This window comes from Chryseobacterium sp. Marseille-Q3244, from assembly GCF_940807095.1.
Taxonomy (GTDB): domain Bacteria; phylum Bacteroidota; class Bacteroidia; order Flavobacteriales; family Weeksellaceae; genus Chryseobacterium.
In genome coordinates, this window is the sequence record NZ_CALNWX010000025.1 from 1 (window position 1) to 53,715 (window position 53,715).

The 53,715-nt window shown below is 35.1% G+C and carries 54 protein-coding genes; 20 read left to right on the forward strand and 34 right to left on the reverse strand.

Going from position 1 to position 53,715, the window contains the following annotated elements; genetic code table 11:
• On the reverse strand, window positions 1-500 hold a 500-nt coding region (locus NBX25_RS23635; RefSeq protein ID WP_250255710.1), incomplete at its 3' end, for a GNAT family N-acetyltransferase.
• A gap of 170 nt (window positions 501-670) precedes the next feature.
• Here NBX25_RS23635 and NBX25_RS23640 point away from each other — a divergent pair.
• From NBX25_RS23640 to NBX25_RS23655, 4 genes are all read left to right on the forward strand, one after another.
• Window positions 671-1,549 (forward strand): DMT family transporter, encoded by an 879-nt coding sequence (locus NBX25_RS23640; RefSeq protein WP_123909011.1) that lies wholly within the window; start codon window positions 671-673, stop codon window positions 1,547-1,549.
• 12 nt (window positions 1,550-1,561) lie between these two features.
• Window positions 1,562-2,644, forward strand: a complete 1,083-nt coding sequence (locus tag NBX25_RS23645; RefSeq protein ID WP_123858982.1) for a putative type IX sorting system protein PorV2 — start codon at window positions 1,562-1,564, stop codon at window positions 2,642-2,644.
• A 10-nt stretch (window positions 2,645-2,654) separates the two neighbouring features.
• Window positions 2,655-3,413, forward strand: coding sequence for a hypothetical protein (locus NBX25_RS23650; RefSeq protein ID WP_250255711.1), 759 nt, complete (start codon window positions 2,655-2,657; stop codon window positions 3,411-3,413).
• Window positions 3,414-3,494: 81 nt separating this feature from the next.
• Window positions 3,495-6,344 (forward strand): T9SS type A sorting domain-containing protein, encoded by a 2,850-nt coding sequence (locus NBX25_RS23655; RefSeq protein ID WP_250255712.1) that lies wholly within the window; start codon window positions 3,495-3,497, stop codon window positions 6,342-6,344.
• A gap of 389 nt (window positions 6,345-6,733) precedes the next feature.
• On the opposite strand, the gene uvrC is transcribed toward NBX25_RS23655, so the two are convergent.
• Complete coding sequence (gene uvrC, locus NBX25_RS23660) at window positions 6,734-8,548, reverse strand: excinuclease ABC subunit UvrC (RefSeq protein ID WP_250255713.1); 1,815 nt, start codon at window positions 8,546-8,548, stop codon at window positions 6,734-6,736.
• Between the two features lie 86 nt (window positions 8,549-8,634).
• On the reverse strand, window positions 8,635-9,396 hold the full coding sequence (locus NBX25_RS23665) for a hypothetical protein (protein WP_123858986.1): 762 nt from the start codon (window positions 9,394-9,396) through the stop codon (window positions 8,635-8,637).
• A 130-nt stretch (window positions 9,397-9,526) separates the two neighbouring features.
• On the opposite strand from NBX25_RS23665, the gene hutH reads away from it, so the two are divergent.
• The 3 genes from hutH to NBX25_RS23680 all read left to right on the forward strand — a co-directional run bounded on the left by hutH (window position 9,527) and on the right by NBX25_RS23680 (window position 13,136).
• The gene (hutH, locus tag NBX25_RS23670) at window positions 9,527-11,014 is read left to right on the forward strand and encodes a histidine ammonia-lyase (RefSeq protein WP_123909007.1); all 1,488 of its coding nucleotides are present in this window, start codon (window positions 9,527-9,529) and stop codon (window positions 11,012-11,014) included.
• Window positions 11,015-11,076: 62 nt separating this feature from the next.
• Window positions 11,077-11,526 (forward strand): GNAT family N-acetyltransferase, encoded by a 450-nt coding sequence (locus NBX25_RS23675; RefSeq protein WP_250255714.1) that lies wholly within the window; start codon window positions 11,077-11,079, stop codon window positions 11,524-11,526.
• 128 nt (window positions 11,527-11,654) lie between these two features.
• On the forward strand, window positions 11,655-13,136 hold the full coding sequence (locus tag NBX25_RS23680) for a S8 family peptidase (RefSeq protein WP_123909005.1): 1,482 nt from the start codon (window positions 11,655-11,657) through the stop codon (window positions 13,134-13,136).
• 55 nt (window positions 13,137-13,191) lie between these two features.
• Here NBX25_RS23680 and NBX25_RS23685 read toward each other — a convergent pair whose 3' ends face one another.
• From NBX25_RS23685 to NBX25_RS23695, 3 genes are all read right to left on the reverse strand, one after another.
• A complete protein-coding gene (locus NBX25_RS23685; RefSeq protein WP_250255715.1) occupies window positions 13,192-14,361 on the reverse strand; it encodes a carboxypeptidase-like regulatory domain-containing protein in 1,170 nt (389 codons plus the stop codon).
• Between the two features lie 54 nt (window positions 14,362-14,415).
• Entirely contained in the window at window positions 14,416-15,243 is an 828-nt protein-coding gene (gene ygiD, locus NBX25_RS23690; protein WP_123909003.1) for a 4,5-DOPA-extradiol-dioxygenase, read from the reverse strand.
• Window positions 15,244-15,326: 83 nt separating this feature from the next.
• Window positions 15,327-15,839 carry a YceI family protein gene (locus tag NBX25_RS23695; RefSeq protein WP_123909002.1) on the reverse strand — a complete coding sequence of 171 codons (513 nt, stop codon included), beginning with the start codon at window positions 15,837-15,839 and terminating at the stop codon, window positions 15,327-15,329.
• A 278-nt stretch (window positions 15,840-16,117) separates the two neighbouring features.
• Between NBX25_RS23695 and NBX25_RS23700 the strand changes: the two genes are divergently transcribed.
• Window positions 16,118-18,256: a S9 family peptidase gene (locus NBX25_RS23700; RefSeq protein ID WP_250255716.1), complete on the forward strand. Its 2,139-nt coding sequence runs from the start codon at window positions 16,118-16,120 to the stop codon at window positions 18,254-18,256.
• Window positions 18,257-18,520: 264 nt separating this feature from the next.
• Here the strand turns inward: NBX25_RS23700 and NBX25_RS23705 are convergent, their stop codons facing one another.
• Entirely contained in the window at window positions 18,521-19,327 is an 807-nt protein-coding gene (locus NBX25_RS23705) for a hypothetical protein (protein ID WP_250255717.1), read from the reverse strand.
• A gap of 154 nt (window positions 19,328-19,481) precedes the next feature.
• Here NBX25_RS23705 and NBX25_RS23710 point away from each other — a divergent pair, with 154 nt between their 5' ends.
• Entirely contained in the window at window positions 19,482-20,507 is a 1,026-nt protein-coding gene (locus tag NBX25_RS23710) for an LLM class flavin-dependent oxidoreductase (RefSeq protein ID WP_250255718.1), read from the forward strand.
• Window positions 20,508-20,557: 50 nt separating this feature from the next.
• On the opposite strand, the gene NBX25_RS23715 is transcribed toward NBX25_RS23710, so the two are convergent.
• The 8 genes from NBX25_RS23715 to NBX25_RS23750 all read right to left on the reverse strand — a co-directional run bounded on the left by NBX25_RS23715 (window position 20,558) and on the right by NBX25_RS23750 (window position 29,186).
• Window positions 20,558-21,061 (reverse strand): hypothetical protein, encoded by a 504-nt coding sequence (locus NBX25_RS23715; RefSeq protein ID WP_250255719.1) that lies wholly within the window; start codon window positions 21,059-21,061, stop codon window positions 20,558-20,560.
• Between the two features lie 12 nt (window positions 21,062-21,073).
• Window positions 21,074-21,721, reverse strand: a complete 648-nt coding sequence (locus tag NBX25_RS23720) for a pirin family protein (RefSeq protein WP_250255720.1) — start codon at window positions 21,719-21,721, stop codon at window positions 21,074-21,076.
• A gap of 131 nt (window positions 21,722-21,852) precedes the next feature.
• Entirely contained in the window at window positions 21,853-22,590 is a 738-nt protein-coding gene (locus tag NBX25_RS23725) for a dioxygenase family protein (protein ID WP_250255721.1), read from the reverse strand.
• A 281-nt stretch (window positions 22,591-22,871) separates the two neighbouring features.
• Window positions 22,872-23,546 carry a LytR/AlgR family response regulator transcription factor gene (locus NBX25_RS23730; RefSeq protein ID WP_250255722.1) on the reverse strand — a complete coding sequence of 225 codons (675 nt, stop codon included), beginning with the start codon at window positions 23,544-23,546 and terminating at the stop codon, window positions 22,872-22,874.
• Window positions 23,543-24,634 (reverse strand): sensor histidine kinase, encoded by a 1,092-nt coding sequence (locus NBX25_RS23735; protein ID WP_250255723.1) that lies wholly within the window; start codon window positions 24,632-24,634, stop codon window positions 23,543-23,545. Before NBX25_RS23735 ends, NBX25_RS23730 begins: the two co-directional genes overlap by 4 nt.
• 144 nt (window positions 24,635-24,778) lie before the next feature.
• The gene (locus tag NBX25_RS23740) at window positions 24,779-27,814 is read right to left on the reverse strand and encodes an AAA family ATPase (protein ID WP_250255724.1); all 3,036 of its coding nucleotides are present in this window, start codon (window positions 27,812-27,814) and stop codon (window positions 24,779-24,781) included.
• Between the two features lie 3 nt (window positions 27,815-27,817).
• Entirely contained in the window at window positions 27,818-29,023 is a 1,206-nt protein-coding gene (locus NBX25_RS23745) for a metallophosphoesterase family protein (RefSeq protein ID WP_250255725.1), read from the reverse strand.
• A gap of 13 nt (window positions 29,024-29,036) precedes the next feature.
• Window positions 29,037-29,186, reverse strand: a complete 150-nt coding sequence (locus NBX25_RS23750) for a hypothetical protein (RefSeq protein ID WP_164464403.1) — start codon at window positions 29,184-29,186, stop codon at window positions 29,037-29,039.
• 120 nt (window positions 29,187-29,306) lie between these two features.
• On the opposite strand from NBX25_RS23750, the gene NBX25_RS23755 reads away from it, so the two are divergent.
• Window positions 29,307-29,552, forward strand: a complete 246-nt coding sequence (locus NBX25_RS23755) for a VF530 family protein (protein ID WP_123858999.1) — start codon at window positions 29,307-29,309, stop codon at window positions 29,550-29,552.
• Window positions 29,553-29,797: 245 nt separating this feature from the next.
• Window positions 29,798-30,298, forward strand: a complete 501-nt coding sequence (locus tag NBX25_RS23760; protein ID WP_123859000.1) for an FKBP-type peptidyl-prolyl cis-trans isomerase — start codon at window positions 29,798-29,800, stop codon at window positions 30,296-30,298.
• A gap of 142 nt (window positions 30,299-30,440) precedes the next feature.
• Here the strand turns inward: NBX25_RS23760 and NBX25_RS23765 are convergent, their stop codons facing one another.
• From NBX25_RS23765 to NBX25_RS23775, 3 genes are all read right to left on the reverse strand, one after another.
• Window positions 30,441-31,034, reverse strand: a complete 594-nt coding sequence (locus tag NBX25_RS23765) for a hypothetical protein (protein WP_250255726.1) — start codon at window positions 31,032-31,034, stop codon at window positions 30,441-30,443.
• A gap of 7 nt (window positions 31,035-31,041) precedes the next feature.
• Window positions 31,042-31,419, reverse strand: coding sequence for a YchJ family protein (locus tag NBX25_RS23770; RefSeq protein ID WP_250255727.1), 378 nt, complete (start codon window positions 31,417-31,419; stop codon window positions 31,042-31,044).
• Between the two features lie 256 nt (window positions 31,420-31,675).
• On the reverse strand, window positions 31,676-33,817 hold the full coding sequence (locus tag NBX25_RS23775; protein WP_250255728.1) for a M3 family metallopeptidase: 2,142 nt from the start codon (window positions 33,815-33,817) through the stop codon (window positions 31,676-31,678).
• 250 nt (window positions 33,818-34,067) lie between these two features.
• Between NBX25_RS23775 and NBX25_RS23780 the strand changes: the two genes are divergently transcribed.
• A complete protein-coding gene (locus tag NBX25_RS23780) occupies window positions 34,068-34,886 on the forward strand; it encodes a GIN domain-containing protein (RefSeq protein ID WP_250255729.1) in 819 nt (272 codons plus the stop codon).
• A gap of 2 nt (window positions 34,887-34,888) precedes the next feature.
• Here NBX25_RS23780 and NBX25_RS23785 read toward each other — a convergent pair whose 3' ends face one another.
• From NBX25_RS23785 to NBX25_RS23805, 5 genes are all read right to left on the reverse strand, one after another.
• Window positions 34,889-36,778, reverse strand: a complete 1,890-nt coding sequence (locus NBX25_RS23785; RefSeq protein ID WP_123908991.1) for a monovalent cation:proton antiporter-2 (CPA2) family protein — start codon at window positions 36,776-36,778, stop codon at window positions 34,889-34,891.
• A 3-nt stretch (window positions 36,779-36,781) separates the two neighbouring features.
• On the reverse strand, window positions 36,782-37,303 hold the full coding sequence (locus NBX25_RS23790) for an NAD(P)H-dependent oxidoreductase (RefSeq protein WP_123908990.1): 522 nt from the start codon (window positions 37,301-37,303) through the stop codon (window positions 36,782-36,784).
• Window positions 37,304-37,500: 197 nt separating this feature from the next.
• Window positions 37,501-38,316: a TPM domain-containing protein gene (locus NBX25_RS23795; RefSeq protein ID WP_250255730.1), complete on the reverse strand. Its 816-nt coding sequence runs from the start codon at window positions 38,314-38,316 to the stop codon at window positions 37,501-37,503.
• Window positions 38,297-38,725: a TPM domain-containing protein gene (locus NBX25_RS23800; protein WP_185145600.1), complete on the reverse strand. Its 429-nt coding sequence runs from the start codon at window positions 38,723-38,725 to the stop codon at window positions 38,297-38,299. Before NBX25_RS23800 ends, NBX25_RS23795 begins: the two co-directional genes overlap by 20 nt.
• 2 nt (window positions 38,726-38,727) lie before the next feature.
• The gene (locus NBX25_RS23805) at window positions 38,728-39,333 is read right to left on the reverse strand and encodes a LemA family protein (protein WP_250255731.1); all 606 of its coding nucleotides are present in this window, start codon (window positions 39,331-39,333) and stop codon (window positions 38,728-38,730) included.
• Between the two features lie 76 nt (window positions 39,334-39,409).
• On the opposite strand from NBX25_RS23805, the gene NBX25_RS23810 reads away from it, so the two are divergent.
• Complete coding sequence (locus NBX25_RS23810) at window positions 39,410-39,907, forward strand: dihydrofolate reductase (protein ID WP_123908987.1); 498 nt, start codon at window positions 39,410-39,412, stop codon at window positions 39,905-39,907.
• A 151-nt stretch (window positions 39,908-40,058) separates the two neighbouring features.
• Window positions 40,059-40,625 carry a tetratricopeptide repeat protein gene (locus NBX25_RS23815; protein ID WP_123908986.1) on the forward strand — a complete coding sequence of 189 codons (567 nt, stop codon included), beginning with the start codon at window positions 40,059-40,061 and terminating at the stop codon, window positions 40,623-40,625.
• A 72-nt stretch (window positions 40,626-40,697) separates the two neighbouring features.
• Here the strand turns inward: NBX25_RS23815 and NBX25_RS23820 are convergent, their stop codons facing one another.
• The 4 genes from NBX25_RS23820 to NBX25_RS23835 all read right to left on the reverse strand — a co-directional run bounded on the left by NBX25_RS23820 (window position 40,698) and on the right by NBX25_RS23835 (window position 43,325).
• Window positions 40,698-41,330 carry a trimeric intracellular cation channel family protein gene (locus NBX25_RS23820; RefSeq protein WP_123908985.1) on the reverse strand — a complete coding sequence of 211 codons (633 nt, stop codon included), beginning with the start codon at window positions 41,328-41,330 and terminating at the stop codon, window positions 40,698-40,700.
• 52 nt (window positions 41,331-41,382) lie between these two features.
• On the reverse strand, window positions 41,383-41,754 hold the full coding sequence (locus NBX25_RS23825) for a four helix bundle protein (protein WP_250255732.1): 372 nt from the start codon (window positions 41,752-41,754) through the stop codon (window positions 41,383-41,385).
• Window positions 41,755-41,781: 27 nt separating this feature from the next.
• Window positions 41,782-42,246, reverse strand: coding sequence for a pantetheine-phosphate adenylyltransferase (gene coaD, locus NBX25_RS23830; protein ID WP_047098871.1), 465 nt, complete (start codon window positions 42,244-42,246; stop codon window positions 41,782-41,784).
• 89 nt (window positions 42,247-42,335) lie between these two features.
• Window positions 42,336-43,325 (reverse strand): D-alanine--D-alanine ligase, encoded by a 990-nt coding sequence (locus NBX25_RS23835; RefSeq protein WP_123908984.1) that lies wholly within the window; start codon window positions 43,323-43,325, stop codon window positions 42,336-42,338.
• 156 nt (window positions 43,326-43,481) lie between these two features.
• Between NBX25_RS23835 and NBX25_RS23840 the strand changes: the two genes are divergently transcribed.
• From NBX25_RS23840 to murI, 5 genes are all read left to right on the forward strand, one after another.
• Window positions 43,482-44,573: a PASTA domain-containing protein gene (locus tag NBX25_RS23840; RefSeq protein ID WP_250255733.1), complete on the forward strand. Its 1,092-nt coding sequence runs from the start codon at window positions 43,482-43,484 to the stop codon at window positions 44,571-44,573.
• 73 nt (window positions 44,574-44,646) lie between these two features.
• Entirely contained in the window at window positions 44,647-45,720 is a 1,074-nt protein-coding gene (locus NBX25_RS23845; RefSeq protein ID WP_185145598.1) for an RluA family pseudouridine synthase, read from the forward strand.
• Window positions 45,721-45,771: 51 nt separating this feature from the next.
• Entirely contained in the window at window positions 45,772-46,722 is a 951-nt protein-coding gene (locus NBX25_RS23850; RefSeq protein WP_123859016.1) for a PorP/SprF family type IX secretion system membrane protein, read from the forward strand.
• Between the two features lie 51 nt (window positions 46,723-46,773).
• Window positions 46,774-47,898, forward strand: coding sequence for a radical SAM family heme chaperone HemW (gene hemW / locus NBX25_RS23855; protein ID WP_250255734.1), 1,125 nt, complete (start codon window positions 46,774-46,776; stop codon window positions 47,896-47,898).
• A 140-nt stretch (window positions 47,899-48,038) separates the two neighbouring features.
• On the forward strand, window positions 48,039-48,869 hold the full coding sequence (gene murI, locus NBX25_RS23860; RefSeq protein ID WP_123908981.1) for a glutamate racemase: 831 nt from the start codon (window positions 48,039-48,041) through the stop codon (window positions 48,867-48,869).
• 177 nt (window positions 48,870-49,046) lie between these two features.
• Here the strand turns inward: murI and NBX25_RS23865 are convergent, their stop codons facing one another.
• On the reverse strand, window positions 49,047-49,646 hold the full coding sequence (locus NBX25_RS23865; RefSeq protein ID WP_250255735.1) for a nitroreductase family protein: 600 nt from the start codon (window positions 49,644-49,646) through the stop codon (window positions 49,047-49,049).
• Window positions 49,647-49,731: 85 nt separating this feature from the next.
• Here NBX25_RS23865 and NBX25_RS23870 point away from each other — a divergent pair, with 85 nt between their 5' ends.
• Entirely contained in the window at window positions 49,732-50,079 is a 348-nt protein-coding gene (locus tag NBX25_RS23870) for a winged helix-turn-helix transcriptional regulator (RefSeq protein WP_250255736.1), read from the forward strand.
• Here the strand turns inward: NBX25_RS23870 and NBX25_RS23875 are convergent.
• The 6 genes from NBX25_RS23875 to NBX25_RS23900 all read right to left on the reverse strand — a co-directional run bounded on the left by NBX25_RS23875 (window position 50,076) and on the right by NBX25_RS23900 (window position 53,444).
• On the reverse strand, window positions 50,076-50,648 hold the full coding sequence (locus NBX25_RS23875; protein WP_250255737.1) for an RsmD family RNA methyltransferase: 573 nt from the start codon (window positions 50,646-50,648) through the stop codon (window positions 50,076-50,078). The genes NBX25_RS23870 and NBX25_RS23875 overlap by 4 nt on opposite strands.
• Before the next feature lie 66 nt (window positions 50,649-50,714).
• Complete coding sequence (locus NBX25_RS23880) at window positions 50,715-51,431, reverse strand: DUF3822 family protein (RefSeq protein ID WP_250255738.1); 717 nt, start codon at window positions 51,429-51,431, stop codon at window positions 50,715-50,717.
• An 18-nt stretch (window positions 51,432-51,449) separates the two neighbouring features.
• Window positions 51,450-51,944, reverse strand: coding sequence for a DUF8465 domain-containing protein (locus NBX25_RS23885; RefSeq protein WP_123908976.1), 495 nt, complete (start codon window positions 51,942-51,944; stop codon window positions 51,450-51,452).
• A 9-nt stretch (window positions 51,945-51,953) separates the two neighbouring features.
• Window positions 51,954-52,451, reverse strand: coding sequence for a metallophosphoesterase family protein (locus NBX25_RS23890; RefSeq protein WP_250255739.1), 498 nt, complete (start codon window positions 52,449-52,451; stop codon window positions 51,954-51,956).
• Entirely contained in the window at window positions 52,451-52,900 is a 450-nt protein-coding gene (locus tag NBX25_RS23895) for a hypothetical protein (protein WP_123908974.1), read from the reverse strand. The genes NBX25_RS23890 and NBX25_RS23895 overlap by 1 nt, the downstream gene beginning before the upstream one ends.
• A gap of 79 nt (window positions 52,901-52,979) precedes the next feature.
• Window positions 52,980-53,444 carry a hypothetical protein gene (locus tag NBX25_RS23900; protein WP_123908973.1) on the reverse strand — a complete coding sequence of 155 codons (465 nt, stop codon included), beginning with the start codon at window positions 53,442-53,444 and terminating at the stop codon, window positions 52,980-52,982.
• Between the last annotated feature and the right edge of the window lie 271 nt (window positions 53,445-53,715).

A 53,715-nucleotide genomic window follows, 5' to 3' on the forward strand; every position in this document is an offset into this window, starting at 1 on the left:
TAAAATAGTAAGATCAGTAATTGGATTTTTAAATTTCTTATATTTTTAACGGGAATGAATCCAAGTTTTTCCGGAATTTTTTTACTGGCTAAATTGTCTTCATCTACTGGATATACAATATATTTAAATGTAAAATTGTTTTCAAGAAATTCAATAAGTTTGGTTATGATTTCAGTTCCTAATCCTTTCCCTTGAGAACTTTTTTTTAGCCATAATCCAAGCTCAATGGATTCCTCTGTTATGTTATGAATACCGCAGCATCCAATAAAAGTTCCTTTTGTATCTAAAGCAACCATTACCAAGTCCGTATTTTGTGATAAAGTTCTTTTCGATTCATTAACAAAATTGATAATCTCTTTTCTGTCACCTTGTGGGTTGAAGGGCATATATTTAGTGACTTCTTTTGTAAAATGTTCTAGAATATCATCAATGTATGAATCATTAACGGGTTGTAAGGTTATACGTTCTGTCTTAATTGTAATATCCGGATTTAATATCATTATTTTTTTTAATCTTTTTTAGAAAATTAATAGAATAGATCATGTATTGGATACAAAAACTATTAAAAACTATATTTATCATTTTTTATTAACTTAAATTTATATTTTTTGTGAGATTTATAAAAGCCTATTTGTAAATTTGCCTGTTAAAATTTTAAAGAAGGTAGGATATGCATAAATTAGCGCTTTTCAGATTGCACTTAATAGTATTTTTATGGGGATTCACTGCAATTTTAGGAAAACTGATTCATGCGAATGCTCAGATTCTGGTATTTTACAGAATGCTGTTTGCAGCGATCTTTCTTTTTGCATTTATCAGAATATATAAAAAAGAAAGCATAAGGGTTTCAAAAAAAATTTTTTTTCAGCTGGCTGCAATAGGTTTTACCATGGCCCTTCATTGGTACTGTTTTTTTTATTCCATTAAAGTTTCCAATGTCTCCATTGCATTAAGTTGTTTATCATTATCCACACTCTTTGCCTCTATTTTGGAGCCTGTTATCTTTAAAAGGAAGATTGATATTTCAGAAGTGGTGATGGGAGTCGTGATTGTAGCCTGTATTTTATTGATCTTCAAGACAGAATTTCAATATAAAGAAGGAATTATATATGGTATTCTGTGTGCTGTCTTTGGGACTATATTTTCTGTTTTTAATGGGAAAATGTTTGGAAAAACGAGTTCCGGAAATATTATATTTTACGAAATATTCTGTGGTTGGTTCATTTTAATGGTAATTTATTTGTTTTCAGGACAAATTTTTCAGATGAATGAAATAAACTATCGTGATATAGCGTTAATATGCTTGTTAGCCAGTGTTTTCACTGCTTTTCCAATGCTGGAATCGGTGAAATTAATGAAGTATATATCGCCTTTTACTCTAATTTTAACAGTTAATTTGGAACCTGTTTACGGAATTATACTAGCTTTTTTTATCTTTGGGGAATCAGAACATATGAGTCCTATATTTTATATAGCTTCAGGAGTTATGATACTGGCAATCATTGCGAATGGATTAATAAAAGCCAGAAAAACTAAAAACTTTAACTAGCATCAATTTTAAATGATGAAAAAATATTTTTTACTTGCATTTTCACTGCTCTATGGGCTGTCTCAATCTCAGATCATCAGGAAATATTCCAATGAATTCTTAAATATCGGAGCGGGTGCCCGAGGACTGGCAATGGGAGGTGCTGTAATATCCAATCAGGACGATGTGTATTCTCCTATGTGGAACCCGGCAGGTTTGATGTCTATTGAAAAAGACTGGCAGGGAGCTGCAATGCATGCTGAATACTTTGAATCTATTGCAAAATATGATTATCTGGCTTATGCTAAAGTATTGGAGGAAGGAGTTTTTGGAGTTTCTGTAGTAAGGTTAGGAGTAGATAATATTTTGAATACCACTCAGATGATTGATGCAGAAGGGAATATTGATTATGATAAAATCACAAAATTCTCTCAATCTGATTATGCTGCTATACTTTCATATGCATTCCGTCCCGGAGGAAATCCTAATCTTGATGTTGGGGTGAACGCTAAAATTGTCTATAGAAATGTAGGTAAATTTGCAAATGGATATGGTTTTGGTTTTGATGTAGGGGCTATTTATAAAGGTGAAAACGGATGGAAATTCGGGGGAATGATAAGAGATATTACGACTACTGTTAACTTTTGGAGTATTAATCAGAAAGAATTATCAACAGTGGTGAACGGCGAAGAATTTAACCCGGCACCAAAAGATAAAATGGAACTTACGATGCCTAAGCTTAATGTAGGAGCGAGTAAATTATTTGAAATCAACAGTAGTGTTTATGTATTGCCGGAAGCAGGAATTAATGTAGATTTTGCGAAAACGGCTTCTTTGATCTCAACCGATTTTGCCAGTATCAGTCCCTATGCAGGAGCTGAATTAGGATATCAGAAAATGATTTTTGTGCGATTAGGGATCAATAGGTTCCAGTCTATTACAGATATAGAAGATTTAAAAAGAAAAGTTTCTTTCCAGCCAAGTGCGGGGATCGGGATCAGATATAGAGGACTTACGCTGGATTATGCGATTACGAATTCAGGAATTGGAGGTTCTAATTTCTATTCTAATTTCTTCTCACTTAAACTGGATATGGGAGCATTCAGAAACGATTAAAATGAATGATATGAAAAAGTTATCAATATTGATGTTGGCCATTTGCTCAACAGCCATTTTCGGGCAAAAAGTTTCAGATTATAAATATGTATCTATTCCGGAGAAATTTGATGATTTCAAGAAATCTAATTACGGTTTAGAAATTTTTTTAGCAAAAGTACTAAAAGCAAAGAATTATGTTATCTTGCCAATAAGTATAGATGAATGGCCTTCTGATGCCATAGGTAATTCTTGTAATATATTGATTTCTAATGTATTGAATAATTCTAATATGTTTACAAATAAGGTTGTTCTGCAATTTACAGATTGTAATAATAAGGTGATTCTTGAATCTAAAGGAAGCTCCAACATCAAGGAATTTGAAGAAGGTCTTGCAGATGCTCTGAAGGTAGCTTTAATAAAAGTAAGTACTTCTAATCCTGTTGCAATGTTACCTGCAAAAAATCAATCTTCAAATAGCATAAATATTAATAATACTACCCAAAGTTCTGTTCAGGAAACAGCTGTGGTTGCTCCTGCAGCGGGTAATTATTCTAACGGAAAAGTAGATGTACAGAAAATACAGATTGATGCTAATCAGTTTATTCTGGCGAAATCAGGAAGTTCTGTGCCGTTTGCTATCTTTAAAACAACTTCAAAAAAAGATGTATTCATAGTAAAGCTTGCAGATAATAATATGACCATTGGTTATTTTGAAAATGGAACTATTGTAATTGATATTCCACAGGCTGATGGAAGATATTCTAAAGAAACTTTCGTTGCAAAATAATCTACATAAATAGAATCCATAATAATTAATCCTTAGTTCAAAATATTTTTGAATTAAGGATTAACTTTATAAATTAAAATCGTGAAAAAAATTTATATTTCGATATTGGCAGTGATGTCAATATACTCAAGTGCACAAAATGTATTTAATACTCAATTACATGAGATTAACTTCGGATCTTCAAGTAGCCCAGCCCCGCTTATAAAATTGAATGACCGTATTCTTTTTCCTGCTTCAAAATCTGATGGAACAGCGTTGTGGAGTTTTAATCCAATAACACAAAAATCATCGTTAATAAAAGATATTTTTCCGGGCTCTAGTATGAGCATGTCTGGTAATCCTGCTTTTATGAAACTCAATAATAAGATATACTTTATTACTCAGAATAATAATGACAACAAACAGCTCTGGGTAACAGATGGAACAACGGCAGGGACTTCCAAATTAACAGATCTTAATTTTTATTATTCAATTGAAGTTACCGCAGCCACAGGAAATAATATCTTTTTCTATCACAATAAAGAACTTTGGGGCTATAATATAGTAACAGGTATTCTGCAGCAGCTAAAAACATTTGAATATACTTCCGGAAATATTAAAATGTATACCATGAATGATACCGTGTTTTTTGCGGCTAATGATGGTGTGCATGGAACAGAGATATGGAAATCAGATGGTACGGCAGCAGGAACATCATTATTAAAAGATATTGTCACCGGTCCATCATACGGAAGTATTGATGGAGACTTTAAAGCATTAATTTTAAAGAATAAACTTTATTTTGTTGCTAATGTTGGAACAGGATATGAATTATACTCAACAGATGGAACTGAAGCAGGTACAGTATCTGTAAAACCTGTAGGGTTTTATCAGCTGGAGGGTGCAGCAACTGATGACTATTTTGTTTTTACAGGATCTGATACTGTAAACGGTTTAGAACCGTGGATTTCTGATGGAACAGCTGCCGGAACACATTTACTCAAGAATCTGATGCCCGGAGCTACAAGTTCTATGACCATGATGAAATTTGTAAAATTTAATAATAAAATATTCTTTCAAAATGGTGCCAACGGGGTAAGTTTGGGATATGGTAATTATATTTGGGAAACAGATGGTACAGAAGCCGGAACTGTTCGCTATAATACCAATAATGATGCTTTGATATATGGAACGAGTTCAGATAATAACCACCTGATTCTTACAATGCCTAATTATTATAACAGATTCTGGGTTGTTAATGGAAATTCATCTCAGAATTTTGAGATCACAGGACTTGATATGTCATCCAATAATAGTTTTATAGACCTGAATTCTAAAATTTATCTTAGCGGAAGTACTCCGAAATATGGAACAGAGCTATTTTCATTAGATCCGGTTACCCATGAGATTGCAATAGCTTCTGATATCAATAAGTCTGATAGTTCTTCCCCTCATGCATTTTATGGACTGAATAATGACCTGATTTTCATCGCAACAGACAGACAATATAAAAGCCAGATTTATAAAAGAAATAAAAGTACGCAGCAGATTGAGAGACTGTCCAATTATGGGAATGATTGGTCTGTTGGAATGAGCAGTGGCTTTAATGACAATTTTATTAAAGTTGGAAATTATCTGTATACACCTGAAGGGGCCTACAGAACAGATGGAACAGCAGCCAATACCATATCAATATCATCGCCGGATATCACCAGCAGGGTATTGTATACAAGTTTAAACGATAATACATTACTTTTTGCCGGATATAATAATTTGGTGGGTACTGAACTTTGGAAAATTGATAATACATCTAATACCGTTAGTCTAGTAAAAGATATTTCCACAGATAATATGGGAAGTCTTTATTCCGTAGATTCAAAAGCTGCAGTGTTGAATGGATTTGCCTATTTTGTGGCAAAAGAAAATGGAAAGCTGGGAATCTGGAAAACAGATGCTACTGAAGCAAATACTCAAAAGGCAATACAGTTTTCCTACCAGGACGGAACAGATGGTGATATCAAAGTCTTAAATACATTTAATGATAAGCTATTCTTTACAAAACAACAGGAAAATACTCCGACAAACTACAGCTCCGGACAGAATGAACTTTGGGTCTCAAACGGAGATCAGGCATCTGCTGTATTGCTGAAATCTTACGCAGCTCCTTATAGCTCTACCACTATTGCAAGAGAAACAATAGTGTTTAATGATAAGTTATTTTATGTGACCTCAGGTTATCCCTCGCCAGCTTTGTATTCTACAGATGGAACTGTTGCCGGGACGGAAAAGATTGTATCAGATCATTTTTCAGGGAATGTACAATTTAAAAAATGTGGAAATCAGTTATTTTTTACCAATAACAATAATACGCAACTGTGGAAAACAGATGGGACAGCTGGTGGTACTTCTAATTTATCCCAAAATATTTCTTCTGTGAAAGATATGACGTGTATTAATAACTATTTTTATTTCCTGAATGGTGATTCCCAAAAAGTATGGAAAAGTGATGGTACTTCCGTTTATCCTATGGATATTTTTGTAACCAACGATGATAATCAGCTTTTGGCTAATGAAAATATTCAGAAAATGGGAACAGATGGTGAAAAACTATTTCTGACCATTTCCACCAAAGAACATGGAAGTGAATTATATGAAATTACAGATCTAATGCCGGTTTATCTGGCAACCAATGAAACTACTAAAACAGAAAGTAAAAATAGAACTTTAGATCTTCAGATTTATCCTAATCCTGTTTCAGAATATTTTTCAGTAAGATTGAAAGAAAATGATAAAATAGAGACCCTGAAAATTTTCGATTCCTCCGGAAAGTTGGTAAAGGATATGATCTACAACCATACGAATATTAATGTAGCAGAACTTTCATCAGGAATATATTTCATTAAAGTCAAAACAAGTAAAGGAGATTACCTCGGTAAAATCATAAAAAAATAATCAATATAAAAGGCTCTTGAAAAAGAGCCTTTTTGTAATAGATATGTTGATGTGTTTTTTCTTTTTTTAGAGTAATAATTAGGAGTCTACCAGGTTATGGATTTGTATAAAAAAATTAGAAAAAGGGAAAATAGGGTAGAATGGCTAATGCATTATCATTTGCAGAATGAGTTTTTTTTCATGGTATTATTGTTTGATAATTGATAATACTAATTTATGAAAAAAACACATATAATAATATTATTTGTTTTATATTTTAAATATATTGAATTTTTATTAGCCTTAATATAGGTTTATGGTGTGTTTTTATAGTATTTGTCTCTTATTGAGAAAATGTATTTTGAATTGTAATTTTATAAAAAAAAGTTCCTTTATTTGTGAAAAATAAATTAATGGAGTAGGCGAGACGATCCGTTATTATTGAAAAACTCCCAAATCACTTTCGCTTTACTTTTACCTAAGATCTCTTCCAATGTTTCTTGGTTGGCTTCTTTAATTCTTTTTGCAGACTTAAGTTTAGACAGTAATAATTCTATGGTTTTTTCTCCCACACCAGGAATTTCTTCCAGTTCAGATTTTATAGTGGAATTTTTTCTTCTTGTTCTATGATGTTTTACCCCAAATCGGTGAGCTTCATCCCGTACTCTTTGTAAGATTTTTAAAGTCTCGGACTTTTTGTCGAGATATAATGGAATAGGATCTTCCGGAAAGAAAATCTCTTCAAGCCTTTTGGCAATTCCTACGATGGTAATTTTCCCATACAATCCTAATAGTCTAAGACTTTTGACAGCAGAAGATAATTGACCTTTTCCACCATCAATAAGAATCAATTGTGGTAAGCTTTCCCCTTCATCCAGCATTCTCTTATATCGACGGTAGATAACTTCCTCCATCGTTGCAAAGTCGTTAGGACCTTCTACTGTTTTAGGGTGAAAAATTCTGTAGTCTGCCTTGCTAGGTTTCCCGTCTTTAAAAACTACGCAGGCAGAAACCGGGTTGGTTCCCTGGATATTCGAGTTGTCAAATCCTTCAATATGGCGGGGCTCTACAGGCATTCTGAGAAGCTTTTGCATTTCAGCCATAATCCTGTTCGTATGTCTTTCCGGATCAACAATCTGAACTTGTTTTAATTTTTCCAGACGATATTCCTTTGCATTTTTTTCAGAAAGCTCTACGATTCTTTTTTTATCTCCAACTTTAGGAACAATAAGTTTTACATTTGGAATTTCTACAGATAAATGGAAAGGAAGCAGTACTTCTTTAGAATCAGATCCAAACTTCTGCCTGATCTCAATTAAAGCCTCTTCCATAATATCTTCATCAGTCTCTTCAAGAATTTTTTTAATTTCTGTAGTGAAACTCTGGATGATATTTCCGTTTCTTATTTTGAAGAAGTTAACATAAGCTGCAGTCTCATCACTGGTCATACCGAAAACATCCACATCATCAATATTTGGATTGACCACTGTGTTTTTAGCCTGATAATCCTCCAGAATATCCAGTCTTTCCTTAATAATCTGAGCTTCTTCAAACTGAAGATTGGAGGCGTGCTTCATCATTTGATTCACCAGATACTCCTTTGCTTTGCGGAAATCTCCTTTAATGATTCCACGGATGGCATCTATCTTTTCATCATATTCTTCTTTACTTTCAAGATCTTCACAAGGACCTTCACAGTTTTTAATATGATACTCCAGACAGACTTTATACTTTCCGTCTGCAATTTTAGCAGGCGAAAGATTCAGATTACAGGTTCTGAGTTTATAAATATGTTTGATGGTATCCAGCAAAATTTTTGCGGGACGTACTTTTGCATAAGGTCCATAATATTCCGAACCATCTTTAATGACATTTCTGGTGAGAAAAATTCTGGGAAAATCTTCATTTTTAATACAGATCCAAGGATAGGTTTTGTCATCTTTAAGCATGACATTATAAAACGGTTGATGTTCTTTAATCAGATTATTTTCCAACAAAAGAGCATCATACTCACTGTTTACAATGGTTGTTTCCAGACGTTGGATCTTGCCAACCATAATTTTGATCCTGTATCCTGAAAGATTTTTATTAAAGTAGGAGAGAACCCTTTTCTTTAAATTTTTAGCTTTTCCTACATACAATAATTGCTCGTTTTTATCATAATAACGATAAACACCAGGTTCGGAAGGTAAAGTTTTGAGCTGTAATTCTAAAGAAGGATTCATATAACAAAATTAAGGAAACTTTCCCTATTTAAAAAAAGAAAAACCTGCAGATGATTCTACAGGTTTTGATATTTTAATGATGTATTTTATCCGTGGTTCATATCAGTATATTGATACACTAAAAAGCTGAAATAATCCCATTCTACAGAATTTTTTGGATATTTTTTCATGAATTCAGCGTTATCTCCAAATAAAAAGTCATAATTGTCCTCAAAATCATCTTTGTGAAGCCACATTACCTTATTTCCTTTCTTTACATAATAAGATTTAATAACACCTCCTCCAAATGCAGGAGCACCAGCAAAACCAGTACTGATAGTTTCTGAAGCAAATGGATCATGGTAAACGGTTATAAGTTCATTAAATTCAGGATTGATGACCTGCATTAAAAAAGCTTTGGGTTCTTTCTTGTTTTTTAAAGAAACGATTTGGTTCTCATAGGGAATAGCATCGTCGGTTATAGATTTTCTGTATTTTTTAGTGCTGTAATTTCTCATATTTGAAATAAACTTTGCTGCTTTCATAGACTTTTCAGTGTCTGTTGCATACAAATACATTTCAGCAATATCAGCCGCCGCAAATTTCATAGGTTTTCTTGAATCAACATCTTCAATAGTAATAGAAAGAATCTGTCCTCTTTGCTTTTCCCATGATTTGCTATATCCTTGATGTTCCGTATTGTCCTTTAAGATAATGGTGGAAACTTTTTTGTCTGTTGCCGTATTGAAACCTTCGTTAAATAGATAACGATTCATTTCTTTTCTTTCTTCCTTGGAATATTTCACTTTTTGGGCAAAAGTGGCTGTGCCTGCAACACATAATGCAAGTAGTAGAGTTTTCAGTCTCATGTATTATAGTTTTTAATTTTCGCGGTAAAAATAACAAATTAATTCGCTTCTTTACATAAAAAGATAGAACAGTGAAATTTAGTTTCTTCAATTATTGTTAAATGCGTAATTTTAAGAAAATTTTTTAGAAATGATATACGGAGTAGATGTTTTTACTTTCCATGATGTTCTGGAAATATGTAAAAAACCTAATAAAGCCAAGCTGAATAAAGCAGCAAAAGACCAAATTTTAAAATCTCAGAAAAACGTACAGCAAATTGTTGAGTCCGACAGATGCGTATATGGTATCAATACAGGGTTCGGACCACTGTGCGATACTAAAATATCAGCTGATGAAACAGCTCAGTTACAGTATAACCTGATTATTTCCCATGCTGTAGGAGTAGGGAAACCTATTGAAAAAGAACTTTCTAAAATCATGATGATTGCTAAAGTTCATGCTTTGTCAAAAGGATTTTCCGGAGTTTCTCTTGATGTTATCGAGAGAATGATTCTTATGCTTGAAAAAGATATTATTCCGGTTGTTCCTGAACAGGGATCTGTAGGTGCTTCTGGAGATCTAGCTCCTTTAGCTCATCTGGTGTTGCCTTTATTAGGTCTTGGACAGGTTTGGGAAGGAGATACAATTTCTGATACCCTGGAAGTATTGGAAAAACATAATCTTGAACCATTGGCTCTTGGGCCAAAAGAAGGATTGGGACTAATCAATGGTACCCAGTTTATCTTAGCGCATTCCATCAAAGGACTTGAGAAGTTTGAATATCTGTTGGATCTTGCTGATATGACAGCTGCAATGAGTATTGAAGCATACAGAGGGTCTGAAAGTCCTTTCAAAAAAGAACTTCATGAGATCAGACCATTTGAAGGAAGTAAAAAAGTAGCTGCAAGAATGCTTAAGTTCCTGAAAGGTTCAGAAAATATGAAAGCTCATGAAGATTGTGAGAGAGTGCAGGATCCTTATTCCATGAGATGTGTGCCACAGGTTCACGGAGCGAGCAGAAATGCTTTTGAACATCTTAAAAGTATGGCAGAAACAGAATTGAATTCTGTAACAGATAACCCGATTGTTTTAAGTGCTGAAGAATCTATCTCCGGAGGAAACTTTCACGGGCAGCTGATGGCTTTACCATTAGATTATGCAACGCTTGCAGCGGCTGAATTAGGAAATATTTCGGATAGAAGAAGCTACTTATTATTGGAAGGAAAATATGGACTTCCAAGATTATTAACAGAAAGTTCAGGACTGAATTCAGGATTTATGATTCCTCAGTATACTTCTGCAGCGTTGGTAACAGAAAATAAAACATTGTGTTTCCCTGCATCTGCGGATTCTATTCCTACAAGTTTAGGACAGGAAGACCACGTTTCCATGGGAAGTATTTCTGGAAGAAAATTCAATCAGGTTCTTGGAAATCTGGTTAATATTCTATCTGTTGAATTAATGTTTGCTGCTCAGGGTCTAGAGTTCAGAAGACCATCAAAGTGTTCTAAGATCATTGAAGAAAACTTCACAATTCTTCGTTCCAAGGTTGCTAAACTTGAAGATGACAGACTGATCGGTCAGGATATGCTGGCCATTGCAGAGCTTATCAAAGAAAGAAAGTTTGTTGTAAACTAATCAAATAAAAATGAAAGGCTCCCAATGGGAGCTTTTTTGTTTCTAAAATCGATCAAATAAATATGACTATCCATAGAACAGATTCCAGCTCTTCAGATTTTCAAACCTTGGTAAAGTACCTTGATTCTACGCTTGCAGAACATAACGGAGCTGATGATGCATTTTTTGCCCAGTTTAATACAACTGATAAGATTAAAAATTGCATTGTGGTTTATATTGATGAAGTTCCGGCAGCATGTGGCGCTTTCAAAGAACTTTCCGAAGATACTGTGGAGATCAAAAGAATGTTTACCAACCCAGCGTTCAGAAAAAGAGGGTTAGGCTCTTCCATTGTAAAGGAATTAGAAAATTGGGCTAAGGATTTAGGGTATAAAAAAGCCGTTCTCGAAACTTCCAGGGAATTGACGAATGCCATTTCCGTTTATGAAAAAAGTGGATTCCTAAGAATTCCTAATTATGGACAATATATTGGTGTGGAGAGTAGTGTATGTTATGAAAAGCAATTGAGGTAAGAACACTTGAAATTCTGACCTGGTATTTACTCCTGATATTAATATTCATGTAATGCTAAATTTATTTTTTTTAAACTTTTAATTCTCATGAAAGTGTTATATTGTGGCTCCAACCAAAATTATAACATATGAAAAAAACTGTATTTTTCCTGGCATTATTTTTTGCCTTAAACTCCTGTACACAGGAGGAACTTCGCAATGAGAACCCGAATACTGAAATGTCTCAGAAAACTCCGTTAACGGAAAAACAGATTAATGAAAGGATCAACCAGGCTATAAAAAATGAAGGAACTTTCAATTGGAAGAATGAATCCGATCATTTTCTTTGGAGCGCTATTTTCCGTGGGAACAGAATGGTATCTATTGGATTTGGTTCATCCAAGGATGATTTTGACAGAAGTAAATCTCCGGATAATAAAAATATGGAGGACGAAATTTTAAATGCCATTGCAAAATCTGAAGGAAGAGGATCAGCAAGATTCCTTTTGAATTCCGACAAGTATCTTAACCAACTGGATGTAACCATCGAAAAAGAAGAAACGATAACGGCTCTTCGCCAGATGAAAAACATACGATATGTAGAGCCCGCAGACTATCATTATTTTGAAAATGAAGCCAAATATAATACCACTTCAAAATCTTCGGGCAGCGGTTCTTCAGGATGTGGTTTCTCCACTGCTACTTTAAGTGCTGTAGATTATACATCCACAACACCCACTGCAAAAATTCCATGGGCATTTACCAAACATAATATTCCTGACGCCTGGAACTACAGTACAGGAGCAGGAGTAACCATTGGGCTTATTGATACTGGAGTTTCTCCAGATCAGTCTTTACTAGGATCCAGTTTTAATAATGGAGCATCATCAGGAAGAACGATCACCAAATTTGGAGTTTATAATGCTGATGGTTCAGCAGATCAATGCGGGCACGGAACCAAAATGGCTTCTGTAATGGCGGCCCCGAGAAATAATGCGGGACTTCCCGTAGGAGTAGCCTACAATGCAAATCTTATTGCTTACCGTGCTGCCGAAAATGTAGTATTGGAAACTTCCAGTGAGCAAAATGGAGTGAAAACTGCGTTTACAGACTTAGGTAACAATACCAATGTAAAAATCATCTCTATGTCAATGGGACATATTTTTTCAGTAGGGAAAATTGAGGATGGAGTGAAATATGCTTATGCCAGAGGAAAACTGATTTTCTGTGCAGGAGGAACATCTACCAGCTTTACGAATTTTGTAGGGGTTATCTTCCCTGCTTCAATGCCGGAAACCCAGGCAATAACAGGAGTAAAAGAAGGAACTTCCAATCAGAAATGTAATGTTTGCCACTCCGGAAGTCAGATTGATTTTACCTTCCAGATGGAAAGAGCATCAGGAAATACAGTTCCGGTTTTAAGTTATTACAACGGACAAGCAGATTACGTAGGAGGATCTTCAGTGGCGACGGCGGCCACTGCCGGGATTGCAGCATTGGTTTGGGCTAAAAACCCATCATGGACCAGAGATCAGGTTCTTAATAAAATGAGGCAGTCGGCAACCTATTATCCAACTGTTAATTCGAGCTATGGCTATGGGAACATTAATGTTTTAAAGGCTGTACAATAATTTTTTTTAAAGGAAGCAGGGAAAGAGAATTCCTGCTTCTTTTTTATATTGCCCCTTAATCTCCCAACTGATAATCCAAAGGAAGCATTTTTTCAACTTTATTCCTCGAAAATTCTCCCTGGGTAACAAGCTGATCAGGTGTGGTAATATTTCCATCTTTTGAAACTTCAAAAGACTCTCCTTCCTCTGAATAGAGAAAAGTAGATAAGGTTCTATTGTATTTTCCTCTGATAAATTGATTTTTTTTAATGCTTTCATAAGGTGCCTTGGTATAATTAACCTGAAGAATATCTTTAAAACTAAAGAGAACCTGTCCGTTTGTTCTTTTCACATAGTCTGAATCAGGGATCAGTGTTTTGGTGATAGCAAGAGAATAAGGTTTTTGACTATTCTTTCTACGGGAAATATCTCTGATATCTTCAGGAATATTGATTGTCTCTGAAGATTTCGATATGGTCATGAAATCTTTTAAAACATTTAATTCTTTCTCAGTAGGGTAGTTTGAATTGGGGATTTTTACAACCTGATTGACAATGAATTCGTTTTCAGGAATTGTATTATGGTAAATACTTCTGAAAAAATGAAGTGAACTTCCGTCATAAGCATTCATCCGGTTGATTTTAACCTTATCTGTATTTTTAGTTTCCTTAAAGAAACTTGTTCCTGTATAATTGGTAATATTCGTATTAAAATCTGTTGAATAATTGATCAGATTGTATTCAATTTCATATCCCAGATTTTTATTTTCAATGAGTAAAGTCTTAGGTGCTTTTACTCTAAGCAGCTTCTTCTTTTTATCATAAGAAAATTTAAGTGTTTTTTGATTTTTGATTCTCACATTTTCTAGATCATCTCCAATAAAATTACGGAGAAAAGTATTGATATAATGAGTATAAGCTTCGGAAGTATAAGGGATCAATACTATTTCTTCAATAGCATTGGTTTTAGTTAAAACAACCTTTAGATTTTTGTTGACAACTGTTGAGATTTCTGTACTGAATGTTTCATAATCTTCTTTCTGAAAAATAATATTGCCACTGGTTTGTGTAGAAAGAGAAAGGCTAAAAGTTCCATCTTCTTTTGAAACCGTTCCTGTTTTTGTTCCATCAATATAGATGCTCACACTGCTTAATCGATGCTCCTTATCATCTACCACGGTACCTTTGATGACCTGGGTAAAAGAAAAGGAATAGGTGAATAAAAAAAATAGTAATATCGTTTTCATGGTTAACAATATTACTAAATTTTTAGTGATAAAAAAGATATGATTGAAAATTGCTTATCCAATTCTCACACTGGTCATACTTAAAGATCCACCAATCAGTTCGTCGTTAAATAAAGATAATTTTTCGGTTGTATCTTTCAAAGCTAGGGTGTAGATCAAAGGTAAATAATGGTCAGGAGTAGGAACTGCATATTGTAGAGAAGTTCCTTGTTTATGGTAATCAATAATATTCTGAAAATTACCATCCAAAAGCCAATTATTGGTTTTCTCCCTTGCTTCTATAGCCCAGTCCCAGCCAGCACCAACGGTATTGATATTTTTCCAATCGATCATACGTAGGTTATGAACAATATTTCCGCTTCCTATGATTAGGATTCCTTTCTCACGAAGCTTATTCAGCCTTTGGGCAAGGTCATAATGATATTGTGGCGGTTTTGTATAATCAATGCTTAATTGAATAACAGGAATATCTGCATCAGGATATAAATGTCTTATAACAGACCAGGCTCCATGATCCAGTCCCCAATTGTGATCTTCCTCTACTTCTACAGGAAGCAAAAGCTCAGCAGTTTCCCTGGCAAGTGCCGGACTTCCGTGAGCGGGATACTGTACTTCAAACAATTCTTTTGGGAAACCATAAAAATCATGGATTGTTTTAGGCATTTCCATAGCGGTGACAAAGGTTCCCGGCGTATACCAATGTGCAGAAATACATAGAATAGCATTCGGTTTTGGAATTTCACTCGCTATTTTGCGGAATCCTTGTACAAACTGGTTTTCTTCAATAGCATTCATCGGAGAGCCGTGTCCAAGGAATAAAACCGGCATTCTTTGTGTGTTGTTGAAACTGTCACTTATATTTTGAAGATCGTTGAGGTTCATAAGTATTGAATATTGATAAAAAAATAAAAGGTTCAAGGCTTTTTAATAAAAATCCCTGAACCTTTTAAAAAGTATGTTACAAATTATGCTTGTTTTACAAACTGTAATTCGCCAGCGATTTTTACATCATCACTTACCATTACCCCTCCTGCTTCAAGCGCTGCATTCCAATTCAATCCAAAATCTTTTCTGCTGATTTTTCCTTCAAAAGAGAAACCTGCTTTTGTATTTCCCCATGGATCAACATTGATTCCACCGAAGTCTACATCTAATGTTACAGGCTTTGTAATTCCGTTGATCGTAAGGTTTCCAACTACTTCGTTGTTCAGTTTCTGAGATTCAAAAGTGATGGTTGGGTGAGCTTCAGCACTGAAGAATTCAGCAGACTTTAAGTGATTGTCTCTGTCTGTATTATTAGTGAATACAGAATCAGTCTGAATGGTAGCTGTAGTTTTTGCGTTTGCAAAGAATTCGTCTTCAGATTCAATTTCAGCAGTGAACGTTCTGAAGCTTCCTTTTACGTTAGAAATCATCATGTGTTTTACTTTGAAAGTAATTTCACTATGCGTAGGGTCTAAGATCCATTTTGTTGCCATTGTATTTTGTATTTTTTGTTGTTGTTAATGATGCAAATTTAGGATAGAGAGTATATACAAGTCATTGATATAGGATAAGAAATGAAATTACTTCATTACAAACCATTTTTTTTATTCAGACCCCGTTTTACCTTATCCAAGGAACCTCATAAAATTCCATTATTAAGGTAAGAAATAATTTTCATCAATTCATTAATTCCATTTTATGAATGTTTTATTTTAACGTTTCTTAACGGATGATTTTTATTTCTTATTTTTGATGGATTCAATTTTATACAATGAAATTACATAAATTTTCTTTATTGATGCTTGTTTTGGGGAGCTCAGCGTTTGCCCAGACACAGAAATTTACAATGGCGGAGGCTGTGAATGGAATGCGTACCAACCTTGCAGTGAAAAATATTTCGCAATTTTCATGGTCTGCGGACGGAAAATCTTATATCCAGTCAGTAAAAGGCGGATATCTGGCTACGGATTTAAAAACAAACAAACAGGATACCTTAATATCTCTGACGCAGTTGAACAAACCGTTTGCAAATAATAAGCTGAAATCTGTTCCACCTATTAAGTTTACAGGAACATCCAATGGATATTTCAATACTAATGGTGAGATGTTCTGGATTGAAAAATCTGGCAATGATTGGAAAATAAAGAACTCAACAAAGATTGATCTTGATGCAGCCAATGTGAAAATGTTTGGTGACGGACAAACTTTTGCCTTTACTGCAAAAAACAATTTATTTGTTAATAAAAATGGGAAGACCATAGCGGTAACCAATGAGGTTAATGAAAATATAATCAGTGGTCAGTCTGTTCATAGAAATGAATTCGGAATTGATACCGGAATTTTCCCTGCACCGAATTCTGAAAGTGTAGCGTTCTACAAAATGGACCAGTCAATGGTAGCAGATTATCCGATCATCGACTGGTCAGTAACGCCAGCCGTTAATCATAACATTAAATATCCAATGGCTGGCCAAACATCGCATCAGGTAACATTAGGTGTTTTCAATATCAAAACACAAGCTACAACTTTCCTTAAGATTGATGGTGAGAAAGATCAGTATCTAACAGCGGTTACATGGAGCCCGGACTCAAAATATATTTTTGTAGCGGTACTGAACAGAGGACAGAATCACATGAAGATGAACCAATATGATGCCGCTACCGGAACTTTGGTAAAGACTTTATTTGAAGAATCAGACAGCAAATATGTTGAACCACAACATCCACTTACTTTCTTCCCGAATTCAAATACAGATTTTATCTGGCAGAGTCAGAGAACGGGATACAATCACTTATTTCATTACAGTTTAGAAAAAGGATTGGTGGCTCAGATCACAAAAGGAGACTGGTTGGTAACCGATATTTTAGGATTTAATGAAAAGAAAAAAGAAATTTTCTTTACTTCTACTAAGGAAACACCTTTAGAAAGACATTTATATAAGATCAACTGGACAAATTTCAAAATGCAAAGATTGGATGCAGATGCAGGAATGCACTTCGGAATTCTGAGCAATGACGGAAACTATCTTTATGATGCTTACAGTAATGCCAATACTCCACGATTAGGAAACATTATCAATACATCCAGTTTAAAATCTACCAATATCCTTACTTCTGAAAATACATTAAAGAATTATCAGAGACCGGAAATTAAAAATGTAGAATTAAAGGCTGATGATGGAACTCCTTTATATGGAAAGATCATCTTACCAACGAATTTCGATCCCAATAAAAAATATCCAACAATTGTTTACTTATACAATGGGCCACACTTACAATTGATTACAAACAGTTTTCCGGCTTCCGGAAATCTTTGGTATGAATACATGGCTCAGAACGGATATATCATCTTCACTATGGATGGAAGAGGTTCTTCCAACCGAGGAATGAAGTTCGAGCAGGCTGTATTCAGAAATCTGGGGACGACAGAGATGAATGACCAAATGAAAGGAGTAGATTATCTGAAATCTCTTCCTTATGTAGATGGTGACAAAATGGGTATTCACGGATGGAGCTTCGGAGGATTCATGACAACAAGTTTCATGCTTCGTAAACCGGACGTTTTCAAAGTAGGAGTAGCTGGAGGACCGGTAATCGACTGGAATATGTATGAAATCATGTATGGGGAAAGATATATGGATACGCCGCAAGAAAATCCACAAGGATATGCAACAGCTAATCTTTTGGATAAAGTTCAGAACCTGAAAGGAAAACTATTGATGATCCACGGGGCACAGGATGACGTAGTAGTATGGCAGCATTCCATTAAGTTTATCAAATCAGCTGTTGACAATGGAGTTCAATTGGATTACTTTACTTATCCGGGACATCCACATAATGTGATCGGAAAAGATAGAGTTCACCTGATGCAGAAAATCACAGATTACTTTGATTTATATCTGAAAAAATAAAATTAAAATCCAGCCATTGTGGTTGGATTTTTTTGTTGTTTTTTGTTGGGAAACTCAAGGACGCAAAGAACATTTAATAGAATACTTCTTTAACGCGCAAGGATTTAAAATTTTGAACCCCATAGGCACATAGAATATAGGCTCTAATATACGATCAATATTATAAGAAATTCGTGCATTCGTGGCAAAAAAATCAGTGTAACTCTTGCCGGAAATCTTATATTTTCTTGGAGACTATTTCTGCTGCATTGAACATCCTTTATATTATTCGTAAAACTCTTTGATAATATAGTTTCCGTTGTTCAGTTTATTTAATTCTTTCAACAGATAATAACGGTGCAGGAATCCGGTTAAAACAACTATTTTTTTGTGAGGATATCTTATCGAAACAGTATAGATATTCTGAGCCATCGTTTGGTTTCTTAGATCCCAAAAACCTGACATTAATTTAAACCCGCTTTTGTAGCTGATTTTTTCTCCATCAGGTTTGGTTACAAATCTTTCGGAAAACTCTTTCCTATTTTCTGTTATTTTTGATAAACCGGAGTATTGAGCATTTTGTCTTTTTTCTGAAATCTTATCTGTTGTTGTATTGTTGAAATTTTCGGGAGACAATTCAGCCTTTTTCATGAGTTCTTTAGTTGTATTCAGGAAAATTTCATATTCCTCAGCTTCAGATGGTGACAATTTTTTAGCTTTATACAGACTGTCAATTAATTTTACAGACAAATTATCTGTTGGAACCATCCCTTTATCCTTTCTGTATTGATTCCTGTTTTCAAAATCAAAAGGAAGTCTCAGTGTATTGGGAAACTTTTTAAGATAGCGATTGCTTGCGATAATTTCGTTTCCCTTGGGATCTTTATCAGTCTCATATTCTTTCATTCCCTGGCTGTCAACCTCGTGAAGAATAATATCAGGTTTTATTTTGTTCAGGATATCAAACAATATTGTTGGATGATAATTTGGAACACTGTCATGTATATTTCCAATCACATAAATTTCCGTTTTGTTTTGTGAAAAGTAAAAAGTAGTCATTAGAAAGAAGAAAAATACCAGTGAGTGTCTCATTTTCATAAAGTTATTATTCTCAAATATAAATAAGTTTAGATACATGACAAAAAGAAGCCGTCATTTAGACAACCTGTGCCAAATTCCGATCTTATCAAACATCAATGCATCTGATACTTTATAGCTGTATTTTTGTATAACTAAAATCAACAATATGGAATTAGGAATAGGAATGTTCGGAGATTTAGCTTTCGATCAGTCAACAGGGAAATATAGAGATGCAGGAACCAAACTTCATGAAATTCTGGAGCAGGTAAAATTCATGGATGAAGTAGGAATAGATGTCTTTGCGATGGGAGAGCATCATCGTCCGGATTATGCTGTTTCTTCGCCGGAAATAGTATTGGCAGCAGCGGCAAGCATTACCAAAAATATAAAACTAGCAAGTGGAGTAACTGTTTTGAGTTCATCAGAACCGGTAAAAGTGTATGAAGACTTTTCTACATTGGATTTAATTTCAAACGGAAGAGCAGAAATATTCGTTGGACGAGGGAGCTTTATTGAGTCATTTCCTTTATATGGTTATTCGTTGAATGACTATGAAGAGCTTTTCGATGAAAAACTGGATTTATTATTAAAGATCAATGCTGAGGAAAACGTAACATGGTCAGGGAAACTTCGTGCTCCAATGAATAATCAGACCGTATATCCAAGAGCAAAAAATGAGGGCAAAATATCGATCTGGAGAGCTGTAGGAGGAACACCACAATCTGTTTTAAGTGCTGCTCAATTGGGAATGCCATTAGTGGTTGCTATTATTGGCGGAATGCCGATCCAGTTTAAAAATCTGATTGAATTCTACAAACAGGAATATCAAAAAGCAGGACATGATATGTCTAAAATGCAGATTGCAATTCATTCACATACTTTTGTAAGTGACAACCAGAATGTGGTAGATGGATATTTCCACAATTACAAATCTCAAATGGATAGGATAGGCTCTTCCAGAGGCTGGGCACCTTATACCAAAATGCAGTATGATGGTGGAAGAAGTAAAGACGGGGCATTATTCATCGGAAGCCCGGCTGAGGTAGCAGATAAAATTGCTTACATGAAAGAAATCTTTGGAATTACAAGATTTATTGGTCATATGGATATTGGTGATCCGGCTCATGATGTCATGATTAAATCCATAGAATTATTCGGGAAAGAAGTAAAACCTGTTATTCAAAATCTATAAAAATAAACCGCTGTTGAATTCAATGGCGGTTTTTTAATTACAGGATTTATTTAAAATTCTATTTTCTCATAATAAACAATAGACACTTGAGGGTGGAAAGGAAACATAAATATTTCGAAACCGTTTTCTTTCTCTGTTTCTTTACTGAGCAGATATTTTTGATCAATAATATCAATCAGGAAAAGTTCTGGACTTATAAAAGTAAGACCTATTTTGTGTTTTGAGGCATCTTCGGTATGGGAAGAAACTAAATCAAGCTTAAAGGTTTCAAAGGGGAAAAATGTATTTCCCAGAACATCGGGAAGGCTTTTAATAATCCCGCCCAGTTGGGACACATAATTGCTGGCGGCACCGCTTAATAAAAAAGGAATTTGCTTTGCTGCCGGATTTTTCTGTAAGAGTTCCCAATAATTTTTTACAGGATTCTCTGGATGGTCGTAAGCCTGATGCTGTATTTTATATTCAAAATAAGTATCCTCAAAGACATAACGGTCCCAGGTCATTTCTGAAGACTGATCAATGATTATTCTGAAGGCTAGTTTTATTTTTTTCATCCTATATATTTTTTAAATTTCTATAAAAAGTATCAGCGCATCTTCGCTGAGTGCCTCAAATTCGAGTTCGTGAATGCCCCAAAGTACGATGGCATCCCGGTTTTCCATCAACCTGTTTTGAAATTCAAAGGCACCGCTAATAACCATTCCAAAAATTGAATTTTCTGAATGCTGTAAGGCATAGAAACCTTCAGCACGGCCATTGTATAAGCCTATGAAATTAGGTTGAGATAAAGTTTCTGAAATTCTGAAGATATTATTTTTTAAACCGAAATTCAATTCGTTTTTTGAATGATATTGAAGCTCTTCCTGTTTTTCAAATTCAAAAATCAGGAAATCTGCTTTGTCATGATAGATCAGATTTTTAATCACAACATCTTTGCCAGCCAAACAATGGATGGTGAGAGATTCTCCTGCTGAAATGCTTTCATAAAAATCAGAAATAATGACTTCTCCGTACAGTGGAAGGATAAGAAGTGTTTTTTCTGTTTGAATAGGGAGACGGATCTCTCCCTGTATATCCAGAATGACTTCCTTTACACTCAATAGGGTATTGGTATTCTCTGTGTTTTTCAGGATTTCAGCTACGGTGTAGAGATGTTCTGCATTCCATGTTCTGAAATCATTTTTGAGAATGGTGGATGGGGTCTGAACTAGCATATTCTAAGGTTTAATATTTCCACGAAGCACAGATCAGTACATTGCTTTTGAGTGTAACAGGTCGAATATTTACGATGTCTGACTAACCTGCGCTTTTGCGGAAAAAGGGTACAAATTAATTGATCTACATATTATGCAGAAACTTTTATGGTATGAGTAAGAGCAAAACCACTGCTTACACTTCCGGTAATACTAGACATTTCATTGGAAGTCCCATCGCTGAAAACGTTATCAGTAGCATTGTAGGTATATCCGTTCATTCCTTTGTAACCGATACTTGCGGCCACCTGAACTACTGCGCTATCACTTGCCTCCGGAAAAGCGATCTGAGTAACCAGTAATGATTTTCCTGAAGAATTGTAGATGTGTACATGAATATGCGTTGCTCTTCCGTTATACCAGCCCGGAAAAATAGAGGTGAAATTGACTTTCCCATTGGAATCTGTAGTTTGTCTTCCTCTTAAAAAATGAACGGTAGTATAATCAGTAGGCTGCATCCCGGATCCTCCATATTCTGAGTAATTGCCATCTTTATCACAATGCCAGATATCTACAATGGCTCCTTGTAAAGCGCTACAGTTTGTACTGACATTCTGAACCGTGATGGCAATGGTAAAAGGAACACCTGTTCTGTCACTTACAATATTGCTTTGTACCAGTGTTGAGGGTGATTTTGTGGGAAAAGGACCTTCTGTTTCGGTGTTGGTTACAGAACACCCTGTGGAAGATGATCCTGTACCGGATCCCGAAGAGGATTCTGTTATGCTATCATCATCATTTCCGCAATGGATTAAAAGAGGAGCTGCAATGGCTGTTACTCCTGCCAGGCCTAGACTTTTCAGGAAGCCTTTTCTATTCATTGTTTTCATAATACAGGTTTTTTTAAGATGAGTGTTTTTTAAAGACTGTCGGTATTTCCGGTTGATCTTTTTGATTTTCTTATCTCAAAAGTATTTTCAAAAAATAAGGCAGGGAAATTTATGAGGTAAACGGATAAAATGTGTCGGTTAATGAGTTTTTTTAAGAATTGTTAAGAATATTTCTAAGGAATTTCTTCTTTCATGCTAGGATAAAAACTCTAGCCCCGATTGCAGTGGAAATCCTTTTTTGAAAAAAAAGATTGCAACGGAAAGCGGGAAATAACTTTCGATTATTTATTCACAATTTTCATGACTGCATCTTTGTAGGTGTCTCCAATGGGAATGATGAAATCTTCAATATGAATATTACGGTTAACGATGGTTTTAATGTGGAGAACCGGAACGATATAGGAGCGATGAACCCTCAAAAAATCTTTTTCAGGAAGTTTTTCCAGGATATTTTTCATAGAAGACCGGGCAGTAATGATGGAATGATCAGTCAAATGGATTTTGATGTAGTCATCCAGACCTTCAATGAGAAGAATATCTTCGAAGTTTATTTTGTGGAGTTTGTAATCTGCGCGAATGGAAAGATATTTTGCTTCATCTTTTCCGGTGGTGATTTTTACTTTTTCAACGGCAGCTTTGAATCTTTCGAAGGAAAATGGTTTCAACAGATAATCTACAGCATTGATATTGAAAGCGTCCACAGCATATTCGGAATAGGCTGTTGTAAAGATGACTTTGGTATGTTGTGAAATACTTTTATAAAAGTCCATTCCGTTTTTGGAAGGCATTTCTATATCTAAAAAGATGAGATCAACAGGAAATTTGTTGAGGTATTTTTGGGCATCGCTTTGGGTATTGAAAATTTTTTCTAAGGAAAGGTTTTCAATGTTTCCGGCATAATTTTCAATAATTTTAAGGGCGAGGATTTCGTCGTCAAGAGCGATGGCTTTTATCATACTTGGCTTACATTAATTTGTAAATTGACTTCAAACGTTTTTCCATTGTTATGGCTGATTAACGAGTGTTTTCCCGGATAAATCTGTTGAAGGTATTCTATGGTATTTTTTAGTCCGATTTTTAAACTCTCTTCATCTGTTATATTTCTGTTGACAATATTATTAAAAACGCTGTAATATAAAATAGTTCCTTCTATGATTATTTTCACGGAGATTTTTGAATCTTCTTCGGCATTAAAACCATATTTGAAAGCATTTTCAATAAAATTTACCAGAATAAAAGGCGCAATGTACAGGTCTTTTGTTTCTCCGTTTTCTGTGTAGGAAAAGTCTAAACTGTTATCTGTTCTTACAAGCTGAAGGGCAATATAATCCTTTATGTATTCAATTTCCCGGCTAAGAGGGACAAAATCTTTACTGCTTTCCCGAACTACATAGCGCATCACATTTGAAAGCTTTAGAATACTGTTGGGAGCGGCATCAGATTTAAGCAGGGTAAGTGAATAAATAGAGTTTAAAATATTAAATAAAAAATGGGGTTGCAGCTGATATTTTAGACTTAGCAGTTCTGCCTTTGCCTTGGAACGTTCCAGTTCTTTTTTCTCAATATTTTTAAAAATAAAAAGGGAAGATAAAAATGAAAATAGAAAAGGAAGAAGTGATGAAAAGATCATCTGACTATATGGAGCGTTAGCTCTATGCTGAAAATTTTCCTGTGAAAATCTTTCGCTCATGGGTGGCGGAGGTATGTTTCCGTTGGGGTTTGCAGGAGGTGGCATCTGCATAGGAAAATGCTGAGAAGGAATTCTGTTTTCTGCGGTAAGATAGTTGGGGATAAAAACCATAGCTCCAAAACATATCAAAAGACAGAGGATGAATATAATGTACTTTTTTTGACTGTAAAACTTAGGTAGAAATACATTAAGGTTAATATAAAAAAAAATGACCACCAGTACGAAACGAATAAACTCTCTCTGAAACGGGGAAACCTTAAAGACCGACAAGGTTCCATCAAAATCAGGGGACGAAACAATGGGTATCGTTAAGAGCAGGAGAATAAGAATAATATGTTGTCCAATTTTTTTCACAGAGTATAATGAATTATAATACAGGAGTTTTTCTGAATTCAAATGTAATAAAATGATGTATAAAAAATACACCCGAGATAAAAATCAAAGCCTCAGGTGTATTTTTTGTCGTTGAAATCCTTAGATGGATTGCTGGTAATGTATTTATACAATTTCAATCAGACTTCCTCTTTCTTCATCCTTAATAATGTTGAGTGCCGTAGGAATCTTCTCTTTAAGTTCTTCTACGTGAGAAATAATTCCCACAATTCTATTTTCCTTCATCAGATTGGTCAGTGTTTCAAATACAATATTCACAGATTCCGTGTCCTGAGTTCCAAAACCCTCATCAATAAAAAAGAAGTTTTTATCAGCCTGGGCATTGGATTGAACACTTTCTGCCAACGCTAAGGCAAGACTTAAAGATACCTGGAAAGCCTGACCACCTGAAAGTGTTTTCACACTTCTGCTTCTGCCTTCGTTAAGATAATCGATGATCTCAAAGTCATTATTTTCATTAAGCTGCAGACTCAGTTGATTTCTTGTCATCCTATGGAAGCGGGTATTGGCATGATCACAAAGTTGTCTTAGATAAATTGAGGAAACATATTGTACAAAACCGGCACCTTTGAACAGGTTTATCATCAGTTTCAGGTTTTCAGAACGTTTTTGAAGCTTTGATAATTCCTTCAGAAGCTCTTCTTTTTTCTGGTATTCCTTCTCTAGTCTGTCTTTTTCAGCAATCATAGTTACCACAGAATCATTGATCTGCTTCAATTCAGCCTGAGCTTCTCCAAACTGTTTTTCTGCCAATGAAAACTGTTCATCATCAAAGGAAAGCCCTTTAAGTTTCAGCTCCAGACCTTCAATAATTTTCTTTAAAGTTTCAAAATCAATTTTGAATTGCTGGATTTTAGCTCTTGCTTCCTGAATATTGATTTCCTGCTGAAGAATCTTTTCCACTTCATTAAATACTGTAAAATTGTGCTCGTTTAAAGCTTTATCAATAGTTTGCTGATTCCCGGAAATTTCTTTTTCAAGTTCTGCAATTTGTTTTTCAGACTGGCTGACGATAGCTTTCTGCTCTGCAAGTTTAGGAGCAAGATCTTTTTCCTGTTGAGAGGCTTTTTGATATAGCTGTTCTGTTTCAGTATTGGATAGCGCTAATTTCTGATAAGCTTCTTCAATTTCTGTTACAGTCTTTTGCTCATAATGTTCCCATTCTAGTATCTTAAGGTTAGAACGGCTGATGTTGATTTCTTTCTGCTTGGTAGCCTCTTCCAGCTTGAAGTTTTCCAAAGCATTTCTATATTTTTCAAGAACTTTGCTTTCTTTTTCAAGGGTCTCACGTTCCAGATTAATGGTTTTGTCTGCTTCTTCAATTTGTTTTTCGATAACAAAAGAATCCGATCTTTTTTTCTCAAAATCATTCTCATGATCCGGGCTGAACTGTTTCCATATAAACTGTTGGAGATGACTTTCCCTATCCTTTTGGATCTGCTGAAGAACTTTTTGTTCAGAGATCAGTTGCTCTTCAAAGATCTTTTTTCTATCCAGTATTTTCTCAATAGCAGTTTCCTGTTGCTGAAGATGTTGAGCTTCTTGTTCAACGATCTTTATTTTTTCCTGAATGTCCTGTAGTTCGGTGTTGATATCATAAAATTCCACAATATGCGGATGCTCCTGGGAACCACAAAGTGGACAGGCTTCACCATGATGAAGTTCACTGGCAAAACGGGACAATTCTTTTTGGATTTTCAAATGATCCAGCTTTTGAGAAAGTTCCTTTTTCTTTGCTTCCAACACTTCCTTTTTATTATTGAAATCAGTTTTAAAGTTTTCCTGAATCGCAAAAGGTTTTAATTCCTCAGCAATGAGTTCAATCTGTTTCTGATGTTTTTCAGTTTTTTCAATCTGCTCCTGATGTGATTTCTTAAAGTTTTTTTGTTGAATAAACCAGTTACCCACATCGGAAATTAAAGAGGGATCAAGCTTTTGAGCCTTCAAAACCTCCATGTTTTTAGACAATTCAGTGATTTTTTTCTGAATCGTATCTCTTTGAACTTCTACTTCCGCTACTTTTTCTGAGCCTTTTTGAGTTCTTTCATGAAGAGTTTTAATCTCATCATGAAACTTCAGAATTTGTACAATAAGACTTAAATCATTTTCCTGTATTCTGGACTGTTCCAGTGCTTTGACTTTAGGTTCTAGAGCAGTAAGTTGTTCTTTTACAACCTTAAAAGTAATTTCTGTTTCCTGTAAAGCTTTGGTTTGGTTTTCTTTCTCATTTCCTTTTTCAACAATACTCTTTAAAAGCCTGTTTTTTTCGGTAATCAAAGGATTAAAAACTCTAAAAGTATGATCGTACCGTTCCGATTGAGCTTCCAGAGCATCCATTTGAGGTTTTTGTTCAGATAGTTTACCGAAGTTTTCCTGGTTTAGTTTTAAACTTTCAAAATCAGTTTTTAAATTTTTCAGTTGTTGATAAGTCTGGGAAGCTTTTTCAAACTTTTCATTGGCTTGAACCAGTTTTTTTTGTTCCTCTTCCAAAAGATCTTTCCGGAGTTGAATTTTTTCTTCATTCACTTCTTCAAAACCTTTCAGCTGTCCTTCAAGCTGATCCAGCTCAGATCTGTTTTTGGCATTCAAAGCTGAAACATTATTTTGCAGATCATACCGCTGAAGGCTGAAAATTTCCTTCATCATATTGGTTCTGTCAGCAGCACCTAATTCAAGAAACTCTTTGAATTGTCCTTGAGGAATAATGATGGTACGTTTGAAGTTGGAATAACTTAAACCAATAATAGTTTCCGCATTGGAATGATCCAAAGGAATCCACCTTCCATCAATATTTTCATAGAACGCTACAGAATTAGGCTTTACATCATCAAACTTCTTGGAATTTCGTCTGAAATCCCTCGTAGCGCGAAAAAGTTTATTTTCATAATTAATAAAATCAAACTCAATATAAGAACTGTTCGATTTTAAATTCATCATATTATACGCTCTTTTGTCACGCATATTCAAACGTTCCGTTTCCCCATACAAAGCAAACGAAATGGCTTCAAGAACTGATGATTTTCCGGAACCTACTGCTCCGAAAATACCAAATAATCCCGCTTCCGTAAGATTTTTAAAATCTATGGTCTGGCGCTCCTGGTAGGAATACAAACCTTCAACTGTTAATCGAATAGGAATCATGGCTTAGGTATTTAGAATTTCGTTAAACAATTTCATCAATTCTTCATTGGCTTCCTGTCCTGCATTCTTTGATTTAAAATAATCCTTAAACAATGTTTCTATATTCTGATTTAAATTAATTTCTTGGTTTGTTTCTTCACCGAACTCCTTACTTTTAACTTTAGGAATAAGATGGACAATTCCAGTATGAGACTGATAAATGAGTCTTCGTTCATCAGCCGTTAAAAAGGTTTCACTTTCTAATGTAAGTTCAATAAATGCATTTGGATTTTCCTGCAACCACTGAACAGTTTCATCGACAGATGTAAAGGTTTTTCGCACTAAAGTTCTTCCGCTTTTCAATACCTTTTTTTCATAAGAAACTGGTTGCCCTGGTTCTGCATCAATAATGGATATATATTTTGTCTGACCTGCCTCACTAAAGCTATAGCAAAGGGGAGAAGATGAATACACTACGGGCTTTTCCTTTGTTCCGATATTCTGATAACCATGCAGGTGACCCAAAGCTGTATATTGAATCTGTTCCGGAATACTGTCAGAATAAATAAGATCAGCATTTCCTATTTTAATCGGTTTTTCTCCTTCGGGTTCTTCCAAAATTTCACCTCCTCTTTTATTCATATACAAATGAGCGGTCAACAGGTTAATCCCATTTTCATCACAGAACTGATTGGCAAGATCTTTCCAAGTTTTCGAAAGGACATTATTGATCTCTTCTTCTTTATTTTCTCCTAAATATTCTTTCAAACGGATTTCATTAGCGTAAGGAGTATGCAATAGTCTTATTGGAAAATCAATAGTGTTGATTTTCACTTCTATAAAGCCTTCTTTTGAATGGGTAATGCTAAAATGTTCTGTTCCAAACGGAGTAATTTTTGCTTTGGGATGGCCAATTAGAATAATTCCACATTCTCTGGCCAATGGATCTGGTGCATTGATGAGGTTGGGGGAATCGTGATTCCCGGCAATGGCGATTACAGGACGTCTTCCGTTTTGAGACAAACGTTTCAGTGTTTTATAAAAAAGCTCAACAGCTTCAACAGCGGGGTTAAAATTATCAAAAAGATCACCGGCAACAAGAATAAGGTCTGCCTGTTCTTCATCAGCAATCGCAATGATTTCCTCCATTACTGAAACCTGCTCTTCCAGTCGGGAAAAGCGATCCAGTTTTTTTCCTAAATGCCAGTCGGCGGTATGTAGAATTTTCATAAAAAGTTGATCGTTATTTATTATCGCTTTCTTTTGTTTTGAAATCAGCCATAATCTGTTTTAAACGTGCTTTTCTTTCTGCTTCGGCATTTTGTATTTTCCGTTTTTTCTGATCAATTTGCTTTTTATTTTTTTTCCTGTTGGCGTCGTTGTTTTTGCTCATATTGGTTTGTAGCGAATATTTTTTATAGGTAAAAAATTGCTTCATCAAAAATACTAAACATTAAGAGTTTAAACAATTTTAGTCGCTAAGTCTGATAAAATGTTTTAATTTTACCATGTTATGGAAGAAAAATCAAAAGATCCTTTACACGGAAAAAGACTCGATGCCATCCTTGAAGAATTGGTAGAATACTACGAAGGATTTGAAAAATTGGGCGAGCAAATTAACATAAAATGCTTTACAGATAATCCAAGCATCAGTTCCTCTTTAAAGTTTTTAAGGAAAACACCTTGGGCAAGAACGAAAGTAGAGAGTTTGTATCTTTTTGTACTGAGACAAAAGAAAAAGAGAGGAGACCAGAAATAAGAATAAAGGCTGGAAGCCGAAAGCCCGGTGCTGAATATTACTTGTAGTCTTAGAACTACGAATAATTATTCTATGGAATTAAGAAGAATATTTTTAAAAGGTCAAAAGAAAATATAGTTGTTCTTTATGCCTTTCATAGCTTCATTCTTTCATCTCCCAGCTTCCAACCTAATTAAATAATTTCAAAAAGAGTATATTTGTAGTATCGTTAATCGTAAAAAAAATTACGACAAAAAAAGAAAAATATGACAATTGAAAACAATCACGTTGTAGCTGTAAAGTATATCCTTCACACTATCGAAGCAGATGGAAGTAAAGTTCTTGTAGAAGAAACAACAGCAGAAAATCCACTTACATTTTTGTATGGTGTTGGAATGATGATTCCAAAATTTGAAGAAAATATCCTTGGTCTAAAAGCTGGTGATAAAGCTGCTTTTGTAATTCAGCCTGAAGAAGCTTACGGAGAAAGACAGCCTGATGCTATTGCTCAATTGCCGCTTGAAATGTTCCAGGAATCAGGAACTCCACCTGTTGGGGCGATTTTACCTTTATCAGACAATCAGGGGAATAATTTCCAGGCTTTTGTAGTAGAAGTAACTCCTGAAGCTGTAGTAGCAGACCTTAACCACCCAATGGCTGGTAAAGTTTTAGATTTCCAGGTGGAAATTTTAAATACTCGTCCTGCAACAGAAGAGGAATTATCACACGGTCACGCTCACGGAATTGACGGTACTGACGCTCACTAAGAAATAATATAAATGTCCGAAATATCGGACATTTTTTATACAATTATTATATTGTAAGACAATAAAAAGATAACCAGCAGAACGTTCTGCTGGTTATTTTGTTTTTATATACAAAAAGTAAGTATTGTGCTTGGCATTCCCCTTATTCTGCATCATACTCCGTTACATCAATAAATGTAAGGAACCATTTCCCATCAATTTTTGTCATGATAAAACTAAATCCATTAATAGGAGCCTTTTCTTTACTGTTCTCAGCAAGGGTTACAAAAACAACATTTTTAGGATTGGAATTGATCTTAAAAATCGTCTGCTCCTTTACAGCATATAGTTCTGAAAACTTGTCAGCATAATCATTGACTGTATTAGAATTAAACTGAACAAATAATCCTTCTTTTGCCCATTTCTTATTTTTTAAATCATATCCAGAAGTCTGGTCGAATTGTATCGGAAACTGGTTTCTGATATTCCATGCCTTTTTGATAGGTCCTAACGGCATGCTGAAATCAACATCCTCATTTAAAACAAATCCCAGCTCACCACCACTTTTAAAAAGGACACTTACACCATAGGTTTCATTCACGTATTTATTCATGATAGTACCATTTTTGGTCTGGAAACCCTTTAAGATATCGGTTACAGCCCTGGAAACTTCTTTTTTATCTTCAGCTGTTTGTGCGTTGAAAACACCAAAGCAGCAAAATAAAAACAGCAATGTGTAAATAAAATTCTTCTTCATATTATTATTAATCTAAAAATTCACCTGAAACATAATACCAGCGCTCATGCATTTTCTGAAAAACAGAAAATTCGTGATGAATTTGCGGATGACCATCCTGGTCTGTATAATAAGCCTTAAACTCTACATGGTTTAAGGTAGGAGTTTGAATAATTTCCAGTTTTGTCCATTCATTAATCTCTCCCCATTCCTGTAAATCCTGTTTGTTGTGGAATTTTCGTTTTCCTGGAAGGGTAGTTTCCATTAAATATTCACCGTTGGGAATAGCGAAGGCCGAAAATCTTGAACGCATTAATGCTTCAGCAGTAGGAGCATGTTTTTCTCCGGTGTGATAAGGCTTACAGCATTCTTCGTAGGATTTTCCTGAACAGCAGGGACAATTCATCTTTTTTATTTAAAATTTTATGCTGCAAAAATAAGGAATATCAATAAACAGACTTGATTTTTACCTGCTATAAAATTGTATGTTGATGATAATCGCCACGAATGCACGAATAATTTTATTTGTGTATAAGGTATGACTAAAAAAAGTTGAACTGCTCGAACCTAATATTAAAAAGTAAGAATAATATTCAACATTAAAAATTCGTGTATTTGTGGCAAATAAAAGAAGCACTCTTAAAAGAATGCTTCTCATTGTATTATTTAATAAACCCTCTGTTTCTTAATAAAGGTTTAATGTCCGGATCATGTCCTGTGAAATCTCTGAACGCCTGATTAAGATCTACAGAATTTCCTACAGAAAGAATGTATTTTCTGAAACGGTCACCGTTTTCTCTGGTTAAACCACCATTCTTACTAATCCATTCCCATGCATCATTATCCAATGTTTCAGACCACAGATAAGCATAATATCCTGCTGAATATCCACCACCCCAAATGTGTGCAAAATAAGGAGTATGGTATCTTGGTGGAACCGTTGCTAAAGTAAATCCGTGGTTTGTTAAAGATTGTTTTTCAAAATCCAAAACAGGGATAAGCTGGCTTTCATTCGTTACAGAATGCCAATCCATATCTAAAGCTGCTGCGGAAACCAATTCCGTAGTCATATATCCTTGGTTGAAGGTAGCCGCTTTTTTAATTTTATCTACTAAAGTCTGAGGAATCGGTTGTTTTGTTTGATAATGAACCGCATAATTTTTCATTACAATCGGATCCAATGCCCAGTGCTCATTGATCTGAGATGGGAATTCCACAAAGTCTCTCGGTACATTTGTTCCGGAAAGAGATGGGTATTTCTGGCTTGCAAACATACCATGGATAGAGTGTCCAAACTCATGGAAAATGGTTGAAACATCATCAAAACTGATTAATGAAGGCTTTCCAGGAGCAGGTTTCTGATAATTGTAGCAGTTTACGATTACAGGTTTTGTTCCCATAAGATAAGACTGTTCTACGAAGTTACTCATCCAGGCACCCCCATTTTTAGAATCTCTTGTATAGAAATCCAGATAATAGATCGCGATAGATTTTCCGTCATGATCAAAAACTTCATAAGTCACTACATCCGGGTGGTACACTGGAAGGTCAGTTCTCTTTTTGAAAGTTAATCCGTAGAATTTTTCAGCCGCGAAGAAAACTCCTTTTTCTAAAACGGTTGTGATTTCAAAATAAGGTTTAATCTCGCTTTCATCAAGATCAAATTTAGCCTTTCTTACCTGCTCAGCATAGAAATTCCAGTCCCAAGGTTCTACTTTGAAACCTCCTTTTTGCTGATCGATAAGATCCTGAATATCCTTTGCTTCACGTCTTGCTGTTTCTACAGCTGGTGTAGCCACTTGATTCATTAGTTTCGTTGCCGCTTCAGGGGTTTTGGCCATCTGATCCTGAAGTTTCCATTCTGCGAAATTCTTTTTCCCAAGAATCTGAGCTTTTTTCAATCTGATTTTAGCAAGCTTTTCAATAGTTTCTCGTGTATCGTTAGCATCACCTTTCTCAGCTCTCGTCCATGAAGCTTTGAATAGCTTTTCTCTGGTAGTTCTGTTTTTCAGGTTTTGTAAAAGAGGTTGCTGGGTTGTATTTTGTAAAGCAAGAAGGTATTTACCCGGTTGTCCTGCTGTTTTAGCATCAGCTGCTGCCGCTGCAATTTCGTCAGCAGAAAGTCCGTCAAGTTCCTTTGCTTCAGAAAAGAATACTCCACCTTGCTTTCTTGCTTCCAATAATTTATTAGCATATTGAGTAGAAAGAGAAGCCAGCTCCTGGTTGATCTGCTTCAGTTTTTCTTTATCTGCAGCAGAAAGGTTAGCTCCTGCAATCTCAAAGTTTTGCTTGTAGTATTGTACCAATCTCTTGCTTTCAGGATCAAGTCCGTCTTCTTTGATGGATTTGATTCTTTTATAAAGATTTTCATTCAGGTACATTTTATCAGAATGTGCTGCAAAAATTGGGGCATATTCTTCATCCAAAGCCTGTAGAGTAGGGTTTGTATTTGCACTTGTCAGATTAGAAAAAACAATTTGAGTTCTTCTTAGTACTTCACCACTCTTTTCCAATGCAACGATGGTATTTTCAAAAGTAGGAGAAGCTGGATTGTTGGCAATCTTTTCAATTTCAGCAGCATGTTGCTTTAATCCGAATTCAAAAGCCGGTTTAAAATGTTCGTTTTTAATTTTGTCAAACTCCGGAGCTTCGTACTGAAGCTTGCTCTTCTTCATAAAAGGGTTTGAAGATAATGATGGATCGGGAGCAGGAAGTTCCTGTTGAGTATCGGTCTGTTTCATTGTAGTACAAGATTGATTGAACGCCAAGGCAGAAATTAATAATACCGATGAAATATTCTTCATAAATATAGTTGTTATTAAAGTATAAAGATATTAAAAACTTGTCTTACAGCTGATATTTTGCATTATGTATTTAATAAAACGGATAATTTGAACATTTTTGTGTAAAAAGAATATGACCTTTGTTTCATATTTTTTTTCCAACGGTTGAATTACAGAGACTAAAAGGATAATAATAAGAAGATGTAATATTTTTTATATTTTAGTTGTTATTAAATTATAATCTAAAAAATAATCTATAAAAAAAATAAACATGAAAAAAAGAACTCTTTTTATTTTTTCAGCCTTAGTGGTGTTGGCCTCATGTAATGAAAGACATGAGAAAAAGAATAGAGAAAACAATAATGGGTGGGTAGAGAAAGTCATCAATAAAGAAACCGGGCCTATTCAGCAGAGAGAATTCAAAGGAGATTTTGATGAAATTCAGGTTTCTCAGGCTATTGATGCAGAGATTATAAAATCCGATGTAGAAAAAGTGATCATTTCGGCACCTCAAAGTATTATTGACGAAATTCTTGTAGAAAATAGCGGTGGAAAACTTCATATTCATTATAAGAAGGGAATCAGAGTAATGAATATCAGTAAAGTTACAGCAAAAATTTATACGAGAGACTTTACAAAACTGACTGCCGAATCTGCAGCAAGTATCAATGTAAAAGATAAGTTTACTCAGGAAAAAACAAGTGTAGAATTATCCAGTGCAGGGAGTGTTTCCGGAAATCTGGAGGCTAACGATTTCAATATTAATGCAGATAGCAGCAGTAATTTTAATGGAAAAATATGGGCTGTAAATCTTGAGATAGAATCTTCCTCAGGATCAAGTATTGATATTTCAGGAAAAGCAAAAAATGCGGATATCAGTTCTTCTTCCGGCAGTAGTATTTCAGCTAAGGGTGTTATTGCAGATCATGTAGAAGCTGATGCGTCCAGTGGAGCCAGCATTCATATCAGTGCAGTTTCTTCGGTTAAAGCAGAAGCCTCTTCGGGTGGAAGTGTAGATATCGCCAGAAAAGGAGACCTTAAAAATATCACCAAGAATGAAAGCAGTGGTGGAAGTGTAAATATCGAATAAAATTAATCCTGGGATTCTTCTTCCTCCTCTTCTTCTGGAGATGAAGACGAAGAATCCCAGTTTTTATTATCAAAATTTAGATTATCATAAGCTAATAATTCCTCCTCACGCTGGAGGATTTCTTTTGTGGTAAACAAAGCAATCTCACTATCTTCCGTTGCCTTAGCCAACTTTCTGATAGAAGCTTTATCAATAGCCATAAAACGCTGCCCAAGACGTCTCGCTGCATATTTTCTCATCCCTGTTTCATGCAGGACATCCACAGCCATATCCACAGCAGTTCCCAAGGTTTCCCGATAAATATGATTAATGCCATTGTTAAGATATTCGTATGCGTCAATCCTGTTTTTGGCCCTTACAAAGATTTTTACCTTCGGATAATGCTCGCGAACCAGTTCTGCAATAAACATATTGTCATCCGCATCATCTAGACACAATACCAGAATTTCAGCATCTTCAATGCCTGCTGCTCTTAGAATAGGAATTCTAGTCGCATCACCATAATAAACCTTAAAGCCGTAGCTTCTCAACAATTTTACACGATCCGAATCTCTATCCAGAACTGTTGCCGATATTTTATTGGCTTTTAGAAGACGTCCCACCGTACTCCCAAAATGTCCAAAACCTACAATAATAATTTTTTTCTGACTTACATCACTGTCCAGAATATTATAATCATGTTCTTCCTCAGGGATTTCTTTAATAAATTTAGGGGTAATAAATTTATCGTTAACAATCAATAGAATAGGAGTAATACACATAGTGATTGCAGTGACAGCCATTAGCTGTGCATTCAGTTCCGGACCTAGAAGATAGAGATCCGAGGCATAATTTATCAATACAAAAGCAAATTCTCCCACCTGCGATAATGCAAAGGCATAGAAAAGGCTTTGTGGAGTATCTATTCTATAGAACTTTCCAATGGTATATAATACTAAAAATTTTATTGCCAGTACAGCAAATACGGTACTGAAAATAAATAATGGATCTTTTTGAATGATATTGAAATTAATCGTTGATCCCACACTCACAAAAAATACAGCGAGTAACAACCCTTTAAAAGGATCGATCTGTGCTTCAAGTTCGTGACGGAATTCACTGTTGGCCAACATGACTCCGGCAAGGAAAGCTCCTAATGCGGGAGAAAGTCCGATAACGATCATCAGTTCAGATACTCCAATAACCAGAAATAAGGAAGAAGCGGTCAGTAGCTCAGTCATTCCTGATTTTGAAACATAGCGTAAAAAGGGTACAAATACATACCTACCCAATAAAATCAATAGAGCTACTCCTAAAATCACTGTGCTTGCCTGAAGCCATTCCGGAAGTTTTTGGATCAGAATCTGAATTTCATTATCGTGATGCTTTGCTTTATAGTTAGCAATAATCGGAAGAATAGCCAAAATAGGAATTACAGAAATATCCTGAAATAATAAGGTCGAGAATGAAGCCTCTCCAGCTGTCGTTTTAAAGTTATTTTTTTCCTGTAAAGTCTGTAGTACAATTGCGGTAGAAGAGAGCGCAAAGCACATAGCAACAGCAATAGCCTTATCTATTCTCCAACCCACGCTGATGAATACCAGAAATAATAAAAAAATGGTCAGAAGCATCTGGGTAAGTCCCAATCCCATAATTTTCTTACGCATTTCCCAGAACTTTCGTGGTTCCAGTTCTAGCCCAACGATGAATAAGAGCATGATAACTCCGAATTCACTGGCATGCATAATATCGTTTACGTTATTTCCTGTCAGTTTGAGGACATAGGGACCAATAATAATTCCTCCTAAAATATAACCAATTACTGAACTCAATCCCAATTTTCTGGCCAGCGGAACCATGATAATGGCTACACCCAGAAAAATTAATGTGTTCATCGCTAAGCTGGACTCCATATATTATTGATTGAGCAGTTCTGTAAACTCTTTTTTATGTAAAATAATTTCTTTCTTAGACAATTTGTTGGCTTCGTAAACGATCTTGATGTGTTTAATATCAGCCTTGAAAACCTTTAAGGATACAATCAATCCACTGATAAGTTCATCAATAGTATATTGATAGGTTCCGGTCTTACTGAATGATCTTTCCTTTCCACCAGTGGTTACCAATATATAGACTTCCTTATTTTCAAGAGGGTTTTCTTTTCCGGGCTGTAACCAGTCACGATCGAAAACTTCATCAATCCATAATCTTAAGAGTGGAGGCATTCCGAACCAGATCAGCGGAAACTGAAAAATAAAGCGGTCATAATTAGCTAAACGCTTTCTTTCCCTGAAGGCCGCAATATGAAAGTCAGGATATTCTTCATAAAGATCACGTAAGGTATAATGTTGATGACGAACGTAGAAATTGATGAGCTCTACATTCGAATTGGAGTGCTCCAGATAAGGGTGGGCAAATACTACCAGTGTCTTCTTCATAATCCTGTTTTCAGTAAATATACTGAAAAAATATTGAATAAAAGGTAGTTTTTATGTTGGTTTATTAATTTTTTAATATGTGAAAGTCAAATTAATGTTAATTAAAAGCAAAAAAACACTGTTATTTTAAGTTTTTAAATAAAAAATCAGGTCATTAAGACCTGATCTGTTGATATCCGAATAGAATGTTTGTAAGATTACCATCCTCCGGAAGCACCACCGCCTCCGAAACTTCCGCCACCGCCGAAGCCTCCAAAGCCGCCGCCGCCGGAACTGCCACCACCGAAGCCTCCGCCTCCAAAACTACCTGGGAATGGGAAGAACCCACCAGGATAATTTCTGCGTCCTCTTCGAGTGATAATTACATCATCATCGTCATCATAATTTCCATCTCCACCACGGCCACCACCTCGGTTACCAAAGAGAATAGCAATGATGATAAAAATAACAAAGGCGATAATAAGAACTTTAAGAGCACTGCCATCCCCGGAAGGAGCTGTCGTAGGAACAGGTTTGAATTTACCTTGGACAGCGTCCATAATGGCTGAGGTACCACCGTTGATTCCTTCATACCAAAGCCCTTTTTTGAAGTTAGGCGTAACAATATAATCCAGGATCTGTCCTGCAACAGATGCCGTAAGGTATTGTTCTACGGCACGTCCCTGTTGAATAGACATGGTTCTGTCTTCAGTAGCGATCAGGAAGACTACTCCGTTATCCACTCCTTTTTTTCCGATCTTCCATTGCTGGCCAAACATTGTGGCCAGAAAGTTGACATCTTCGCCTTTGGTGGACTTAATGATAACAACTTCAATTTCTGTGGAAGTAGAATCAGCAAATTTGATGAGTTTATTATTAAGCTCATCTTTTTCCTGTTGAGAAAGAAGACCTGCTTCATCAAAAACAGGGTATAAAACTGCTGGTTTTTCAGGAATGGTATATTGTGCTGATACAAAAGTGTAAAAGCAGAGTAGTAAAAATGAAAATACTATTTTAAGAGAATGTAATTTCATTCGGAAGTTGGTTTGGATTTTCTCCTTCTACAGGAAAATATTTTTTAAGTTCAAGACCTGTTTCAAGAATAGCACTTTTCAGGGCCTTATAATAATTTCCTTTGGCAAATTCAGAGGTGATATAGTCATGCAGATGATCCCAATACGATTGATTTACTTTTGCATGAATCCCTACATCTCCGATAATGGTGAGGTATTTTTTTTCAAAATTGACATGAAAAAGCACAGCATTCCTATCAGTAGTTTTATCCATACACAGTTCTTTGAAAACTTTGAATGCTGTTTTAGCATCACGGTTTTCCGTATTAGAGTCGATATGTACCCTGATCTCGCCTGTAGAATGGTCTTCTGCTGACTGAATCGCTTCCACAAGGGAAGCGATCTGTTGATTTGTAAGGAAATTACCCATTATTATTTGAATACTTCAGGGGCTTTCTGAGCACCTGCATCAGCCTTGAAATAAGGTTTTTCTTTAAAGTTGGTGAAATTCGCCAAAATATTATTGGGAAAAGTCTTGATAGAGGTGTTGTAATCCTTAGCAGCATCGTTATAATAAACAGTTTCTGTTCTGATGCTGTTTTCAATTGCGGTATACTCTCTCTGGAAGTTGATATACTGCTGATCTGCCTTTAAGTTAGGATAAGACTCTACCACAGCCATTAATCTGCTTAATGCACCGGATAATTCTCCCTGTGCTGCCTGGAATTTCGCAAGATCTGCTTCCGTCATATTGGTAGGATCAATGTTGATAGAAGTCGCTTTAGAACGCGCTTCCACAACCTGAGTTAAAGTTTCCTGCTCAAATTTTGAATACGAATTTACAGTTCTTTCCAGATTAGGAATAAGATTGGCTCTTTTCTGATACACGGTCTCTACATTAGACCATTTTGCGTTAACGGTCTGTTCTTTGTTGACAAAGCTGTTATATCCGCTTTTTCCCCAGAAGAATAGGACGGCAACAATAATAAGGAGGGCGATACCAATAGTTCCGGCGCCCAGACATCCTTTATTTTTCATAGTTTATTTTTTTTTAATTTTTTGTGCTAATCAAATATACAAATTATGTGCTAATTTTGTAGAAAATTATATTTGAATGACAACAATAGTGGTGGCAATGGGAGAGAAGAACGAGATTGGTTTTGAAAACCAGTTGCTTTGGCATCTTCCAAAAGATTTAAAACATTTTAAGGACCTTACTTCAGGGCATCCGATTATCATGGGAAGAAAAACGTATGAGAGTATTGGAAAACCACTTCCTAACCGTACCAATATTGTTGTTTCAAGAAAGAAAGATTGGTTTGAAGAAGGGATTCTTATCGTAGGAAGTCTTAAAGAAGCTATGAAGTTTGCTAAGAAGATTGATGAAGAGGTTTTTGTTATTGGAGGCGGAAATATTTATGAGCAAACGATGGATATTGTGGATAAACTTGAGGTAACTCTGGTAAAAGCCGATCTTGAAGCAGACACTTTCTTCCCGAAAATTGATGCGAAAATCTGGAAAAAAACAAATGAAGTATGCCATGAAAAAGACGAAAAAAATGGCTATGATTTTTGTTTCCAAACGTTTGAAAGAATCAAGAAAGAAGGATAAGAAGTCATTAGTCAGTTTTTGATTCATAATGCGGATAGTAAATTACCGACGGATATTAATAATTGACAAGCGCAGCGAATTGACCATTCACTATTGACTTTTTGAACTTTAACCTTTAAATTTATTATCTTTGCACTTCTAAAATTTAATAATGAATAAGAACATAAAAATTGCAGTAGCAGCACTTCTTATCCTTCTGGGACTTTATATGATGATTTTCACAAGAAATCTTGGATGGGGGATTGTTATTTTTCTTTTGGCTGCATTTCCCATTTTACTTTACTTTAAAAACGAGTATATTCTTTTGGCATTCTGGCAATTGAGAAAACAGAATATGGAAAAAGCTGCAGTATGGTTATCAAAAATTACCGACTATAAAGGACAACTTCATAAAACTCAATACGGATACTTCCATTATTTATTAGGCTTAACTCAAGCTCAGGATCATCCCACAAAAGTGGAACCTTTAATGAAAAAAGCTTTGGAGTACGGTTTGAATATGAAGCATGACAGAGCAATGGCTACTTTAAACCTTGCCGCATCTGCAATTTCTAAAGGAAGAAAGCAGGAAGGGCAAAAATTGCTGGAAGAAGCTAAAAGACTAGACAGTGCAGGAATGATGACTGATCAAATCAAAATGATGAAAGATCAGTTGAAAATGCCAACTATGCAGAAACATATGCATAATCCTAATATGAGACAGAGAGGTAAGTTCTAATAAGAAACTACAGATAAAACCAAAAAGCACCTGAATAAGGTGCTTTTTTATTTGTTTTACATTTGAGTTGAGTTACATTTCCGAAGTCTGATCGTAGCCATAAAATTTAGGCATCTGCCAATGATATTTAACGGCAAGTGTTCTGATCCCTACAATCAATAAGATGGTAAAGATCTGTATAAATGTGTAGGAAAGTGGAGTATATTTTGTCATTAATAAAAATGCAGATCCGCCTACAATACATGCTGTAGCATAAATTTCTTTTCTAAAGATCAGTGGAATTCTGTTCAACAATATATCCCGGATAATCCCTCCGAAACAGCCGGTAATAGTTCCCAATCCAATACAGATTAGAGGATGGATCCCAACATTGAGCCCTTTCTGAATCCCAATAATAGTAAATAATCCTAATCCAAAACTATCAAAGATAAATAAAGTGACCTTAAAGTTTTTTTCAAGGGATTTGAATACCATGGAAATAACGCTGGTGATAATAATCAGGGCACACATCAGAAGATCATGCATCCAGAATACGGGAATATCCAGCAGGAGATCCCTTACAGTTCCTCCCCCTACAGAAGTAACAAAGGCAATAATAAGAACGCCAAAAGGATCAAGCCGTTTCTGCATCGCTGCAAAACTTCCTGACATGGAAAACGCAATGGTTCCCAGTACTTCTATGGCAAAATTGAACTGTTCGTGCATATATTATGATGAGTAATGAATAATGAGCAATGAATAATAAAAATTATGCCACTTAAATTTGAGATAATTTAAATTTATATTTGGTCATCACTTTTACAAGTTCTTCACATTCTGATTTTAAATGTAGAATTTTTTCTGGACTTATATATTCTAGTTCTTCAATAATTTCAAGCCAAAGTTGTGTCTCATCAATTTCTTCAACCACAATACAGATTTTAGCAAACTTTTCTTTTTCAGATCTGGCCCTTGAAGTTGCTCTATAATTAGCAGCTACTGAAGTTGAAGATCTGATAATTTGTTTTCTTATTAGTGAAACATCATCAGAATATGGCAATAGAGAAAGTGCTCTAATGATATCAATAGAAAATTTCTTAGTCCTTTCACGGAAAATTTTGTTAAAATCTATACCATCAAAATTACTCATTGCTCATTACCTAATTACTCATTATATCTATCTTTCAACCCTAACGGAATCGGGAACCATCAGTTCATATTCACCTCCGTGGGTAATAATTTCCCTTACGATGCTGCTGCTGATGAATGATTTTCCGGAAGAGGTTAATAAGAATACGGTTTCTAATTTTTTATGAGCTAATGTTCTGTTGGTGTGGGCTATTGCTTTTTCGAACTCAAAATCGGCAGGATTTCTAAGTCCTCTGATAATGTATTGAGCATTCTTTTCAAAACAGTAGTCTACTGTTAAGCCTTCGAATGAATCTACTTCTACATTGGGGAATTCTGCTACAGAGTTTTGAATGAATTCCATTCTTTTCTCAAGAGGAAACATATATTTCTTCTGGGAATTCTGCCCGATGGCAATAATTAATTTATCAAATAGCGGTGCCGCTCTTTCTATAATATCGTAATGTCCTAAAGTGATAGGGTCGAAAGACCCAGGGAAAACAGCAATTTTCATGTTGTATGAGTTATGATTTTGAGTTGTCAATGGAGGTTTGATTTCAAATTTTGTTCAATCATCAACCTCTGATTTCTAACTTTTATGATCTATTTTCTTTTATTTAAAGCTTTTTCAACTTCATTTCCACAAAGATCCATAATGGAAATTCCATAATGTTTGGCCTGTTGAGGAAGAATACTTGCCGGAGAGAATCCTGGGTTGGTATTCATTTCAAGCATATAAGGTATCCCATCCATTAAAATAAATTCACTTCTTGAGAATCCGCTCATTCCAAGAGAATTGTAGGCTCTTTTGGAAATTTCTTCTACTCTTTTTGTAGTTTCTGCATCAATTCTTGCTGGGGTAATCTCTTCAGATGCTCCTTCATATTTAGCTTCATAGTCGAAAAACTCATTGGTTGGAACAATTTCTGTAATTCCTAAAACGATAGTTTCTCCTTTAAAATCGATAACTCCTACAGAAACCTCCATTCCGTTTAAGAAACTTTCGATCAGGATTTCGTCATCTTCTTTGAAAGCAATTTCTGTAGCTGCGATGAGTTCAGATTTTTCCTTTACTTTAGAAATTCCCAGTGAAGATCCGGATTGGTTGGGCTTTACAAAAAGGGGAAGATTTAATTCTTCTACAATTTTATCTACATCGATGTTTTCTCCTTTTCTCAGATAAATGCTTTTGGCTGATGGAATTCCATATTTTGACAATACGGCAAGCGTATCTTTTTTGTTGAAGGTAAGGGCACTCTGGTAGAAATCACAACCTGTGTACTTTTGACCTATGGCATCCCAATAAGCCTGAAGAATACCATTTTCACCAGGTGTTCCGTGGATGATATTGAAACAAGCATCAAATTTTAATGTTTCTCCATTATCTAAGGTGACAGAAAAATCGCCTCTGTTGATCGGGTATTTTTTATCATTTTCTCCTAAAAAATACCATTCATCTTTAAGGACTACTACTTTATATACATCATACAAATTTCTGTCTAAGGAATCGTAGATCAATTGTCCGCTTTTTAAGGATACAACATATTCATCAGAATAGCCTCCCATTACTACGGCAACACTTTTTTTATTCATAACCATATAGTATCAATTAAGGCAAATTTAAACATTTTATGCAATGCAATACGGGAAATCGGGAAATTTTCAAATCAAAAATGAATTGTGTTAAATAAAAAGTCCATTCTAAAATTATTAGCTATATTTGCGGTTATAATTAAAGTATTTTTAAGTATGCTTAAATCACTTTTCAATTGGAAAGTTTTAGTCAATTTAGTAGTGGCAATCGGTGTTTTCGTAGGGCTTGTATGGCTTACGTTCCGTTGGTTAGAGTACCACACTAATCACGGTCAGGAAATTCCTGTTCCTAATGTTGTTAATAAATCTGTACATGATGCTGTTAAAATATTAGATGATACAGGATTGGAATATGAAGTAGACAGTGCCAATTATGACCCTAAATACAGACCATTTCAGGTTTTACAAATCTATCCAGCTCCGGGTTCCCGTGTAAAGGATGGAAGAACAGTGCGTCTTAAAGTGAATCCTAGAACATGGGCTCAGATTGCTGTTCCGGATGTTATCAATAAATATTCAGGACTTGCATTCCAGAGATTGGATCAGGTTGGACTGAAAATTGGCGATACTATTTACGAGCCGAGTATTCAGAAAGATGCTCTTTTAAGAATTTTATATAAAGGAAATGCTGTAAATCCAGGTGCCCGTCTTCCTAGATTCTCCGTAATTGATGTTGTGGTGGGATCAGGGCCGATGAGAAATATTTCCATTCCTAATGTAGTAGGGCTTTCCGTAAAAGAAGCGAGAGCTGTCATTACGAAGAGTATGTTTGAAGTAGGATTGGTAGAACATGAAGATGGTGGTAAGGATGAATCTGATATTATCTATTATCAAGATCCTGCTTCCGGTGATGTTCGTGACCAGGGAATGCAGATTGACCTTTGGGCAAGTAAGAAAACCCCGGCAGAACTGAGAGCAAAAGTGGAACAGCTGAATTCTATTTACCGTATGAAAGTAGACACTTCTCTGCCGCCAGTACGATATGAAGAAGTTCATCATGAACCAAGTTATGAAGCTCCGGTAGTACCTGCACCCGCACCTAGGAGAGAAACTCCAAAGGCGGAAGCTCCGAAAACTGAGACTCCAAAACCTCAGTCTACAACTCCAAAACCGGCAAGTACAGGGACAGAAAAGCCTAAGGCTTCTACAAGTATGCCTGCTACCGGAAATACTGCAAAACCAGCAGCTTCAACTTCTACACAACAGCCTGCTCAAAAGCCAAAGGCTAAGAAAGTAGTCGTAGAATAAATAAAGATTAATAATAAAAATATAGGCTTCAACTGCAAAATGTTGAAGCCTTTTGTGTAAAAAAATAAATACAATGTCAGAAGATAACGAAGATTTTTTAGACGAAGAATTATTAGACTCCAACAGTATTGATAATATCGATATTGATGAGGAAAACAAAGGTTTATATGAACATCTTAATATTACGGTTGATCCAGGACAGGAATCATTAAGAATTGATAAATTTCTTTTAATACACCGTCAGAATTCTTCAAGAAATAAAATTTCTCAAACCTGCAGAGCTGGAAACGTTATAGTCAATGGTGCTGCAGTAAAGCAGAATTACCGTGTAAAACCCGGAGATCAGATCTCAATACTACTAACCCGTCCGCCAAGGGAAAATGTAATTATTCCACAGGATATTCCTATTAATATAGTGTATGAAGATGATGATCTGGTAGTTGTAGATAAAGAGCCTGGTATGGTAGTACATCCCGGACATGGAAACTGGGATGGAACTTTAGTTAATGCTCTGGCATTTCATTTTGAAAAAAATGGCTCAAAATCTGATCTTGACAGGGTAGGACTTGTTCATAGAATTGATAAGGACACTTCCGGACTTCTGGTAGTGGCTAAAAATGAATATGCATTAAGCTTTCTGGCTAAGCAGTTCTTCAACAGGACTACCAAAAGGCTGTATTGGGCTTTTGTATGGGGAAATCCTCAGGAAGAAGAGGGAACCATCAGAGGACATATCGGAAGGCATCCTAAAAATAGAATGCAGATGTCTGTATACGAAGATGGCAGCCATGGAAAACATGCTGTTACCCATTATAAAGTCTTAGAGAGATTTAAGTATATGACCTGGGTAGAATGTAAGCTTGAAACGGGAAGAACCCATCAGATTAGAGCACACTTCAAACATATTGGACATACATTGTTCAATGATGAGCGCTATGAAGGGCATACGCCTTTAAGAGGTGTGAATCTTCCAAAATACAAACAGTTTATTAAAAATGTTTTCGAAATTCTTCCAAGACACGCATTGCATGCACATACCCTAGGATTTATACACCCCACAACAAAAAAGGAATTATATTTTGAAAGCCCAATGCCTAAAGATATGGAGGATGCTGTAAAAAAATGGAGAATTTATTTAGAAAACTAAAAATATATTGAGATTTTTTTTATATTTGTTGAATTGAAATCAAGATTTGTTATGAGAAAACTATATGCTATCGTATGTTTAGCTCTTTTGTCAAATGCATACAAAGCACAAGAATCACTACCATATTATCAACAGTATCTTTTGGATGGTGATTTCCTGTTCAACCCAGCTCAGTACGGTAAAACAGACTACGTACAGCTCAATGCCATTTATCAGAAGCAATTTTCAAAATTCAGCGAATCCCCAAATGTACAATCGGTGGGAATTAATGCAAACATTTTCGATAGAGTTGGTGCTGGTCTTACCATATTCAGAGACAGCAACGGAGCTGAATCTGCGGGTGGTATTACGGCGGGTGCTTCATATTTTATTCCTCTAAGTAGTGAAGGAGACAGAAAAGATCAGTTCTCATTTGGTACAAGTGTAAGTTTGTACAACAGAAATTTTGATTATACTAAAATCAACGTTGAAGAGCAGGGAGATCCTTTAGTAAAAGGAGATCAGCAGAATATTTTCATGGCTTATGCTAACTTCGGTTTGGCTGCTACTTATAGAAACCTTTTTGGAGGTGTTTCCGTAAATGATATTGCATTAGGTAATGATAAACCTATTGTTAACGGATGGGAGCCTTCTCCAATTAAGTTTTTCTTAAACTTAGGATATAACTGGCATATTGCAGATAACATCATGTTAACGCCTGCTGCCATGATTAATCTAAATACGAACTCAACAAGAGTAATGGACTATAACCTAATGGCTACCTTCAATAATGAAGTGAATGCATTCTCTGTAGGGGTAAGTTATAGAGCGGCTCAGAACAGATTTGACAGCCAGCAATTGGAAATTGCTCCGATTGTTAAAGTAAGATTGAACAAAATCATGATTGGAGCTACTTATAACCTAGGTTTGTCTGATATTCAAACGTATGGAGGAAACAGCTTCATGATCGGACTTGGGTATAACTTCGATAACTTTATTAATGTTCGAGGATATAGATATTAATCAATTTAATTTAAATAAATTTGAGCTCTGAATTTTTTCAGAGCTTTTTTTATGATATATATTCACATTCCGTTCTGTAAGCAAAAGTGTAGTTATTGCAATTTCCATTTTTCAACATCTCTTAATTTTAAGGATGAAATGCTTCGTGCGATGAAAACGGAAATACAGCTTAGAAAGCATGAGCTGAAAAGTAAAAGTTTAAAATCGCTTTATTTTGGAGGCGGAACTCCTTCTATTCTTTCAGTGGATGAAATTAATTCCTTAATTGATGAGGTTTTACACGGTTTTAGTTTCGAAAAAGATATTGAAATCACATTGGAAGCCAACCCGGATGATCTGGATAAAAATTTCTTAAAACAACTGGCAGGAACACCTGTTAACCGGTTGTCAATTGGAACCCAGAGTTTCTTTGAAGAAGATCTTAAACTGATGAACCGTGCTCATACCGCTTCAGAAGCAGAAGGATCTATCAAACGTGCTCAGGATTTTGGATTTGAAAACCTAAGTATAGATCTCATCTATGGTTCCCCTACTTCCAATCTGGAGATCTGGAAAGAAAATTTACATAAAACTATTGCTCTGGAAGTTCCTCATATCTCCTCTTATGCTTTAACAGTTGAACCTAAAACAGCTCTTGACAATTGGATATCAAAAGGGAAAGTTAAAAGTCCGAAAGAAGAAGAACAGAACCGTGAGTTCTATTATCTATCTGACTTTTTAAAAGATAACGGTTTTGAGCATTATGAAGTTTCAAACTTTGCAAAACCTGGATTCTATTCCAGACATAATTCAGCCTATTGGAAATATCAGGAATATTTAGGAATTGGCCCTTCCGCACATTCTTACAACGGATTTGATGTGAGAAGCTGGAATATTGCTAATAATCAACAATACATTAAAAAACTCGGTGCAAAGCTCCTAGCCAAGGAAGAAGAAATTCTTTCTAAAGAAGATCAGTTTAATGAAATGATTATGATAGGGTTGAGAACCATTTGGGGGGTAGATATGAAAAGCTTAAAAGAAAAGTTTGATGAGCGGTTCATGGAGCATTTTAAAAATGAGATCAGAAATAAAATGGAAGAAGGTATTTTAATCATAGAAAATGAACATCTGAAAATTCCGGAAAAGCATTGGTTTATGGCAGATGGAATTGCCTCAGACTTATTTATGGTGTAATATGACAAGATGCTTCAACTTTACTCAGCATGGCATGTTTAAAATATAGCTGATGGTTGCATCCAGCATTGAAGCTTCTTAATTATATAGTATATTATACCATATAAATTCATTAATTTTGTATAAAATTTCAGTGTCGTTTGAAAACTAAAAAACAAGATTATTCGCATCTTTCACGCAGCCAGCCTATCGGTATTTTTGATAGCGGAGTAGGTGGTCTTACTGTTGCTAAGGAAATCAAAAGGCTTCTGCCCAATGAAGACCTTATCTATTTTGGAGATACCAAGCATCTTCCTTATGGGGAAAAGTCGAAAGAAGCGATTATAGAATACTCTACAAAAATCACCAATTTTCTGCTGGAGCAAAACTGCAAAGCAATTGTAATAGCATGTAATACAGCTACAGCTAATGCTTTGAATGAAGTAATGCAGTCAGTGGCAGGGAAAGTCCCCGTTATAGACGTTATTAATCCCGTTGCTGAAAAAGTATCTTACGAAATTCATAATAATGTTGGAGTAATCGCTACTAAGGCTACTGTGAACTCCGGATTGTATAAAAAGAGTATCAGGAAGCACAATAAATGGATTAAGGTAGATGAATTGGCAACGCCTTTATTGGTTCCGGCTATTGAAGAAGGATTTAAGAATCATCCGATTACTCATGCGATTATTTACAATTATCTGAGTAATAATAAGCTGAAAAATATTGAAACATTAATTTTGGGCTGTACCCATTATCCATTGTTGATTGATGAGATTAAACAGTATTATGGAAACAGGGTTCGAGTGATTGATTCGCCTAATATTGTAGCCAATCATCTGAAGATTATTCTTGATAAATACAATCTTCTGAATGAAAATAATCCTAAACCGAATTACCATTTCTACCTTTCGGATCTTACCAAAAACTTTGAAAAGATCTCAAAAAAATTCTTCGGTAAAACCATTGATTTAGAATTCAAAGTATTATAAATAAAAAGTCTGCCTCATAAAGAAGCAGACTTTTTTATTAGTCATTGCAAGCGTTGTAAAGCAGTCGCAATTACTGTATATTGCCATAGGTACAGTATAGTTTTAGGTAAGCTTATTATCTATGTTTCTATGTGGTAAAAAATATCATACCACATAAAGTATATTCATATTTTCAAATTATGCTTCCAGGATCACTTTCTCAGCGTTTAATCTTGATTTTGGATTGAATTGAGGCTGGTTGGCATCCGTATCCAGCTTTTCCCCGATTGCAACAGCAAATAATGTTTCATATTTATTATTTTTCAGAATCTCGTCATAGAGCTCAGGTTCTATTCCTTCCATCGGTGTTGAATCAATTCCCATATCTGCACAAGCTGAAAGGAGTACTCCTAATGATAAATATACCTGATGTCCTAACCAGGATTTAACAAAAGCATCTCCTTTGGGCTTTACTCTGGTTCTGTAATAGTTTACAGCACCTTCAGGGAGGTTTTCTTCGATTTGCTTTTCAAAATCTTCAGGATTTTTAAGAACCTGAAAAATAATCAGGTGGCTGCAGTCGATTACTTTTTCTTTATTAATAAAAGAAACCTCTGCTAGCTGTGATTTCAGCTCACCACGATTTACAAAGATAAAATTCCATGGCTGACTGTTGATGGAAGATGGACTTAAGTTCAGGATTTCTTTTAGTTGAGAGATCTGCTCTTCACTGATATTGCCCTGTGGGTTATACTTTTTTACAGTATACCTTGTTTTCATATTGTTTAAAAAGTTCATAATTTTATACTATCATTTTTATAGTTACAAAATTAATTTAAGTTTCTTAACTTTGCAATAACGGTTAAAAATGATAGTATAAAAAATGTATACAATAGATAACAAATCTTACCCTTGCTGTACGAGTGTAACCATGCGATTTATAGGTGGAAAATGGAAGGCTGTCATCTTACACCATCTTATTCATGGTGCCAAAAGATATAACGAACTGAGAAAAGATATTCCTACAATTACAGAAAGAACATTGAGTCTTCAACTTAAACAGTTGGAAGAGGATAATATCATTGACAGAAAAGTATATACAGAAAAACCACCTTTGATGGTAGAATATACCTTAACAGAATTTGGAAAGACATTGCTGCCAGTTCTGGAAGCAATTACCCGATGGGGAATAGATGCTCCTGGGAATTCAAAAAAAATAACCAAGAACTAAAGTTCTTGGTTATCTTCTTTATTCGGATCAAAAAAACTGAAACTCACGTTTCCGTATTTTCTCGTGTCTATCAGGTTTGGATGTTCCAGTTTCATGCGGCTTTGATGCTCTACAATAAGAACTCCGTTTTCTTTCAGGAACTTATTATTCAGAACTAAAGAGATCAATTCATAATATTTTTTCTCTTCCATTTCAAAAGGAGCATCAGAAAAAACGATTTCAAACGATTTTTTGTTTCTGAATTTTTTCAGCCAGTCGAATACATCACCTCTCTGTACATTGATCTGAAGAGCCATGTCAAGTTCAGACGCTGTAGAATTGATGAAGGCTGTGTGTTTTGGATTCAATTCAACAGAAGTTACATCCTGGCATCCCCTGGAAGCAAATTCGAAGGAAATAGAACCGATTCCTGCGAAAAGATCCAATACAGAGATTGACTGCATATCGTATTTATTTTCCAAAATACTGAATAAGGCTTCTTTTGCAAAATCCGTGGTTGGTCTTACTTCAAAGTTCTTGGGAGCGGCAATTTTTTTGGCTTTCCATTTGCCTGATATTATTCTGAACATGTTGTATTAGGGTTTAGGGGGTAGATTATAGGTATATATAAATTTATTTTATCTTACTACCTATCTCTAGTTAAGTATAAAATTCTTATTAGGAATATTGTCAAAAACGATCTTCAGGTTTCTTACAAACTTCTGAAGTTCAGAAATGAACGTTTCATTTTCTGTAGTTTCACCATAAGCGTAAAAGCTGGTTTCATTAATTCCGAAACCTATTTTACTTAATGTAAACATGATGAAATAAAGGAAATCTACCTCAGAATTCACATCCAGATTGTTGTAAAGGATGATCTTCTTATTATCAATGGCAAAAAATTCACACTGATTATGGTAAAGATTGATATGGATTTCCTTGTTATTCTTATTGTGGATAGAGCTTAGAAACTTTTCCCCTGAAAAATTAAAATGTACTGGTATCGCCAGCTCCTTTATTTTTTTATAATAGTGTTTAGGGAAAGTATAATAAAACTGAATGTTGAATTTTTTGTTGATGGAAAGCATCAGCTCTTCTTTTTCTCTATCAGCAGGAGCGTTAAATGAGATCAGATCAAATCCGGCATCATGGTCAGAGAAACCTTCAGGCATCAATGTAAAATGATTCAGTGCAGAAATTACCTGAATTTCATCAAAACGCTGTTTGAGAAGAACTTCATCCAGCTTTTCCTCTATAAGGTTCGCGGGCGTTTCTTCTGTAACGAAATAAGATTTCTCCACCAGAATGTTTTTGTTTTTAACAATCTGATAAATCAATCCGTCTTTGGTAAAAAGTAAATTAAGTACGTTCATATTTCAATTCCTGCAAATTTAGTGAAATTCTACCATTACCGCACCCGATTGATGGTGAAGTATTTCCTTATTATAAAAATCAATATTAACCTGGCTATCCAAAACATCCCGAACCATCCGTTGTAACGTTCCATCCCCAATTCCGTGGACGATTTCCAGCCTCTTTAAATTATTTCTTCTGCAAAATTCGATCACTTCAATCAGTTTTTCCTTTTGAATAAACAGTCTTTCAAAACTATCATAATCATTAGGATTCTTTACCAAATTATGAAAATGCAGGTCTAAAACCAAATGATTTTTCTGATGTTTTTTAGAAATGATCTTTTTAGGCTCCGCTTTTTTTATTACCCGGATATTTTCATAAAGATCAGGATTCTTGGGGACGAGTTTTTCTTTAGGGTATTGATGAGTAAAGCCATATTCATCTTTGAAAACAACAATATTCCCCTTTACGGAAGTTACCACACCGTTTAAATCTTCATCTACTACAGAAACTGTATCTCCGATTTTCATTTTCTTATTTTATACTCTTGAACCAAGCTCAATCACTTCAAGATCTTTTATTTCTTCCCCATCCACTACAAAACGCATCATCGTCCTCACTTTGTGCCAACCTTGTTTTCCACAGGCTCCTGGGTTCAAGTGTAAAAGATTGTTCTTTTCATCATACATTGCTTTTAAAATATGGGAATGTCCTGAGATAAATAATTTAGGAGCTTTTTCCGCAATTTCCTTTTTGGTTATAGGAGTATATTTTCCAGGATATCCACCAATGTGAATCATTAAAACTTCCAGTTTTTCACAGAAAAACCGGTTGACTTCAGGGAATTCAGATTGTATTTTTGAGTTATCTATATTTCCGTATACACCTTTTAAAGGTTTTATTTTTTCCAGCTGTTCAATAACGTCTATGCTTCCAAAATCTCCACAGTGCCAGACTTCATCGGCTTGGGATGCATATTCCAGAATCCGTTCATCGATATAGGAATGAGAATCGGATAGGAGAAGGATTTTTGTCATTATCTAAGGGTTCTTTGGGTAATGTTTTCGTCATATTTTTCTTTGAATATTGCAAGACGATCAGGATTTAGTTCTCCATCCTGATTGATCACTCTTTCTTTGAGTAACCACCTTACCAACTTTTCCATGCCTTTCTTGGAATTCATAAAATTGGCAATTTTTGCTAAGTCAGTAGATTCTACCCTGGTTTTTTCCGTTAGGAAGTTCAGGACAAAATAATCATCACTTACATATCTTGGCGTTTCATTATCCATGTATTTGTACATCAGTACTTCTTCATCATCTTTCATGGAGAAGAAAGAATATTGCGTAAGATTGATCTTTTCTGCTTTTAAAATTTGTTTTCCATCCAGAAGAACTTTATCATCTTTAATGCTTACATCCTGCGATGAATATAAATTACAGCCCGCTATCAATAAGAAGAAAGCGAATAGTCTGTTTATTATCATTTTTTAATGTTTTAAATTACAAATATAAAGAAGCTTTACTAAAATGATTTTGATTGAATTTTATATGGCTACTTAAGGTCTAATAAGAAATATTCTTGGTTCTTCGTATGGAGTCGAGTTTTTTTTCTATGTCTGCACTGAAGACCTTTCTTAGCTTTAATCCGCTTTCAGTAAGCCTGGAAATTACAAAAGTTCCATTCATGCTGTTGTTTGAAGAAAATACAATGGCAATGGTGGTATCTGAAACTTTTTTCCAACTTCCCATATACCGTTCCATTTTTGAGGCTTTTCCTGGAAAATCTTCTTTTGTATCATAACCATTGGCTGATTTACTCAAATTTCCAATGATTTTTCCGTTTTTACTAAATTTTAAACCAGGGGTTTTGGCATCAAAAATATTCTGCTTTTCGTAAGTATAAATGTAGTCATCCAGCTTATTCAGTTTCCAGGTCTGTAAGAGAAAAGGGTCTGAGGTTTTGTCCTGGCTTTTCATAAAACCGGCTGCGAAGAATAACAACAAAAGAAATGGGATCGACTTTTTCATACTTTTAAAATGATTACACTTTAATATTGACAAAATTAAGCTTTTCAATATAAGGCTGAAAGTTTTCCGCTTACAATAAATTTGTCAAAGTCATTTACTATTTTCAATAAATTCTCAAATTGAGACATTTGTTGTTTTGTTGTCATTTTTTTATTTAATTCTTAAAAACATTTTTTTAAATCTTAAAAATTGATTCTTGCCTTGGAAATTGGTGATCGTAAAAACAGATGTATTCACTTTTTGGTGTATTAAATGGGTTTTATTTTTAATT

Excerpts from the sequence above, each read along its gene's own strand:
- NBX25_RS23780 (WP_250255729.1), top strand. The coding sequence starts at position 34,068 with ATGAAAAAAAGAACTCTTTTTATTTTTTCAGCCTTAGTGGTGTTGGCC.
- NBX25_RS23875 (WP_250255737.1), bottom strand. The coding sequence starts at position 50,648 with ATGTTCAGAATAATATCAGGCAAATGGAAAGCCAAAAAAATTGCCGCT.
- NBX25_RS23880 (WP_250255738.1), bottom strand. The coding sequence starts at position 51,431 with ATGAACGTACTTAATTTACTTTTTACCAAAGACGGATTGATTTATCAG.
- NBX25_RS23730 (WP_250255722.1), bottom strand. The coding sequence starts at position 23,546 with ATGATAAAAGCCATCGCTCTTGACGACGAAATCCTCGCCCTTAAAATT.
- NBX25_RS23890 (WP_250255739.1), bottom strand. The coding sequence starts at position 52,451 with ATGACAAAAATCCTTCTCCTATCCGATTCTCATTCCTATATCGATGAA.
- NBX25_RS23790 (WP_123908990.1), bottom strand. The coding sequence starts at position 37,303 with ATGAAGAAGACACTGGTAGTATTTGCCCACCCTTATCTGGAGCACTCC.
- NBX25_RS23705 (WP_250255717.1), bottom strand. The coding sequence starts at position 19,327 with ATGAGACACTCACTGGTATTTTTCTTCTTTCTAATGACTACTTTTTAC.
- NBX25_RS23900 (WP_123908973.1), bottom strand. The coding sequence starts at position 53,444 with ATGAAAAAGTCGATCCCATTTCTTTTGTTGTTATTCTTCGCAGCCGGT.
- NBX25_RS23725 (WP_250255721.1), bottom strand. The coding sequence starts at position 22,590 with ATGAAAACAATGAATAGAAAAGGCTTCCTGAAAAGTCTAGGCCTGGCA.
- NBX25_RS23805 (WP_250255731.1), bottom strand. The coding sequence starts at position 39,333 with ATGAAAAATAAAGGATGTCTGGGCGCCGGAACTATTGGTATCGCCCTC.
- NBX25_RS23820 (WP_123908985.1), bottom strand. The coding sequence starts at position 41,330 with ATGCACGAACAGTTCAATTTTGCCATAGAAGTACTGGGAACCATTGCG.
- NBX25_RS23665 (WP_123858986.1), bottom strand. The coding sequence starts at position 9,396 with ATGAGACTGAAAACTCTACTACTTGCATTATGTGTTGCAGGCACAGCC.
- NBX25_RS23695 (WP_123909002.1), bottom strand. The coding sequence starts at position 15,839 with ATGGCAACAAAATGGATCTTAGACCCTACGCATAGTGAAATTACTTTC.
- NBX25_RS23895 (WP_123908974.1), bottom strand. The coding sequence starts at position 52,900 with ATGATAATAAACAGACTATTCGCTTTCTTCTTATTGATAGCGGGCTGT.
- hemW (WP_250255734.1), top strand. The coding sequence starts at position 46,774 with ATGATATATATTCACATTCCGTTCTGTAAGCAAAAGTGTAGTTATTGC.
- coaD (WP_047098871.1), bottom strand. The coding sequence starts at position 42,246 with ATGAAAATTGCTGTTTTCCCTGGGTCTTTCGACCCTATCACTTTAGGA.
- NBX25_RS23845 (WP_185145598.1), top strand. The coding sequence starts at position 44,647 with ATGTCAGAAGATAACGAAGATTTTTTAGACGAAGAATTATTAGACTCC.
- NBX25_RS23650 (WP_250255711.1), top strand. The coding sequence starts at position 2,655 with ATGAAAAAGTTATCAATATTGATGTTGGCCATTTGCTCAACAGCCATT.
- NBX25_RS23680 (WP_123909005.1), top strand. The coding sequence starts at position 11,655 with ATGAAAAAAACTGTATTTTTCCTGGCATTATTTTTTGCCTTAAACTCC.
- NBX25_RS23815 (WP_123908986.1), top strand. The coding sequence starts at position 40,059 with ATGAATAAGAACATAAAAATTGCAGTAGCAGCACTTCTTATCCTTCTG.
- NBX25_RS23710 (WP_250255718.1), top strand. The coding sequence starts at position 19,482 with ATGGAATTAGGAATAGGAATGTTCGGAGATTTAGCTTTCGATCAGTCA.
- NBX25_RS23825 (WP_250255732.1), bottom strand. The coding sequence starts at position 41,754 with ATGAGTAATTTTGATGGTATAGATTTTAACAAAATTTTCCGTGAAAGG.
- NBX25_RS23645 (WP_123858982.1), top strand. The coding sequence starts at position 1,562 with ATGATGAAAAAATATTTTTTACTTGCATTTTCACTGCTCTATGGGCTG.
- NBX25_RS23835 (WP_123908984.1), bottom strand. The coding sequence starts at position 43,325 with ATGAATAAAAAAAGTGTTGCCGTAGTAATGGGAGGCTATTCTGATGAA.
- NBX25_RS23795 (WP_250255730.1), bottom strand. The coding sequence starts at position 38,316 with ATGAAATTACATTCTCTTAAAATAGTATTTTCATTTTTACTACTCTGC.
- uvrC (WP_250255713.1), bottom strand. The coding sequence starts at position 8,548 with ATGAATCCTTCTTTAGAATTACAGCTCAAAACTTTACCTTCCGAACCT.
- NBX25_RS23760 (WP_123859000.1), top strand. The coding sequence starts at position 29,798 with ATGACAATTGAAAACAATCACGTTGTAGCTGTAAAGTATATCCTTCAC.
- NBX25_RS23640 (WP_123909011.1), top strand. The coding sequence starts at position 671 with ATGCATAAATTAGCGCTTTTCAGATTGCACTTAATAGTATTTTTATGG.
- NBX25_RS23745 (WP_250255725.1), bottom strand. The coding sequence starts at position 29,023 with ATGAAAATTCTACATACCGCCGACTGGCATTTAGGAAAAAAACTGGAT.
- NBX25_RS23785 (WP_123908991.1), bottom strand. The coding sequence starts at position 36,778 with ATGGAGTCCAGCTTAGCGATGAACACATTAATTTTTCTGGGTGTAGCC.
- NBX25_RS23810 (WP_123908987.1), top strand. The coding sequence starts at position 39,410 with ATGACAACAATAGTGGTGGCAATGGGAGAGAAGAACGAGATTGGTTTT.
- NBX25_RS23685 (WP_250255715.1), bottom strand. The coding sequence starts at position 14,361 with ATGAAAACGATATTACTATTTTTTTTATTCACCTATTCCTTTTCTTTT.
- NBX25_RS23740 (WP_250255724.1), bottom strand. The coding sequence starts at position 27,814 with ATGATTCCTATTCGATTAACAGTTGAAGGTTTGTATTCCTACCAGGAG.
- NBX25_RS23675 (WP_250255714.1), top strand. The coding sequence starts at position 11,077 with ATGACTATCCATAGAACAGATTCCAGCTCTTCAGATTTTCAAACCTTG.
- ygiD (WP_123909003.1), bottom strand. The coding sequence starts at position 15,243 with ATGAACCTCAACGATCTTCAAAATATAAGTGACAGTTTCAACAACACA.
- NBX25_RS23765 (WP_250255726.1), bottom strand. The coding sequence starts at position 31,034 with ATGAAGAAGAATTTTATTTACACATTGCTGTTTTTATTTTGCTGCTTT.
- NBX25_RS23800 (WP_185145600.1), bottom strand. The coding sequence starts at position 38,725 with ATGGGTAATTTCCTTACAAATCAACAGATCGCTTCCCTTGTGGAAGCG.
- NBX25_RS23850 (WP_123859016.1), top strand. The coding sequence starts at position 45,772 with ATGAGAAAACTATATGCTATCGTATGTTTAGCTCTTTTGTCAAATGCA.
- NBX25_RS23755 (WP_123858999.1), top strand. The coding sequence starts at position 29,307 with ATGGAAGAAAAATCAAAAGATCCTTTACACGGAAAAAGACTCGATGCC.
- NBX25_RS23870 (WP_250255736.1), top strand. The coding sequence starts at position 49,732 with ATGTATACAATAGATAACAAATCTTACCCTTGCTGTACGAGTGTAACC.
- NBX25_RS23700 (WP_250255716.1), top strand. The coding sequence starts at position 16,118 with ATGAAATTACATAAATTTTCTTTATTGATGCTTGTTTTGGGGAGCTCA.
- NBX25_RS23840 (WP_250255733.1), top strand. The coding sequence starts at position 43,482 with ATGCTTAAATCACTTTTCAATTGGAAAGTTTTAGTCAATTTAGTAGTG.
- NBX25_RS23750 (WP_164464403.1), bottom strand. The coding sequence starts at position 29,186 with ATGAGCAAAAACAACGACGCCAACAGGAAAAAAAATAAAAAGCAAATT.
- NBX25_RS23775 (WP_250255728.1), bottom strand. The coding sequence starts at position 33,817 with ATGAAGAATATTTCATCGGTATTATTAATTTCTGCCTTGGCGTTCAAT.
- NBX25_RS23720 (WP_250255720.1), bottom strand. The coding sequence starts at position 21,721 with ATGCTAGTTCAGACCCCATCCACCATTCTCAAAAATGATTTCAGAACA.
- NBX25_RS23770 (WP_250255727.1), bottom strand. The coding sequence starts at position 31,419 with ATGAATTGTCCCTGCTGTTCAGGAAAATCCTACGAAGAATGCTGTAAG.
- NBX25_RS23715 (WP_250255719.1), bottom strand. The coding sequence starts at position 21,061 with ATGAAAAAAATAAAACTAGCCTTCAGAATAATCATTGATCAGTCTTCA.
- hutH (WP_123909007.1), top strand. The coding sequence starts at position 9,527 with ATGATATACGGAGTAGATGTTTTTACTTTCCATGATGTTCTGGAAATA.
- NBX25_RS23885 (WP_123908976.1), bottom strand. The coding sequence starts at position 51,944 with ATGAAAATCGGAGATACAGTTTCTGTAGTAGATGAAGATTTAAACGGT.
- NBX25_RS23865 (WP_250255735.1), bottom strand. The coding sequence starts at position 49,646 with ATGAACTTTTTAAACAATATGAAAACAAGGTATACTGTAAAAAAGTAT.